Annotated in this window: 56 protein-coding genes (1 of these 56 running past the window's edge); 36 read left to right on the top strand and 20 right to left on the bottom strand. The window is 37.7% G+C overall.

The window, feature by feature from the left end; genetic code table 11:
* The 12 genes from ACWIW0_RS05765 to murQ all read left to right on the top strand — a co-directional run.
* Nucleotides 1–752 carry the 3' portion of a multicopper oxidase domain-containing protein gene (locus tag ACWIW0_RS05765; protein WP_454452571.1) on the top strand. It extends 655 nt beyond the left edge of the window, so only the last 752 of its 1,407 coding nucleotides appear in the window; the start codon falls outside the window, past its left edge; it ends in the stop codon at nucleotides 750–752.
* 123 nt (nucleotides 753–875) lie between these two features.
* Nucleotides 876–1,829: an acetyl-CoA carboxylase carboxyl transferase subunit alpha gene (accA, locus tag ACWIW0_RS05760; RefSeq protein WP_454443584.1), complete on the top strand. Its 954-nt coding sequence runs from the start codon at nucleotides 876–878 to the stop codon at nucleotides 1,827–1,829.
* Between the two features lie 338 nt (nucleotides 1,830–2,167).
* Complete coding sequence (locus tag ACWIW0_RS05755) at nucleotides 2,168–2,947, top strand: cytochrome C assembly family protein (protein ID WP_157393745.1); 780 nt, start codon at nucleotides 2,168–2,170, stop codon at nucleotides 2,945–2,947.
* A gap of 95 nt (nucleotides 2,948–3,042) precedes the next feature.
* Complete coding sequence (locus tag ACWIW0_RS05750) at nucleotides 3,043–4,326, top strand: HlyC/CorC family transporter (RefSeq protein WP_454452570.1); 1,284 nt, start codon at nucleotides 3,043–3,045, stop codon at nucleotides 4,324–4,326.
* A 339-nt stretch (nucleotides 4,327–4,665) separates the two neighbouring features.
* On the top strand, nucleotides 4,666–5,649 hold the full coding sequence (gene ispB, locus ACWIW0_RS05745; RefSeq protein ID WP_454452569.1) for an octaprenyl diphosphate synthase: 984 nt from the start codon (nucleotides 4,666–4,668) through the stop codon (nucleotides 5,647–5,649).
* A 34-nt stretch (nucleotides 5,650–5,683) separates the two neighbouring features.
* Nucleotides 5,684–6,379 carry an epoxyqueuosine reductase QueH gene (locus ACWIW0_RS05740; protein ID WP_454445838.1) on the top strand — a complete coding sequence of 232 codons (696 nt, stop codon included), beginning with the start codon at nucleotides 5,684–5,686 and terminating at the stop codon, nucleotides 6,377–6,379.
* Between the two features lie 68 nt (nucleotides 6,380–6,447).
* On the top strand, nucleotides 6,448–7,383 hold the full coding sequence (fabD, locus tag ACWIW0_RS05735) for an ACP S-malonyltransferase (protein ID WP_454452568.1): 936 nt from the start codon (nucleotides 6,448–6,450) through the stop codon (nucleotides 7,381–7,383).
* A gap of 57 nt (nucleotides 7,384–7,440) precedes the next feature.
* Nucleotides 7,441–8,166 (top strand): 3-oxoacyl-ACP reductase FabG, encoded by a 726-nt coding sequence (fabG, locus tag ACWIW0_RS05730; RefSeq protein WP_454452567.1) that lies wholly within the window; start codon nucleotides 7,441–7,443, stop codon nucleotides 8,164–8,166.
* 138 nt (nucleotides 8,167–8,304) lie between these two features.
* Complete coding sequence (brnQ, locus tag ACWIW0_RS05725) at nucleotides 8,305–9,591, top strand: branched-chain amino acid transport system II carrier protein (RefSeq protein WP_454452566.1); 1,287 nt, start codon at nucleotides 8,305–8,307, stop codon at nucleotides 9,589–9,591.
* 90 nt (nucleotides 9,592–9,681) lie between these two features.
* The gene (locus ACWIW0_RS05720; protein WP_454447030.1) at nucleotides 9,682–10,770 is read left to right on the top strand and encodes an extracellular solute-binding protein; all 1,089 of its coding nucleotides are present in this window, start codon (nucleotides 9,682–9,684) and stop codon (nucleotides 10,768–10,770) included.
* Nucleotides 10,771–10,778: 8 nt separating this feature from the next.
* The gene (locus ACWIW0_RS05715) at nucleotides 10,779–11,348 is read left to right on the top strand and encodes an acetate uptake transporter (RefSeq protein WP_454447029.1); all 570 of its coding nucleotides are present in this window, start codon (nucleotides 10,779–10,781) and stop codon (nucleotides 11,346–11,348) included.
* Between the two features lie 170 nt (nucleotides 11,349–11,518).
* Nucleotides 11,519–12,421 (top strand): N-acetylmuramic acid 6-phosphate etherase, encoded by a 903-nt coding sequence (gene murQ, locus ACWIW0_RS05710; RefSeq protein ID WP_454452582.1) that lies wholly within the window; start codon nucleotides 11,519–11,521, stop codon nucleotides 12,419–12,421.
* 6 nt (nucleotides 12,422–12,427) lie between these two features.
* Here the strand turns inward: murQ and murJ are convergent, their stop codons facing one another.
* On the bottom strand, nucleotides 12,428–14,005 hold the full coding sequence (gene murJ, locus ACWIW0_RS05705; protein ID WP_454452565.1) for a murein biosynthesis integral membrane protein MurJ: 1,578 nt from the start codon (nucleotides 14,003–14,005) through the stop codon (nucleotides 12,428–12,430).
* Nucleotides 14,006–14,251: 246 nt separating this feature from the next.
* Here murJ and rpsT point away from each other — a divergent pair, with 246 nt between their 5' ends.
* A complete protein-coding gene (rpsT, locus tag ACWIW0_RS05700) occupies nucleotides 14,252–14,515 on the top strand; it encodes a 30S ribosomal protein S20 (protein ID WP_157393734.1) in 264 nt (87 codons plus the stop codon).
* Between the two features lie 197 nt (nucleotides 14,516–14,712).
* Here the strand turns inward: rpsT and ACWIW0_RS05695 are convergent, their stop codons facing one another.
* Entirely contained in the window at nucleotides 14,713–16,053 is a 1,341-nt protein-coding gene (locus ACWIW0_RS05695) for an MFS transporter (protein ID WP_454452564.1), read from the bottom strand.
* Nucleotides 16,054–16,346: 293 nt separating this feature from the next.
* Between ACWIW0_RS05695 and ACWIW0_RS05690 the strand changes: the two genes are divergently transcribed.
* The 6 genes from ACWIW0_RS05690 (at nucleotide 16,347) to hflX (ending at nucleotide 23,570) form a co-directional block, all read left to right on the top strand.
* Nucleotides 16,347–17,567, top strand: a complete 1,221-nt coding sequence (locus ACWIW0_RS05690) for an ABC transporter substrate-binding protein (RefSeq protein WP_454452563.1) — start codon at nucleotides 16,347–16,349, stop codon at nucleotides 17,565–17,567.
* Nucleotides 17,564–19,465 carry an ATP-binding protein gene (locus ACWIW0_RS05685; protein ID WP_454452562.1) on the top strand — a complete coding sequence of 634 codons (1,902 nt, stop codon included), beginning with the start codon at nucleotides 17,564–17,566 and terminating at the stop codon, nucleotides 19,463–19,465. Before ACWIW0_RS05690 ends, ACWIW0_RS05685 begins: the two co-directional genes overlap by 4 nt.
* The gene (locus ACWIW0_RS05680) at nucleotides 19,452–20,711 is read left to right on the top strand and encodes a sigma-54-dependent transcriptional regulator (protein ID WP_454452561.1); all 1,260 of its coding nucleotides are present in this window, start codon (nucleotides 19,452–19,454) and stop codon (nucleotides 20,709–20,711) included. Before ACWIW0_RS05685 ends, ACWIW0_RS05680 begins: the two co-directional genes overlap by 14 nt.
* 170 nt (nucleotides 20,712–20,881) lie before the next feature.
* Nucleotides 20,882–21,823, top strand: a complete 942-nt coding sequence (gene miaA, locus ACWIW0_RS05675; RefSeq protein WP_454452560.1) for a tRNA (adenosine(37)-N6)-dimethylallyltransferase MiaA — start codon at nucleotides 20,882–20,884, stop codon at nucleotides 21,821–21,823.
* 61 nt (nucleotides 21,824–21,884) lie between these two features.
* Nucleotides 21,885–22,157, top strand: coding sequence for an RNA chaperone Hfq (hfq, locus tag ACWIW0_RS05670; RefSeq protein ID WP_454452559.1), 273 nt, complete (start codon nucleotides 21,885–21,887; stop codon nucleotides 22,155–22,157).
* 72 nt (nucleotides 22,158–22,229) lie between these two features.
* Nucleotides 22,230–23,570, top strand: a complete 1,341-nt coding sequence (hflX, locus tag ACWIW0_RS05665) for a ribosome rescue GTPase HflX (RefSeq protein WP_454452581.1) — start codon at nucleotides 22,230–22,232, stop codon at nucleotides 23,568–23,570.
* A gap of 129 nt (nucleotides 23,571–23,699) precedes the next feature.
* On the opposite strand, the gene ACWIW0_RS05660 is transcribed toward hflX, so the two are convergent.
* Nucleotides 23,700–23,930: a PTS transporter subunit EIIB gene (locus ACWIW0_RS05660; protein WP_454452558.1), complete on the bottom strand. Its 231-nt coding sequence runs from the start codon at nucleotides 23,928–23,930 to the stop codon at nucleotides 23,700–23,702.
* Between the two features lie 159 nt (nucleotides 23,931–24,089).
* On the opposite strand from ACWIW0_RS05660, the gene ACWIW0_RS05655 reads away from it, so the two are divergent.
* From ACWIW0_RS05655 to fucA, 5 genes are all read left to right on the top strand, one after another.
* Nucleotides 24,090–24,836 carry a DeoR/GlpR family DNA-binding transcription regulator gene (locus ACWIW0_RS05655; protein ID WP_454452557.1) on the top strand — a complete coding sequence of 249 codons (747 nt, stop codon included), beginning with the start codon at nucleotides 24,090–24,092 and terminating at the stop codon, nucleotides 24,834–24,836.
* 208 nt (nucleotides 24,837–25,044) lie between these two features.
* On the top strand, nucleotides 25,045–26,811 hold the full coding sequence (fucI, locus tag ACWIW0_RS05650; protein WP_454452556.1) for an L-fucose isomerase: 1,767 nt from the start codon (nucleotides 25,045–25,047) through the stop codon (nucleotides 26,809–26,811).
* Nucleotides 26,812–26,868: 57 nt separating this feature from the next.
* Nucleotides 26,869–28,314, top strand: coding sequence for an L-fuculokinase (gene fucK, locus ACWIW0_RS05645; RefSeq protein WP_454452555.1), 1,446 nt, complete (start codon nucleotides 26,869–26,871; stop codon nucleotides 28,312–28,314).
* 60 nt (nucleotides 28,315–28,374) lie between these two features.
* Nucleotides 28,375–28,809, top strand: coding sequence for an L-fucose mutarotase (gene fucU, locus ACWIW0_RS05640; protein WP_454446192.1), 435 nt, complete (start codon nucleotides 28,375–28,377; stop codon nucleotides 28,807–28,809).
* Between the two features lie 114 nt (nucleotides 28,810–28,923).
* On the top strand, nucleotides 28,924–29,592 hold the full coding sequence (fucA, locus tag ACWIW0_RS05635) for an L-fuculose-phosphate aldolase (protein ID WP_454446191.1): 669 nt from the start codon (nucleotides 28,924–28,926) through the stop codon (nucleotides 29,590–29,592).
* A 117-nt stretch (nucleotides 29,593–29,709) separates the two neighbouring features.
* On the opposite strand, the gene accC is transcribed toward fucA, so the two are convergent.
* From accC to fkpA, 8 genes are all read right to left on the bottom strand, one after another.
* Complete coding sequence (gene accC, locus ACWIW0_RS05630; protein WP_157395665.1) at nucleotides 29,710–31,053, bottom strand: acetyl-CoA carboxylase biotin carboxylase subunit; 1,344 nt, start codon at nucleotides 31,051–31,053, stop codon at nucleotides 29,710–29,712.
* Nucleotides 31,054–31,130: 77 nt separating this feature from the next.
* Complete coding sequence (accB, locus tag ACWIW0_RS05625) at nucleotides 31,131–31,610, bottom strand: acetyl-CoA carboxylase biotin carboxyl carrier protein (RefSeq protein ID WP_454452554.1); 480 nt, start codon at nucleotides 31,608–31,610, stop codon at nucleotides 31,131–31,133.
* A gap of 216 nt (nucleotides 31,611–31,826) precedes the next feature.
* On the bottom strand, nucleotides 31,827–32,456 hold the full coding sequence (gene pdxH, locus ACWIW0_RS05620; protein WP_454452553.1) for a pyridoxamine 5'-phosphate oxidase: 630 nt from the start codon (nucleotides 32,454–32,456) through the stop codon (nucleotides 31,827–31,829).
* A 9-nt stretch (nucleotides 32,457–32,465) separates the two neighbouring features.
* Nucleotides 32,466–32,732: a sulfurtransferase complex subunit TusB gene (gene tusB / locus ACWIW0_RS05615; RefSeq protein WP_454447237.1), complete on the bottom strand. Its 267-nt coding sequence runs from the start codon at nucleotides 32,730–32,732 to the stop codon at nucleotides 32,466–32,468.
* A gap of 18 nt (nucleotides 32,733–32,750) precedes the next feature.
* The gene (gene tusC / locus ACWIW0_RS05610; protein WP_454447236.1) at nucleotides 32,751–33,122 is read right to left on the bottom strand and encodes a sulfurtransferase complex subunit TusC; all 372 of its coding nucleotides are present in this window, start codon (nucleotides 33,120–33,122) and stop codon (nucleotides 32,751–32,753) included.
* Nucleotide 33,123: 1 nt separating this feature from the next.
* The gene (gene tusD / locus ACWIW0_RS05605) at nucleotides 33,124–33,477 is read right to left on the bottom strand and encodes a sulfurtransferase complex subunit TusD (protein ID WP_454452552.1); all 354 of its coding nucleotides are present in this window, start codon (nucleotides 33,475–33,477) and stop codon (nucleotides 33,124–33,126) included.
* Nucleotides 33,477–34,133 carry a helix-turn-helix transcriptional regulator gene (locus ACWIW0_RS05600; protein ID WP_454452551.1) on the bottom strand — a complete coding sequence of 219 codons (657 nt, stop codon included), beginning with the start codon at nucleotides 34,131–34,133 and terminating at the stop codon, nucleotides 33,477–33,479. Before ACWIW0_RS05600 ends, tusD begins: the two co-directional genes overlap by 1 nt.
* Nucleotides 34,134–34,183: 50 nt before the next feature.
* A complete protein-coding gene (gene fkpA, locus ACWIW0_RS05595) occupies nucleotides 34,184–34,900 on the bottom strand; it encodes an FKBP-type peptidyl-prolyl cis-trans isomerase (RefSeq protein WP_454452550.1) in 717 nt (238 codons plus the stop codon).
* An 83-nt stretch (nucleotides 34,901–34,983) separates the two neighbouring features.
* On the opposite strand from fkpA, the gene ACWIW0_RS05590 reads away from it, so the two are divergent.
* The 5 genes from ACWIW0_RS05590 to ACWIW0_RS05570 all read left to right on the top strand — a co-directional run bounded on the left by ACWIW0_RS05590 (nucleotide 34,984) and on the right by ACWIW0_RS05570 (nucleotide 40,149).
* A complete protein-coding gene (locus ACWIW0_RS05590; RefSeq protein WP_454452549.1) occupies nucleotides 34,984–35,208 on the top strand; it encodes a SlyX family protein in 225 nt (74 codons plus the stop codon).
* Nucleotides 35,209–35,215: 7 nt separating this feature from the next.
* Entirely contained in the window at nucleotides 35,216–35,947 is a 732-nt protein-coding gene (locus ACWIW0_RS05585; RefSeq protein WP_454452548.1) for a thiol:disulfide interchange protein DsbA/DsbL, read from the top strand.
* Nucleotides 35,944–36,636 (top strand): 5'-methylthioadenosine/S-adenosylhomocysteine nucleosidase, encoded by a 693-nt coding sequence (mtnN, locus tag ACWIW0_RS05580; protein ID WP_454452547.1) that lies wholly within the window; start codon nucleotides 35,944–35,946, stop codon nucleotides 36,634–36,636. The genes ACWIW0_RS05585 and mtnN overlap by 4 nt, the downstream gene beginning before the upstream one ends.
* Before the next feature lie 164 nt (nucleotides 36,637–36,800).
* Nucleotides 36,801–38,141 carry a 30S ribosomal protein S12 methylthiotransferase RimO gene (gene rimO / locus ACWIW0_RS05575; RefSeq protein WP_454452546.1) on the top strand — a complete coding sequence of 447 codons (1,341 nt, stop codon included), beginning with the start codon at nucleotides 36,801–36,803 and terminating at the stop codon, nucleotides 38,139–38,141.
* Nucleotides 38,142–38,160: 19 nt separating this feature from the next.
* Nucleotides 38,161–40,149, top strand: coding sequence for a UDP-glucose:protein N-beta-glucosyltransferase (locus ACWIW0_RS05570; protein ID WP_454452545.1), 1,989 nt, complete (start codon nucleotides 38,161–38,163; stop codon nucleotides 40,147–40,149).
* 96 nt (nucleotides 40,150–40,245) lie between these two features.
* On the opposite strand, the gene ACWIW0_RS05565 is transcribed toward ACWIW0_RS05570, so the two are convergent.
* From ACWIW0_RS05565 to dprA, 4 genes are all read right to left on the bottom strand, one after another.
* Entirely contained in the window at nucleotides 40,246–41,193 is a 948-nt protein-coding gene (locus tag ACWIW0_RS05565) for an ABC transporter substrate-binding protein (protein ID WP_157394962.1), read from the bottom strand.
* Between the two features lie 27 nt (nucleotides 41,194–41,220).
* Nucleotides 41,221–42,219, bottom strand: a complete 999-nt coding sequence (locus tag ACWIW0_RS05560) for an ABC transporter permease (RefSeq protein ID WP_454452544.1) — start codon at nucleotides 42,217–42,219, stop codon at nucleotides 41,221–41,223.
* A gap of 11 nt (nucleotides 42,220–42,230) precedes the next feature.
* Complete coding sequence (locus ACWIW0_RS05555) at nucleotides 42,231–43,766, bottom strand: sugar ABC transporter ATP-binding protein (RefSeq protein WP_454452543.1); 1,536 nt, start codon at nucleotides 43,764–43,766, stop codon at nucleotides 42,231–42,233.
* 761 nt (nucleotides 43,767–44,527) lie between these two features.
* On the bottom strand, nucleotides 44,528–45,685 hold the full coding sequence (gene dprA / locus ACWIW0_RS05550) for a DNA-processing protein DprA (protein WP_454452580.1): 1,158 nt from the start codon (nucleotides 45,683–45,685) through the stop codon (nucleotides 44,528–44,530).
* A 110-nt stretch (nucleotides 45,686–45,795) separates the two neighbouring features.
* Here dprA and def point away from each other — a divergent pair, with 110 nt between their 5' ends.
* From def to ACWIW0_RS05515, 7 genes are all read left to right on the top strand, one after another.
* Complete coding sequence (def, locus tag ACWIW0_RS05545) at nucleotides 45,796–46,308, top strand: peptide deformylase (RefSeq protein ID WP_454452542.1); 513 nt, start codon at nucleotides 45,796–45,798, stop codon at nucleotides 46,306–46,308.
* A gap of 39 nt (nucleotides 46,309–46,347) precedes the next feature.
* Complete coding sequence (locus ACWIW0_RS05540) at nucleotides 46,348–47,928, top strand: methyltransferase regulatory domain-containing protein (RefSeq protein ID WP_454452541.1); 1,581 nt, start codon at nucleotides 46,348–46,350, stop codon at nucleotides 47,926–47,928.
* Complete coding sequence (locus tag ACWIW0_RS05535) at nucleotides 47,928–48,590, top strand: glutathione S-transferase (protein WP_454452540.1); 663 nt, start codon at nucleotides 47,928–47,930, stop codon at nucleotides 48,588–48,590. Before ACWIW0_RS05540 ends, ACWIW0_RS05535 begins: the two co-directional genes overlap by 1 nt.
* Before the next feature lie 26 nt (nucleotides 48,591–48,616).
* Nucleotides 48,617–49,543 (top strand): ADP-glyceromanno-heptose 6-epimerase, encoded by a 927-nt coding sequence (gene rfaD / locus ACWIW0_RS05530; protein ID WP_454452539.1) that lies wholly within the window; start codon nucleotides 48,617–48,619, stop codon nucleotides 49,541–49,543.
* Between the two features lie 156 nt (nucleotides 49,544–49,699).
* Complete coding sequence (locus ACWIW0_RS05525; RefSeq protein ID WP_454447221.1) at nucleotides 49,700–50,038, top strand: P-II family nitrogen regulator; 339 nt, start codon at nucleotides 49,700–49,702, stop codon at nucleotides 50,036–50,038.
* A 10-nt stretch (nucleotides 50,039–50,048) separates the two neighbouring features.
* On the top strand, nucleotides 50,049–51,356 hold the full coding sequence (locus tag ACWIW0_RS05520; protein ID WP_454452538.1) for an ammonium transporter: 1,308 nt from the start codon (nucleotides 50,049–50,051) through the stop codon (nucleotides 51,354–51,356).
* Nucleotides 51,357–51,445: 89 nt separating this feature from the next.
* Nucleotides 51,446–53,473, top strand: a complete 2,028-nt coding sequence (locus tag ACWIW0_RS05515) for a M13 family metallopeptidase (protein WP_454452537.1) — start codon at nucleotides 51,446–51,448, stop codon at nucleotides 53,471–53,473.
* A gap of 84 nt (nucleotides 53,474–53,557) precedes the next feature.
* On the opposite strand, the gene panF is transcribed toward ACWIW0_RS05515, so the two are convergent.
* The 5 genes from panF to ACWIW0_RS05490 all read right to left on the bottom strand — a co-directional run bounded on the left by panF (nucleotide 53,558) and on the right by ACWIW0_RS05490 (nucleotide 57,544).
* Entirely contained in the window at nucleotides 53,558–54,994 is a 1,437-nt protein-coding gene (gene panF, locus ACWIW0_RS05510) for a sodium/pantothenate symporter (protein ID WP_454452536.1), read from the bottom strand.
* 10 nt (nucleotides 54,995–55,004) lie between these two features.
* Entirely contained in the window at nucleotides 55,005–55,241 is a 237-nt protein-coding gene (locus ACWIW0_RS05505) for a YhdT family protein (RefSeq protein WP_205420559.1), read from the bottom strand.
* Between the two features lie 224 nt (nucleotides 55,242–55,465).
* The gene (metJ, locus tag ACWIW0_RS05500) at nucleotides 55,466–55,783 is read right to left on the bottom strand and encodes a met regulon transcriptional regulator MetJ (protein ID WP_454452535.1); all 318 of its coding nucleotides are present in this window, start codon (nucleotides 55,781–55,783) and stop codon (nucleotides 55,466–55,468) included.
* Between the two features lie 125 nt (nucleotides 55,784–55,908).
* Entirely contained in the window at nucleotides 55,909–57,135 is a 1,227-nt protein-coding gene (locus ACWIW0_RS05495; protein ID WP_454452534.1) for an NADH:flavin oxidoreductase/NADH oxidase family protein, read from the bottom strand.
* An 88-nt stretch (nucleotides 57,136–57,223) separates the two neighbouring features.
* Nucleotides 57,224–57,544 carry an ArsR/SmtB family transcription factor gene (locus ACWIW0_RS05490; RefSeq protein WP_454447226.1) on the bottom strand — a complete coding sequence of 107 codons (321 nt, stop codon included), beginning with the start codon at nucleotides 57,542–57,544 and terminating at the stop codon, nucleotides 57,224–57,226.
* Nucleotides 57,545–57,671: the final 127 nt, after the last annotated feature.

The raw sequence follows: 57,671 nt of genomic DNA, 5'->3' as shown, positions 1-57,671 counted from the left end.
ATTGTGAAGTACCACGAGGTTGGGTGAGATTACGTATCGTGAATGCGTCTCTCTCACGTCGCTATGATTTACGCTTAGATAATGATAAACCCCTTTATCTTATTGCTACGGGAATGGGCTATTTTGCAGAGCCAATTGAAACTAGCTCTATTTCTCTTGCTCCATCAGAACGAGTAGAATTACTTATAGATCTCAATGAAGGGGAAAAAATTTCGCTAATAAGCGGTCAGAAACGTGGATTTTTTTACAAAATCGAACAGCTTTTTGAAAATGATGATGAATTGATTGATAATGTTGTGGTGGAATTTCGTCCACAAGGTTTGCCTTCGGCATTACATTCAAATGTAACCTTACCGCCATTTGATAAAAACGATTTTAACTTGAAGATTGCCCAAGAGCGTAAATTTACTTTACGTCCTTTTGATCGCTTAATCAACCAACAGCGTTTTGATCCTAAACGAATTGATTTTACCGTTCAAAAAGATACCGTAGAACGTTGGTATTTAACCAGTAATGAATCTATCGGTTTTAGTTTACAAGGGGCAAAATTTATCATCGAAACAAAAAATCGCCAGAAACACCCAATTCAACAACTAGCGTGGCGAGATACTGTTTGGTTGGAAAAAGATCAAGAGATTACCTTGCTTGTTCGCTTTGAGCATTCTGCGACCGATACTTTGCCTTTTACCTTCGGTGTTACCGATTTAATGTTGAGAGATAAAGGTTGTATGGGGCAATTTAGCGTAAGTTAAATTTGAATAAGCGGTCTGATCAGTCAGATTTTTTGCAAAAAATCGTAAAAATAAACCGCTTGAGATGAAAATCACTGATAGAATACGGCAGTTTTATTTCTGCGAAAACAGATAGGAAAAATTATGAACCAAGAATATTTAGATTTTGAGTTACCGATTGCCGAATTAGAAGCAAAAATTGATGCGTTACGTTCTGCCGTTGGCAATGACGATAAAATCAACTTAGATGATGAAATTGCACGTTTACAAAAGAAAAGCGAAGAATTAACCAAAAAAACATTTGCTGATCTTGATGCTTGGCAAGTTTCCCGAATGGCTCGCCACCCTAGCCGTCCTTATACTTTAGATTATATTGAAAAAATCTTCACAGAATTTGATGAACTTGCAGGTGATCGTGCCTTTGCAGACGATAAAGCGATTGTAGGTGGTATTGCTCGTTTAGAAGGTCGCCCAGTAATGGTCATAGGTCATCAGAAAGGACGTAATGTCAAAGAAAAAGTGAAACGCAATTTCGGAATGCCAGCCCCTGAAGGCTATCGTAAAGCATTACGTTTAATGCAAATGGCAGAACGCTTTAATCTACCAATTATTACATTCATTGATACTCCAGGAGCATATCCAGGGATTGGAGCAGAAGAACGTGGACAATCTGAAGCCATTGCTCGTAACTTGCGTGAAATGGCAACCTTAAAAGTACCAGTAATTTGTACTGTTATTGGTGAAGGTGGTTCTGGTGGTGCTTTAGCTATCGGTGTAGGCGATAAAGTGAATATGTTACAGTACAGTACTTATTCTGTTATTTCACCTGAAGGCTGTGCCTCTATTTTATGGAAAAGTGCTGATAAAGCCTCTACGGCAGCCGAAGTAATGGGCTTAACTGCTCCACGTTTAAAAGAGTTAGAACTCATCGACAACATCGTACCTGAACCACTAGGTGGAGCACACCGTAATGTAGATGAAATGGCTGCAAACTTAAAACAACGACTACTTGATGATTTAGCCGATCTTGCTCCGTTAGATCAAGAATCATTACTTGACCGTCGCTATCAACGCTTAATGAATTATGGATATGTCTAATTGATAAAAGAATTGTTTGGCGAGCTTTAGCCCTCAATTAAATAAGTTTGCCAATAATTCGTTCAATAGAATATCTATCTTTTAAACACATTTAACGACTTAAAAAATTCACCGTTTGAAAGTGTTGCAAAATGTGCAATCCTAATATCAATACCGATTTCTCTCCCCTTAGGGAAAATACAAACGATGTTTGGTTTGCCCCCTGTATTAACAATTTCAAGGATAAAGATTTTTGAATACGAGCAGATAAATTTTTGATCCATATCGTAGCCAAAAAATCGAAAAACTGATAACGTTATATTCTATTGAAAACTATTCTTATTTTTTAGGCATTCAAAATGTTATTCGCTATATTAGCCATTCTGACTTATCTTGGTGCATTGTTATGGATTACGCCAACATTAGCTCATTTGGAAACCAGTCAAAAACTTAATGTAAAAGCAGTCTTTCTGTTAGGATTGACTGCAGTTATTTTCCATTCAGTTAATGTTTCACAGCTCCTGTTTATTGGAGAAGGGCAAAATTTCACAATAATGAATGTCGGCTCACTAATTAGCCTTAGTATTAGTGGGGTAGCCACTTTAGCCTTACTTCGATGGAAAACCATTTGGTTTCCACTATCTATTATTTATGCGATAGGAATGATCCACGTTACCTTATCAACCTTTGTTGAAGGCAGTTTTATTAAGCAAATTGCTGAAAACAAAGGGTTGATGTTTCATTTAGCTATTGCAATTTTTTCCTATGCTCTCTTTTTTATTGCACTACTCTATGCTTTCCAATTGAAATGGCTAGATAGTCGCTTAAAAAGCAAGAAAAAGGCACTTTCCCCAGTATTACCGCCATTGATGACCGTAAATCGCCATTTTTTTACGCTAACATTAGTAGCACAGCTATTTTTAACCCTAACACTCACATCAGGAATGATTTATTTGCAGAACTTCCTAGCACCAGAACAAATTCACAAAGCTATTTTCTCGTTTATGGCTTGGATTGTGTATAGCATTTTATTATTAGGGCAATGGAAACTGCACTGGCGTGGAAATCGGGTGCTAATTTACTCAATTTCGGGTATGATGCTACTTACATTTGCCTACTTTGGCAGCCGTATCGTATAAATACGGTTTAGGAAGCGGTTAGATTCTCTCTATTTTTTACAAAAATTCCCTTAAATCTAACCGCTTATTTGATTAACGAACATAGGAATTTTACGTTGGAAAGTATCCCCCTGAGTAGCTTATTTATTGCCCTTGCTATTCTTTTAATTCTATCCGCATTTTTTTCTGGCTCTGAAACAGGGCTAATGTCTTTAAACCGCTACCGAATGCGACACTTGGCTGAAAAAGGTCATCGTGGTGCAAAACAAGCAGAAAAATTACTCGGTAAAACCGACTCGCTATTAAGCCTTATTTTAATTTGTAATAATCTTGTCAATAACGCTGCCGCTACCATTGCAGGTATGATCGGTTTACAACTTTCTGGTGATGCTGGAGTAGCGATTGCAACAGGTTTGCTCACACTTGTGATGCTTGTATTCTCTGAAATTCTACCCAAAACGATTGCAGCAATTTATCCTGAAAAAATAGGTTTTACGGTAAGTCATATTTTGATGCCTCTACAAAAGCTGATGCTACCTATCGTTTTCTTAATGAACTTGATCATCAATGGTTTAATGAAAATTTTACATATTCGTAAATCTGAAAAATCAGGGTTAAGCAGTGAAGAGTTACGCAGTGTGGTACTTGAAGCAGGACGTTTTATTCCAACTACTCACCAAGATATGCTTGTTTCTATCTTAGATATGGAAAAAGTAACAGTGGACGATATTATGGTTCCACGCAATGACATTGGTGGAATTGATATTGATGACGACTGGAAAGCCATAATGCGTCAGCTCACAGGTGCTGCACACGCTCGCGTAGTGATCTACAAAGGCAATATGGATAAAAGTATTCTTGGAATGTTGCGTGTTCGAGAAGCCTTTCGTCTAATGCTAGAGCGTAATGAATTTACTAAAGAGATGCTTGTTCGTGCTGTTGATGAAGCCTATTTTATCCCCGAAGGCACACCACTAACTACGCAGTTAATGAATTTTAAAACCAATAAAGAGCGTATCGGGCTAGTGGTTGATGAATATGGCGATATTAAAGGTTTGGTTACGCTAGAAGATATTTTAGAAGAAATTGTGGGAGAATTCACCACATCTGCCGCACCAACATTAGACGAAGAAGTCAAACCACAATCTGACGGTTCTGTCTTGATCGAAGGTTCTGCAAACTTGCGTGATCTCAACAAACTCTTTAACTGGAATTTACCCGTTGATGAAGTTCGCACCTTTAATGGTTTGATCTTGGAACATTTAGAAAAAATCCCCGATGAAGATACGCAATTTACCTTGTTAAATCTGAAAGTTACGATTTTGGAAGTAAACGATAATATGGTAAAACTCGCTAAGGTTGAACCGCTTAATCCAACACCCTCCAGCGAAACAGAATAAGTATCCATAGTAGGATGATCTCAGCGTCCTTCAGATTATTGACAAAGTCTTTTTTCATTCGGACGCCAAGCGTGGTGCCCCTACAAAGAAGAATTATAACCAATTGAAAAATAAAAATTTTATTTTTATTGTGTAGAGACGCCACGCTTGGCGTCCACTCATTAAATCAACAAATTAAGGTTTGTCATCAGTCTGGTACTTTTTACTCATAAAATCCCTTAGTATGACTATTTTTACAAATTTCTCATCGGAACAGACCGCTTGGTTGCATTCTTATTTTGAACCAATCTACACATTAAGGTAAAATCTCGCCTTATTTATTATCAAAAGATTTCATCAATGACAAAGCAACTTACTCTTGAACAGATTTCTGCACTTGCCAAAGCAGATATGCAAGCTGTTGATCACGCAATTTTGAATCAACTTAATTCTGATGTCGTCCTAATTAACCAACTTGGGCATTATATTATTAGTGGCGGAGGCAAACGTATTCGCCCGTTAATCGCTGTGTTAGCGGCTAACGCTTTAGGCTATCAAGGGCAACAGCACATTACCTGTGCCGCCTTTGTGGAATTTATCCATACCGCAACGTTATTGCACGATGATGTAGTCGATGAATCAGATATGCGTCGTGGGCGTGAAACAGCCAATGCCCGTTTTGGTAATGCAGCCAGCGTATTAGTTGGAGACTTTATCTATACTCGTGCGTTTCAGATGATGGCAAGTTTACAGTCCTTAGATATTTTAGCGGTAATGTCTGATGCAACTAACGTGATTGCAGAGGGTGAAGTGCAGCAACTGATGAATGTTAATGACCCTGACACGACTGAAGAAAATTATATGCAGGTTATTTACAGCAAAACTGCTCGCCTGTTTGAAGCAGCAACGCAGTGTGCTGCGATCGTTGCTGGGGCAGATGCTCGCTTGATTACAGCATTAAAAGAGTACGGGCGTTATCTCGGTACGGCTTTCCAGTTAATTGATGATATTTTAGATTACAGTGCCAATGCGGAGAAATTAGGCAAGAATATCGGTGATGATTTAGCCGAAGGCAAACCAACCTTACCACTCTTACACGCAATGAGAAACGGTAACGAACAGCAATCCGCCCTTATTCGTGAAGCGATTGAGCAAGGTGGAAAACGTGAAGCCCTTGATGAAATTCTGGCGATTATGGCGGAACATAGTTCCCTTGATTACGCAATGCAACGTGCTAAACAAGAAGCCCAAAAAGCCGTTGATGCGATTGCAGAGTTACCTGAGAATGAATATAAACAAGCATTGATTTCATTGGCGTATTTGTCGGTGGATAGAAGTTACTAATACCGATATTTTTTTAGAATTTTAAGTGATACCTATGACTGAACAACCAATCAAAAAGACCCGTAAGGGCAAAGATCCGAATGCACCTTTTGTGCGTGAAAAATTAGAACTGCCAAATGGACATAACAAATTGTTGCTACACTCTTGTTGTGCCCCTTGTTCTGGAGAAGTGATGGAAGCCATTCACGCATCAGGGATTGAATTTACCATCTATTTTTACAACCCGAACATTCACCCATTGAAAGAGTATTTGATCCGCAAAGAAGAAAATATTCGCTTTGCTGAAAAATGGGGTATTCCTTTTATTGATGCTGATTACGACCGCCAAGAGTGGTTTGATCGTGCAAAGGGAATGGAAGATGAACCTGAGCGTGGCATTCGTTGTACAATGTGTTTTGATATGCGTTTTGAAAAAGCGGCGGAGTATGCTCATCAAAATGGTTTCCCTGTATTTACGAGCTGTTTAGGGATTTCTCGTTGGAAAGATATGAACCAAATCAATGGTTGTGGGCATCGTGCCGCTGAAAAATATGATGATGTAGTCTATTGGGATTACAACTGGCGTAAAGGCGGTGGTTCACAACGAATGATTGAAATCAGCAAACGTGAGCGTTTTTATCAACAAGAATACTGTGGCTGTGTCTATTCATTAAGAGATACAAATAAGTGGCGTGAAGCAAATGGTCGCCAAAAGATTGAAATCGGTAAGCTATATTATTCAGCGGATTAACTGATTAGCTCAATCTCTATTCGTCATAAAAACGGGAAAAATTCAGAAATTAAACAAGAGGATAAAAAATGTCTAAATTTGCAATGGTATTCCCAGGACAAGGTTCGCAAGCGGTTGGAATGTTAGCGGATCTTGCACCTATTTACCCAGTTGTTGAACAAACTTTTAAACAAGCGAGTGATGTTCTCGGCTATGATTTATGGGATCTTGTTCAAAATGGAACGGCTGAAGATCTTGGTCAAACACAACGTACACAACCTGCTTTATTAGCTGCATCAGTGGCACTTTATCGTATTTGGCAAGAGAAATTCCCAGAGCAAAAACCTGCAGTAATGGCAGGACATAGTTTAGGGGAATATTCTGCCTTAGTTTGTGCTGGTGTGTTAGATTTCCAAGATGCGATTAAGCTAGTTGAACTGCGTGGACAAGCAATGCAAAGTGCTGTACCAGCAGGGACGGGGGCAATGTTTGCAATTATCGGCTTAGACAATGATTCAATCATCAAAGCCTGCGAACAAGCCCAACAAGAAGTGGGCGAAATTGTTTCGGCAGTGAATTTCAACTCACCAGGACAAGTTGTGATCGCAGGGACAAAAGCAGCTGCAGAACGTGCTGGCGAATTGTGTAAAGAAGCTGGAGCAAAACGTGCATTACCATTAGCTGTTAGCGTGCCATCTCACTGTGCCTTAATGAAACCAGCTGCTGAAAAACTAGCTCAAGCATTGCAAAATATTCAATTAAACGCACCGCTTGTGCCTGTTATCAACAACGTTGATGTTGTGGTAGAAAGTGATGCAGATAAAATTCGTGATGCTTTAGTTCGCCAACTTTACAGCCCTGTTCGTTGGACAGAAAGTGTTGAAAAAATGGCACAAGAAGGCGTTACAACTTTATATGAAATCGGGCCGAATAAAGTATTAACAGGTTTAACAAGTCGCATTGTCAAAGAACTTTCGGCAAAAGCAGTCAATGATGTCGCAACCTTTGAGGCTATCGAATTTTAATTTACCTTTTCTCGCTTTTTGAAAGAGAGAATAATCAATCAATTAGGATAAACATATATGCAGAATAAAATCGCATTAGTAACGGGTGCAACTCGTGGAATTGGACGAGCAATTGCAGAAGAATTAGTGTCTAAAGGTGCTTTCGTCATCGGGACAGCAACATCTGAAAAAGGAGCAGAATCTATTTCAGCTTATTTAGGTGAACAAGGTAAAGGCTTAGTGTTAAACGTTGCTGACGCTGAATCTATCGAACAAGTACTCGCTCAAATTAAAGAACAATTTGGTGATATTGATATTCTTGTCAATAATGCAGGTATTACGCGTGACGGTTTGTTAATGCGTATGAAAGAAGACGATTGGTTCGATATTATTCAAACTAATCTCACGTCCGTTTATCGTTTATCTAAAGCGGTATTACGCCCGATGATGAAAAAAGGCGGACGTATCATTACGATTGGTTCAGTGGTAGGCTCAATGGGGAACCCTGGACAAACAAACTATTGCGCAGCTAAAGCAGGTTTGGTTGGTTTCTCAAAATCATTAGCAAAAGAAGTTGCATCTCGAGGCGTTACGGTAAACGTGGTAGCCCCTGGCTTTATTGCAACAGATATGACAGATGAATTAAGCGAAGATCAAAAAAATGCGATTTTAAGTCAAATTCCTGCTGGTAAATTAGGTTCTGCTCAGGATATTGCCAAAGCAGTTGCCTTCCTTGCTTCTGATGATGCTGGCTACATCAACGGTGAAACCATTCACGTTAATGGTGGTTTATATATGAACTAATCGCTATAAGCGGTTAGTTTATATCAATATAATTGATTAATTAGCAAATGAACCAATTCAGTTTGAATTGGTTCATCGTTTTTATTTTATTTATTTTTAGTGGATAGTACGCAATTTGCGTTTTTGTGAGGTTTTATAATGAATAAAAATACCCTTGTGGTAGGTTTTATGTTATTTGCTGTTTTCTTTGGGGCAGGTAACTTAATTTTCCCACCCAAACTAGGTTTTGATAGTGGTGTCGATTTTTGGACATCGATTAGCGGGTTTGTTCTAACAGGTGTTGGCTTACCTTTAGTTGCAACCATTGTTGCAGCATATTATGACGGTGGCTATAAAAAAGCCTTAGAAAATATTAGTCCAATTATTTCTTTATTACTGTTAAGTGCTATTTACTTAACAATTGGGCCTTTCTTTGCCATTCCACGCACAGCCGCAACAGCGTATGACATCGCTCTTACTCCATTTTTAGAACAAACTAGCCCTACATCATTATTATTGTTTACCGTTGGTTATTTTGCAATTACGTTATGGGTAAGTTTAAATCCAACCAAAATGGTTGATCGTATTGGGGCAATTCTTACACCTGCTCTGCTAATTGCTATTATAGCCTTAGTTATTCGTGCGATAATGATCTTTTCAAATGTAGAAACGACAGAAGTAAAAACCTTGGAGACACCATTTTTTACAGGTTTTATTGAAGGCTATCAAACAATGGATGCACTAGCCGCATTTGCTTTCTCCGTACTCGTCATCAATGGTATCAAGGCGAAAGCTCAAGCTAATAGCTCACTTATCAAACAAACTACCTTAGCTGCATTGATCGCAGCCATTTCACTTGCGGTGATTTATATTTCTATTGGTTGGATTGGCTATAAAATTCCATTAAGTGCAGATATAGTCGCTGATGTTGCAACCAAAGGTCAGCATTTAGGCACATTTATTCTCAATACCACTGCAAATCAAGCCTTTGGTGAGTTGGGGCGTAGTCTTCTAGGTTTAATTGTTACATTAGCCTGTTTAACTACCGCTATTGGCTTAGTGGTCTCAACTTCAGCCTACTTCCATAGTGTATTCCCAAGAATTCCCTATAAAGCCTATGCAGTTTTATTTACGCTCATCGGTTTTGGTTTAGCAAATCAAGGGTTAAATGCTGTGATTAGTAAATCTGTACCTGTACTGTTGGTGCTTTATCCTATTTCAATGACAGCGTTACTGGTTCTGCTAGTTAATCTAGTTATACCGTTGCCTAAATTAGCTCAACGCTTACCGATTATTTTTGTTACAGTGGTAGCCATCGCATCAGTAGCAAAAGTTGAATTTATATCTCAGTTACCATTAAATACTTACTCAATGGAATGGTTGCCTTTTGCGATTCTAGGTACTGTATTGGGGTATATTTTTTCGAAAATTACTACTTCAAAATAACTTTTATTTTATTTAAAAAATTTACCCTAAGACTGATTAATTTTAGGGTATAATCGCAAGCGGTTAGTTCTGCTATAATTTTTGCAAATTATGGCAGTTTTTTTATTTTATACAGAGGACAAAAAGTTGATCAAATTAGGTCGTGGGTTTTTAACCAAACTTATCGCAACATCTGTTGCACTATTTGCCATCACTGCTCAAGCAGCAGAAAAATTGTATGTGTATAACTGGACGGAATATGTGCCGTCATCTCTTTTGGAACAATTTACGAAAGAAACAGGAATTGAGGTTATCTACTCAACCTTTGAAAGTAATGAGGAGATGTACTCTAAGCTAAAGTTAGCTGATAGTAAAGGCTATGATATTGTTTTCCCTTCAAGCTATTATGTTGGAAAAATGGCAAAGGAAGGAATGTTAGCAGAAATTGATCACAGCAAATTAAGTAATTTCGCTAATGTCAGTAAGGCGTTGATGGGTAAGCCGTTTGACCCTGAAAATAAATTTTCTCTCCCTTATGTGTATGGTTTAACAGGCATAGGGGTAAATGCTTCAGCAATCGATCCGCAAAGTATTACTAGCTGGGGTGATTTTTGGAAACCAGAATTCAAAGGCAAATTATTGCTAATGAATGATGCTCGTGAGGTGTTTCATATCGCCTTGTTGTTAGACGGTAAATCACCGAATACCACAGACGAGAACGAAATTAAAGCCGCTTATGAGCGTTTAACAAAACTTGTGCCGAATGTACTTGTATTTAACTCAGATTCCCCTGAAATGCCTTACTTACAAGGTGAAGTGGATATTGGTATGCAATGGACAGGTTCGGCACATCGTGCGAAAAGCGAAAATCCAGACATTCAATTTGTATTCCCAAAAGAAGGGGCAGTTGTTTGGATGGATAATTACGCAATTCCTAAAAATGCCCAAAATAAGGAAGCAGCACATAAATTTATTGATTTCTTGCTGCGTCCTGAAAGTGCAAAAGAGGTGATCGAAACAATGGGATTCTCAATGCCAAACGAAAACGTCAAAGCGTTATTAAGTGAAAGCCTTGTCAATGATCCACTAGTTTTTCCACCCCTTGAAGAAATTGAAAAAGGTATTTTACAAAGTGATGTCGGCGAAGCTGTCGAAATCTACGAAAAATACTGGAATTTACTTAGAACAAATAACAAATAGAGGTTTTAATGTCTGCTCACAATACAGCAACAGCAAATCCGGGTCCATTAGGTTTATGTGGATTCGCTTTAACAACTTGGTTACTTAGCTTAATCAATAATGGTACTTTTTCTGGCGATAACGTTGGATTAGTCCTTGCAATGGGTTTTGCTTTCGGCGGTACAGCTCAAATGATTGCTGGAATGTTTGAATTCTCAAAAGGTAACACTTTTGGTTTTACTGCATTTACCAGCTACGGTGCATTTTGGTGGTCATTTGCATTATTCAAAGTGTTTTTCGCTTCAACCGTATCACCTGAATTTATCGGTTGGTACTTAGTGGTTTGGGGTACATTCACGTTAATGATGTTTATTGGTACATTAACAAAACCTCGTGCATTACAAGCTATTTTCTTAGCCTTAACCATTACTTTCTACTTATTAGCAGCAGGTGATTTTACAGGCAACCACGCAATTACCCATATTGGCGGTAACTTTGGTTTATTAACCGCATTGCTAGCATTCTATTTAGCAGCGGCAGAAATTATTAACGAAAGTTTTGGTCGTACTGTATTACCAATTGGTGCTCCTAAGGCTTAAATCCATAGACTATGATTCAAAGGGCTTATTCGATATATCGGATTAAGCCCTTTTCCTTTTCTAATTTAACGTTCGTAGTTACCTTCTCAAATAAAGCAAATTATTCTCTACTATCAGTTAATTTAGAATAAAATAATCACAATTAGTTTAGTTATAGGAAATTTTTAATGATGGTTTCAATCAATCAGTTGATCACCGAGAGCCAAAATACGGCAAGCCAAAATATTGATCAACTTTCAACCTTAGATATGCTTAAAGTGATAAACCACGAAGATCAAAAGGTTGCACTTGCTGTACAAAAAGTATTGCCAGAAATCGCTAAAGCCGTTGATTTAATCGCTAGTAGCTTTAATCGTGGAGGAAGACTAATTTATCTCGGTGCAGGGACTTCTGGACGTTTAGGTATTTTAGATGCAAGTGAATGTCCACCAACTTTTGGAACTCCAAGCGATCAGGTTATCGGATTAATCGCTGGCGGCTATCCTGCCATATTAAAAGCAGTTGAAAATGCAGAGGATAATCGTGAATTTGCAATACAGGACCTAAATAATATTGCATTAAATAACAAAGATGTTCTTGTTGGAATTGCGGCAAGTGGAAGAACACCTTATGTTTTATCTGGAATCGAATATGCTCTGGAAATAGGATGTACCACAATTGGAATAAGCTGTAATCCGAACTCTCAATTGGCTGTATCATCAAATATTGCAATTACCCCAATTGTTGGAGCTGAAGTTATTACTGGCTCATCAAGAATGAAAGCAGGAACTGCTCAAAAATTAATTTTAAATATGCTAACGACAGGTGCAATGATTAAAACGGGTAAAGTGTTTGGTAATTTGATGGTTGATGTTGTTGCCACCAATGCAAAATTAGTCGAACGACAAAAAAATATTGTTATGCAAGCTACACAGTGTGAAAGATTGGAAGCAGAGTTAGCATTACAAAAAGCGAATGGGGAATGTAAGGTTGCGATTGTAATGCTACTTTTAAAAATATCAGCAGAAGAAGCAAAAATGCGATTGAGTCAGTCAAATGGCTTTATTCATCAAGTATTGAATACTGCAAAATAAGATAATCTATGTTGTAACCATAACAATATCTCTAGGACGAACACCTAATGCAATTAAGGTAGCAAAATAGGTAATTGCAGCAAGAGAAATTAACCAAATAAGCCAGTGGATTTTTCCCCAAATTGAAAGCAACGTCCATTGATGTAATTCAGGAGAGAAATAAGAAACAAAAGCCCCCATAATACAGCCTGCAATCAGCAGTTTTAGGCTGAATAGAATGGTTTTATTACTAATTTTATACACCTGATTTTTCATCAACCCACGATATAGTAATGTAGCATTCACCAGCGCAGATAAGGCAGACGCCATTGCTAATCCAATGTATCCAAATGGAATGGCCAATACACCAAGACAAATATTACTGATTGCAGCAATAATTCCAATTCGAACAGGAGTTTTTGTATTCTGATGGGCATAAAACCCATTGGCTAAAACGTTAATCAACATATAGCTAATTAGCCCAAAACACATTACAAACAATGCGTTAGCTGATGCTACAACATCAACAAGCTGAAACTTACCACGCATAAACATCGTCATCATTAACGGCTCAGCCAAAATTGCAATGCCAATCATTGCGGGTACACCAAGTAGTAATACCATTCTAACGCCCCAATCCATCGTTTGAGCAAAGCTATCAGCTCGTTGCTGTGTTGTTAGCTCTTTCTGTTTAGCGATACGAGAAAGGCTCGGTAAAATAACCGTAGAGATGGCAATCCCAAATAATCCTAAAGGAAATTCGATCATACGATCGGCATAGTAAAGCCAACTAATTGAGCCTGTAACTAAAAAACTGGCAATCACTTGATTTAAGAGTAAATTGAGCTGTGTAACCGATACACCGAACAGTGCAGGAATCATCAATGTGCGAACTTTTTTTACGCCTTCATCGTGCCACGCCCATTGTGGTTTAACTAATAGGCCTTCTTTTTTTAAGAAAGGTAATTGGAATAAGAATTGAAGTAATCCACCTAAAAATACCCCCCAAGCCAATGCCACGTCGGCAGATTCAAAATAGGGCGATGCCCAAATGGCTACAGCAATAATAGCGACATTCAATAATACGGGGGAAAACGCCATTACGCCGAACTTACCTAAGGTATTCAACACTGCACCAGCCAAGGCTACAAAAGTAATAAACCATAAATAAGGAAACGTAATTTTTAATAATAGCGATGCTTGGGTAAATTTTTCTGCACTCGGGCCATCTTGTAGCCAGTCAATAAACCAGCCTGTACCAAATAATGCAGCAACAACGGGCGAGGCAACCATTGCCACCAAAGTGACAATTGAAACTAATCCGCCTAATGTGCCAGACACTTTGGCAATAAACTCTCGGGTTTTATGCGGATCATTATCGGCATTATATTCTGCCAATACCGGCACAAAAGCTTTAGAAAATGCCCCTTCCGCAAATAATCGGCGTAAAAAATTGGGAATACGGTTGGCAAATAAAAATACATCTGCCGCCACGCCAGTACCAAGCAAATTGGCAACAACCACATCTCGAACTAGCCCCAACACACGAGAAATAAGGGTCATAAAACTGACAATGATCCCCGATCTTAATAACTTCTTACTCACAAGCTTTCTCTTTACTCATTGAAAATTGATCGGAATTTTAGCAGTTTGTTGTAGGAAAATCAGAAAAAAACTGATAAAATCGCTCTCTATCTTTTACACAAGAACTGTTCTTGCGTGAAACGATGTTATTTTCAAGCACGTGTCTCGTTGAAAATGAATCTTTAAACTATCGATAGCACATAAAAAGTTAGGTTATTCTCTTTTTATGTTTTTTATTTTTACACAGATATTTTTAGGAGTTTGACCTTGGCTAATATCAAGTCAGCAAAAAAACGCGCGATTCAATCTGAAAAACGTCGCCAACACAACGCAAGCCAACGCTCAATGATGCGTACATTCATCAAAAAAGTTTACGCAGCAGTAGCAACTGGCGATAAAGCAGCTTCAGAAGCAGCTTTCGTTGAAATGCAAAAAGTAGTGGATCGTATGGCATCTAAAGGCTTAATCCACGCTAACAAAGCAGCTAACCACAAATCTAAATTAGTTGCTCAAATCAAAAAATTAGGCTAATTAGTATCTCAATACTAAACCAATTTTTAGTCTATTGAATTAAATAGTTGCTAGCAGTGACGAAATTGCTAGCAACTTTTTTATTTAACTAGAAATTGAAAAAGCAATGTGAGTACAGTTGTATTCACATTGCTTACGATATAAGGTTAAAGGTTGATGCTTATTGTACTAAGCACTTTAACACTTTGTAGGATTAACTATTTAAGTTTTGCTTTTTCTAATTTCACCACGCCTCGATGGGTCATATAACAGCAGAAAATACAAGCGACTACCGCAAATAGTAATAAGTAGAAACCAGCATCCCAACCAAAGCGTTCTGCTAAAATCCCAAATAATGCCGTTCCAGAGAAACTACCTAGGATATAACTTAACAATCCTCTAAGCCCCGTAGCTGATCCTGCTGCGAATGAAGGAACTAACTCAATTGTTTGGAGTGACGAAAGGAACATTGGAACATAAATTAAGCAACCTATCACACCTGCACCAATTGTAACGGTAAGAAGATCTTGCCCGCCCCAATAAGCAAACATTGCGAGTCCAACACCGACTAACGTAATAATGGCTAATGGCATACGTTTTCCTTTGAAATAGGTATCAGTAACCCACCCTGCTAGTAACGTAGATGGAATCGCTGCCCATTCAAAAATAGCAAATGCAGCTGACATTTGCCCTTTAGAAAAACCTTTAGTTTCAAGAAGATATAAAGGTAACCAAGTCAATACACCGAAACGGATCATATAAGTAAATACATCAATAAACGATACAAACCATACATTAATATCTTTTACAATGTATTGGGTAAAGATCTGCCAAGTTGTTAGCTCAATATTTTCATCTTTGGTAACAATAAGTTCTTCGTTTTCATTTTGCAGAATTTTCCCCATTGGCGGAAGACCTTCATTATATGTACGACCAGCACCAAAAATGTAAAAAATGATAGCAATCACAGCCGCAATTGCAGCAGGTACAATAAAATGTGCTGATTGCCAATGTTCCTGACCAAGCCAAGCAATACTTGCACCAGCGATAGGGGCGACTAATCCTCCACCAACATTGTGAGAAATATTAAAAATAGCAGTAGTTACTCCACGTGACTTTCTAGGGAACCAGCTCGCTAATACAACATAAGCAGGACCAGCTCCCATACCTTGGAATATTCCATTCATTACACATAAAAACAGAAATATCCAAAATGAAGCTGTAAAGCCCATTAATAAATTAACTACAGCTGACATCACCAATCCAAATATCATAAAATGTTTTGGATTGGATTTATCTGCCAAAGCGGACATAACACCTTTACTAATACCATACACAATCAACATTGTGCCAGAAATAAAGCCAATATCTTTTTTCGTGAATCCAAAATCACTGATGAGTTCAGGAGATGATAACAGGAAATTATTACGCAAAATATAATAAGCAACATAGCCTATAAATATGCCAAACAGTGCGTGCCATCTTAAACGATTATAACGTTCACGTATTTCTTGTTCGGGTATTGGAGTACCCGGTTTTGATTGTAAGAAAGAGAGCATATAATGATCCTCTTGTGAAAATAATGATATTATTTGTTGATTTACCTAAGAAATTTAGGTTGCTAAGATATAGTATTATAATTACCAATGAAAATAAAATTAGGGAAAATGAGTTAAATATCACCCATAGACAAAAATAAATGTGTCAGTTATGACACATAAATAAACTTTATAACATTAAATCTATTATATAACAGATAAATTGGGTATTCTTGGAACAATATGGTTAATAGTAAAGATATAATTTTTTTAAAATATGTGATCAATATCACAAAATATATTGAGGGTATATAATGAAAATACTATGGCTAATACTATTTATAGTGACCTTTAGATTTACTTATGCCGAGCAACTAGTAATCGGCACAACATTCTCACCAGAATCAACACATCATCTTATTGAATATTGGAAAAAAATAGAGCCCAAACAGAGTATCAGGATTATTAATAGAACTTCATCATCACTAGAAAGACTAGTGTTTAGACACGATGTAGAAGATATTGATATTGTATTAAGCTCATCTCCCATACTATTTAAACATCTTATAGATAAAGAGTTACTGTATCCTCTACCCAATGACCTAAGAAGTGAAAGATTTGTACCATCAAGTCTGAATAAATCGGTAACTGCGATTGCTTTTTCAGGATATGGTATTTTATTTAATAAGAAAAATTTAACTACGATGGGATTGTATCCGCCCAAAGATTGGGAAGATTTATTTGATGCTAAATATGCCAATAATTTGGTAATGAGTTCCCCTTCTCGCTCAGGTACACATTCGATAATTTTAGAAATGCTTTTCCAACAAAGAGGGTGGGATAATGGCTGGAAAAATTTATTAACATTATCGGGAAATTTATCTTTAATTTCATCAAGAAGTTTTAGTGTAATCGATAAAGTACAGATGGGGGTATCCACAGCAGGAATTACTATTGACAGTTATGCCAATAACGTACTGTCAGATAGCAATTTAGGATTCAGTTATTTTCCTCAAAATATTATGTCTCCTACTTTTATTGCGATTCACAAAAATAGTAAAAATAAAAAAGAGGCAATTAAATTTATCTCATTCTTGTTGAGTAATAACGGACAAGAGCTACTAACAAAAGCTAATATGGATAAGTTTCCATTAAATGAAATAGACAGCAAAAGTCCGCTCTATGCTCATCAACAACATCTATTTAATCAATCAAAGTTAGATTATGATTTACTCCATCATAGAGAGTTCCTAATTCAAAAGTTATTTGATGTATCCATAACATTTAGGTTAGGACAACTCAAACAAATATGGAAATTAATCAATAAAAAAGAAGCAGAGAAAAAAAGGAGACTAAATGAAATCCGAAATTTAATAACAATGATTCCCATATCTGAAGAAAAGTCAAAAGATATTGTATTCTTAACTAAATTAAAAGAGGATAAAGCATTTCTGCATCAGCAAGAAAAATTATGGGAATCTTTCTTCCAGACAAAAATAAATAAGGCACTTGATCTTTTAGAGAATATAGAATGATTAGAAATATCGGAGTAGCTAGAACACTAAAGTTATCATTTCTATTTGGTGTAATGATAATTTTAATGATGGGAGCAATTAGTTTAATTTCTTGGTATAGCCAAACTAAGCAAGTAAGTTATATCTTAGATGATTATTTCCCTAAAACCAATGCGATAATTAAATTGGAAGAAGATATCTCTAGATTTATTGTTGATTTGAATAAGTTAACAGCTAGTAAAAATAACTACACTGCCAAATCTATGATAAAACAACTACATTCTCAATTATCAGAAATAGAGGAATCTAATCGTAGATTGATTTTAGATAAGGGTATAAACTTAGAAGACAACCTATATGAATTATCAGAGTTAATTTCAAAACTAGACTATATTATTGATAGAAACCTTCTAATTGAGAAGAAAAAGCAAGAGCTATTAACTAGAATCCAATGGGTAAATGATGATTTCAATAGTGAAACCATTGCATTTTTTAATGAATTACACTGGCAACAAAATAGTATAAATAGTTTACATAATAATGATGATGTTAGTAATGAGATACAGGAAGAATTTAATCTAATCTATCATTTATCTATCTTAAAAGAACAAATAAGAAATGAGTTGATGCAATTTATATACGATCTAAACGAAATTAGCACAGGTAGTAATTATTCTGATTTTATTCAGCTAGCAGCCAAACTAAATGAGGAAGTTAAATCCATTAATTCTAACAAATTAAGTATCTTGACCTTGAATAAAATGGTGCTATCTTTATACGATTTTGCAGATAATGAATTAAGAAATATAATAGACATAATTATTGAGAATGATAAACTATATGCTGATGTACTAGCAAGGAAAAATATAGTCATTGAAGAAAGCAAAAAGATTATTAATCAACACCTAAATGATTATAAAGATAAATTTAATACCTTAAACATAACGCTAAAAACAGAAACAAGAAACAGTGGAATAATATTATTATTTTTTATTTCTATTTCTTGTTTTGCCATATTTATTATAAATAGCCTATACATACGAAAAAGAGTGACAGATAGATTTTCACAGCTAATTAACAATATATCTGAATTAAATAACGGAAAAAACAACATTGATTTAGATGTTAATGGTGGAGATGAAATATCTCAGATATCAAAATTTCTAAAAAAATATATTAAAATAACACAAGAAAAAATTGATATAGAGAGAAATCTAAGAAAAACCCAAGATGAGCTAATTCAAACTTCTAAATTAGCCGTTGTTGGTCAAACAATGACTATGTTATCCCACGAAATAAATCAACCATTGAATGCAATAACAATCTATCTATTTAACTTAAAAAGAATATTGAAACAGAGTTGTGACAATAACTCCTTAGAAGTAGTAAATAAGATTGAGCAACTAATTATCAGAATAACAAAAATTATAAAAGGGTTAAGGCATTTCACACGCAAGATAGAAGAACATAATCTGTCTGAGAATGTAGATATTAGAACTGTTATATATAATGCTTGGGAAATATTAGAGAGCGTAAATACATCAAAGAGGTTAGAAGTATTTGTCAATGGTAATAGTCATATTCTAGGAAACAATATACTTTTGGAACAAGTTTTTATAAATATTTTCACTAACTCAATAGAGGCGACCAAAGGTGAGGCAGCTATTAATATAGATATTATAGAAAATATAAATGAAATTCAGATTATTATAAGCGACAATGGTTGTGGGTGGGACATTGATAAATTTGATAGAATATCTGAGCCATTCTATACCAGTAAAGATATAGGGTTGGGTTTAGGGATCACTATTTGCAAAATGATTATTGAAAGGCTTAATGGACATTTATCCTTTGCATCTACAATAAATAAAAATGCAGTTGTTATATTAACTTTTCCTATAGAGAATGATGATGAGTAAAGGTAACGTATTATTAATTGATGATGATGAAGATGTACTAATAGCATATAAAGATTTGCTGGAATTAGAAGGATATTCTCCAATAATATCTAGCAATCCTGTACAAGCGATAAACTTGATAGATGAAAATTGGAATGGCATTATTGTTAGCGATATTTATATGCCAGAGTTGAGTGGCTGGGACTTGCTTACCGAAATTCAGAAAAAGGATTGCCATTTACCAGTTATTTTTATCACTGGACACGGCGATGTTCCAATGGCGATAAAAGCAATGCAAAAAGGAGCATTTTATTTTATAGAGAAGCCAATTTATCCAGAAGATCTTCTTAAGCAAATTGAGCTTGCATTGGAAATACGAGAGAATCATCTTAGTAGAAAATTAAATAAAAAAGAAAAGTTAGAAAGTGCATTTATTGGTAAGAGCCAATGGATTAAACAATTAAGAGATAGATTATATAAATTATCAGAAACCGATTTATCCATATTTATATTTGGAGAAGATGGAACAGGAAGAACATTATCTGCAAATTATTTATATGATTTATGTAAAGATAAATTCCCAAACAAGAAATTTATCGAGCTATTTTCTGAATTTGATATAGATGACTTTGATAATATCTTAGACGGAGATTTCAATAATGAAAACTCATTTGTTATTATTAAAAACATTGAATTTCTGACAATAAAATCTCAGAAAAAACTAGCTAACACCATTAAAAATAAGAGTGGAGCTATGAGATTGGTAGGCATTAGCCAATATTCACCTCAAGAATTATTACAGAAATTTGGGCTACTACCTGAACTTTTTTATATATTTTCACTAACTCAAGTAGAATGTGTTCCCTTATCTTACAGAGGAAATGATATAGAGTTACTATTCCGACATTTTGTATCCATAACTTGTGATAATTTGAACAAGAAAAAACCAAATATATCAGATAACTATGTGAAGGGATTATTATCAAGGCAATGGCAAGGCAACATAAACCAATTAATCAATATGGCTGAATTATATGCTGTCGGTGTTGTTATATCTAATGATAATTTATACTATCAGGCTGAAGATGGAAATGAATTATCTTTAGATGATCTTGTGGAAGAATATGAAAAAAATATTATTATCAATGTACTAGATAGATTCCAAGGTAAAATAAATGATGCAGCAACATACCTACAAATTCCTAGAAAGAAATTATATTTAAGAATGAATAAATACAATCTGAATAAAGAGGATTATAAAGAATGAGATGTTATAAATATGCATCCTCATAATCCAAATCACTAGATCAAATCTCGTCTCCTATACTTTTATTCCTATTTTTACAGGGCTTTCTGCTTCACAAGCGGTAGGATTTGCTGAATTTTTTGCAAATTTTCGGTAAAATCTCACCGCTTATTATTTTATTTCATTCAGCTATGTCAAAACCACTTGCGATTTTTTTAATGGGACCTACCGCTTCAGGTAAAACGGATCTGGCGATTCAGCTCCGCCAAACCTTACCAGTTGAAGTGATTAGTGTCGATTCAGCATTAATTTATAAAGGAATGGATATTGGCACTGCCAAACCAAGCCAAGCTGAATTGCAACTGGCTCCACATCGTTTGATTGATATTCTCGATCCTGCCGAAAGCTATTCCGTAGCAAACTTTCGTGAAGATGCACTGCGAGAAATGGCTGAAATTACCGCTCAAGGAAAAATCCCATTATTAGTCGGTGGCACTATGCTCTACTATAAGGGGCTGTTAGAAGGCTTATCGCCTTTGCCTTCAGCTGATGCTGACATTCGTGCTGAGATTGAAGCAAAAGCGGCACAGTTTGGCTGGGATACCTTGCATCAAGAGCTACTCAACATTGATCCTATTTCTGCACAACGCATCAATCCCAATGACAGTCAGCGAATCAATCGAGCATTAGAAGTGTTTTATCTTTCAGGAAAAACAATGACGGAACTAACTGCACAGCAAGGGGAAAGCATTCCTTACGATATTCTGCAATTTGCTATCGCTCCCCAAGAGCGAAGTGTTTTACACCAGCGTATTGAACAGCGTTTCCATAAAATGATTGAACTAGGTTTTGAGCAAGAAGTACAACGCCTATTTAAGCGTCCAGATCTTCACCCTGATTTGCCTTCCATTCGTTGTGTCGGTTATCGCCAAATGTGGGAATATTTAGCAGGCGAAATTAGCTTAGATGAAGCTATTTACAAAGGCATCTGTGCGACACGTCAATTAGCTAAGCGTCAAATTACTTGGTTAAGAGGTTGGACAAGTGAGGTCGAGTGGCTTGATAGCTTGGATCCGCAAGGGGCTTATATAAAAATGATCGAAAAATTGGAGCAAAAGCGAAATAATTTATGATAAGATTGGTTTGCCTTCGGCAATAAACAACGATAAAACAATAACTAGAAGGGACTACACAATGGCAAAAGGTCAATCACTCCAAGATCCATACTTAAATGCACTACGTCGTGAACGCATTCCTGTGTCTATTTACTTAGTCAATGGAATTAAATTACAAGGTCAAATCGAGTCTTTCGACCAATTTGTAATTTTATTAAAAAACACAGTAAGCCAAATGGTTTATAAACACGCGATTTCAACTATCGTACCAGCAAGAGCGATTGCTCATAACAACAATAACTCAGCACAAGCACAACAACCTGTTGCCGAAGTCGCTGAGAAAGCGGAATAATTCAACATTACTACGTTACCTTTTTACTCGGAGCCAAACGTGGAAACTTCTGCGTTTGGCGATTTGTTGCCAGTGGCACAAACCGAAATATCAGATAATCCAACAACTCCAAAAGAAGCTCAAACGAAAGAACGAGCGATTTTAGTTCACCTCTACCTTTCCCAAACCAAAGACACCGAAAATTTACTGGAATTTCAAACTTTAGCTGAATCTGCTGGTGTTGAAATTGTAGCGACATTAACCACATCTCGCTCCGCACCTCATATCAAATACTATGTAGGTCAGGGAAAAGCTCAAGAGATTGCTGATGCAGTAACACAATTTGGTGCAACGGTGGTTTTGGTGAATCATCAATTAAGCCCTGCACAAACAAGGAATTTACAATCACTCTGTGACTGTCGAGTTGTGGATCGCACCGGATTGATTTTAGATATTTTCGCACAACGAGCAAGATCGCACGAAGGGAAACTCCAAGTTGAACTTGCACAATTACGTCATTTATCGACCCGCTTAGTACGCCGTTTAGGCAATCAAGATCAGCAAAAAGGCGGTGCAGTTGGCTTGCGTGGGCCAGGGGAAACTCAGCTTGAAACCGATCGACGTTTAATTAAAGTACGCATTCAGCAGCTACAAAACCGTTTGGAAAAAGTTAGCAAGCAACGTAACCAAAATCGTAAAACTCGCCAAAAAGCAGATATTCCGACTGTTTCTTTAGTCGGCTATACCAATGCAGGAAAATCAACTCTCTTTAACGCAATAACCAATGCGGGCGTTTATGCTGCCGATCAACTTTTTGCCACCCTTGATCCCACATTACGCCGAATTGAAGTAAAAGATGTCGGCACCACCATTCTAGCGGATACCGTTGGTTTTATTCGTTTTTTGCCGCACGATTTAGTTTCTGCATTCAAATCGACCCTACAAGAAACCACTGAGGCAACGCTGCTACTTCACGTTATTGATGCTGCCGATGAGCGAAAAAATGAGAATATTGATGCGGTTAATCAAGTGCTTGATGAAATTAACGCCCTTGATATTCCAACCTTATTGGTGTTCAACAAGGTCGATAAATTAGCTGGTATTGAACCGCATATTGAATATCAAGATGATGGAAAACCGATAGCCGTCTATTTATCTGCGGAAAATCAGCAAGGTATTGAACTGCTGTTTGAAGCAATGCGAATCAGACTAAAAAATGAGTTAGTTTCAGAACAAGTTTTGCTCCCCATAACAGCTGGGCATATTTACACACAATTCCGCCAACAAAATTGTATTCAACACGAAAAATTTAACGAATTTGGCGATCGCTTAATCACCCTTGAAGTCGATAAAATCCAATGGCAAAAATGGATAAAACAGTTTCCAGAATTACTGGAATATGCGGAATTTGCAAAGTGGGAAATGAGTGAATAATTGGTAAAAAATCCGCCAAATCTAGCCGCTTAGAAACGCTTTTACTCACTGCACTCCTTGTAAATCACCATAAAAAATAGCCTTGTTTCTGCGTTGAACAGATACAAGGCTATGCTTGTGTTAATCGGCTTATTTCAGCACTGCATTCAACTCTTCACGATATTGTTGTGCTTTTGTGCCTAGAATTAGCTGTAATCCATTGGATACATCCACCACATCTAAAATACCAAGATCAGCCAATGCGGTTTTATTCACTAATCCTTTATCTTTCAATGCAATTCTCAAACGAGTTAAACACGCATCAACTACGCTAATGTTCTGCTTTGAACCCAAAGCATCAATGAGTTTATGAATATCCATAAAATCTCCTGTCAATTTAAAAAGTCAAAATAGCTAACAATGAGTGAAACTGTGATCTAGCTCCCAGTTCATACAAATTGTGCCTAAAGTATATTCTTTTTTTAGCAATTTATCTTAAAATTTACGTTTTCAATACATATCACCACGGAGTTTAGGTCAATGAAAATTCGGCATTCTGAAATTTTAGCGTACTTGGAAAAATATGAAGAAGTGAGTGTGCAAGAGCTATCGGTTAAATTCAATGTTTCTGTCGAAACTATTCGCCGAGATTTAAACCAATTGGCACAGCAAAATCGCCTACACCGAACTCACGGCGGAGCGGTAAGTAATAAAAATCGAGATATCGGTCGATCGTTTCAGGTAAGACAGCGGATCAATAGCGATGCGAAAAAATCTATTGCAGAAAAGGCGTTAGAGCATTTTTTTGAAGGGGCGGTGATTGGTTTAGATGCTAGCTCAAGCAGTTGGAACTTTGCACAAATCTTACCCGATGTGCCTTGCACTGTAATTACTAGTTCAATGCACAATATCCGAGCATTAGCCAATAAACCCTGCATTGAAGTGATCGCCACAGGAGGCACTTATTCTGCCAAATATGACGCTTTCTACGGTTCACTTTCTGGGCATATTCTTTCTCGTTTGCATATTGATATTGCCATTTTTTCTTGTACAGGCATTGCAGATGGAGCAGTATGGGAATCCAATGAAATGAATGCGGTATTAAAACGTAAAATGCTGTCTGTCAGTAAGCAAATTTTCTTATTTGCCGATAACAGCAAATTTGATCGGAAAGATTTAATCAAACTTTGTGATTTATCCGATGTGGATATTTTGTTTACAAACCAATACCCACCTACTTTGATTGAGCAATATTGTCAGGAACACCATATTTTAATTACGACTTAATCAAGATAACTATTACGTTTATCCATTGCCCGATTTGACAAAATAGCGGTCAAATCGGGCGTATTTTTTGCAAAAAAATAGCCTTATCCCACCGCTTATCTCGCTTTTTTTGTGATACGGCTCACAAAAACATAAGCCCACCATTAAAAATTTCACGCTAAGTTGCACAATAGGCACATCGTACTTCAACGTAACAGGGGACTCTATTATGACTCAACTTAAATCTACACCCGTAAAAATTGGTATTCGTCCAACTATCGATGGTCGTCGTTTGGGCGTGCGTGAATCGTTAGAAGATCAAACAATGAATATGGCAAAAGCCGTTGCCAACTTACTAACCAGTGAAATTCGCCACACCAATGGTGATTTTGTCGAATGTGTTATTGCTGATAGCTGTATCGGTGGCGTTGCTGAAGCCGCAGCCTGTGCTGAAAAATTCAAACGTGAAAATGTCGGTGTGGTCATTACCGTTACACCTTGTTGGTGCTATGGTTCAGAAACCATTGATATGGATCCACATATGCCAAAAGCAATTTGGGGATTTAACGGTACAGAACGTCCAGGTGCTGTTTATTTAGCCGCCGCGCTAGCAGGACACACTCAAATGGGATTACCTGCGTTCTCAATTTATGGTACTGAAGTACAAGAAGCAGGCGATCAGTCTATTCCTAGCGATGTGCGTGAAAAATTACTCCGCTTTGCTCGTGCTGGTCTTGCGGTCGCAACCTTGCGTGGTAAGTCTTATCTTGCGATTGGTGCGGTATCAATGGGGATCGCAGGTTCTATCGTTAATCAGGAATTCTTCCAAGATTATTTAGGTATGCGTAATGAATACGTGGATATGTCCGAATTAACTCGCCGTATGGAACGTGGTATCTATGACAAAGAAGAGGTTGAACTCGCACTCGGCTGGGTAAAACAATACTGCAAAGAAGGCATTGACGTTAATGCTACCGAAAATCAAATGAATGCCGAAGAGAAAGCAAAACTTTGGGAAACAGTGGTGAAAATGATGATCATCACTCGCGATTTAATGGTCGGTAATCCGAAATTAGCCGAGTTAAACTTTGGCGAAGAAGCTTTGGGTCATAACGCCATTGCTGCAGGTTTCCAAGGACAACGTCATTGGACAGACCATAGCCCTAACGGTGACTTTATGGAAGCAATGCTCAATTCGACTTATGACTGGAACGGTATTCGACCACCTTATATTCTTGCCACAGAAAATGACTCATTAAATGCAGTGAATATGCTGTTTGGTCACTTGCTCACAGGACAAGCTCAAATTTTTGCTGATGTTAGAACTTACTGGAGCCCAGATTCCGTAGAGCGTGTAACCGGTTTCCGTCCTGAAAGCGGTTTTATTCACTTGATTAACTCAGGCTCTGCCGCTCTTGATGGTACAGGGCAACATACTGACCAAAACGGTAATCCAGTGATTAAACCTGCGTGGGAAGTGACCGAAGAAGATGGTAAACGTTGCCTAGAAAATACCCGTTGGTGTCCTGCGGTTTATGAGTACTTCCGTGGCGGCGGTTTATCTTCACAATATCTCACTCGTGGCGGAATGCCATTCACAATGCACCGTATCAACCTAGTCAAAGGCGTTGGGCCGGTATTACAAATTGCTGAAGGCTGGTCAATCGATCTTCCTGAAAATGTACACGATATTCTCAATAAACGTACCAATGAAACTTGGCCGACTACTTGGTTTGTACCACGCTTGACAGGTACTGGTGCATTTGCAGACGTGTATTCAGTAATGGCAAATTGGGGAGCCAACCACTGTGTTGCAACCTATGGCCACGTTGGGGCGGATTTAATCACCCTAGCATCTATGCTACGCATTCCTGTTTGTATGCATAATGTGGCGGACAAAGATGTCTTCCGTCCAAGTGCTTGGAATGCTTTCGGTCAGGATAAAGAAGGGCAAGATTATCGTGCTTGTGCCAACTTTGGACCGCTTTATAGATGATCATAACGCTTCCCCCTTCATTATGGGGGGAAGCCTTTTATACGCAAGGAGAACACAATGGCAATTGCATTCATCTTCGATTGTGGGGCGACCAATTTACGCACTGTGGCGATTGATTCGCAAGGCAAATTACTGGCATTACACCATATTGCGAATAACACCCAAGCAGGAGCAGAATCTGCGGATTATCATATTTGGGATATTGAAGAGATTTGGTCTAAGTTGATGATCTGTGCGGAAAAAACCTTAGCACAGCTCACCGATGCTCAAAAACAGGATATTGTCGGGATTTCTGTCACAACCTTTGGTGTTGATGGCACTATTTTCGATCACAATGGTGAAGCACTTTATCCTATTATTTCTTGGAAATGCCCGAGAACGCTTCCTGTAATGAATAGCCTTGATGAATTGATAGATGTAAAAGCCCTCTTCCAGCGTAACGGTGTTGGACATTACAGCTTTAATACCCTGTTTAAACTACTTTGGTTAAAACAGAATAAACCTGAACTCTTTGCCAAAACCGATAAATTCTTATTTATTTCCTCTATCTTAACTTACCGTTTAACTGGGGTGATGAGTACCGATCGCACAATGGCTGGGACATCAATGATGACCAACATCGAAAACGATACTTGGGATAGCGAAGTACTCTCGCTACTGGGATTAAATGAACAACATTTTCCACCGATGAAAGCAGCTGGCGAAGTAGTCGGTACGTTAAAGCCAGAAATTATGGCTCAACTAGGCTTATCACAACAAATTCCAGTCATCTCTTGCGGACACGATACCCAATTCGCCATTTTCGGCTCAGGAGCAGGATTTAATCAACCTGTATTAAGTTCTGGTACTTGGGAAATTTTAATGGCTCGCACTCAACAAGCAAAACCTGAATGGACGTTTGCACAACAGGGATTAACCATTGAATTTGATAGCCAAGCAAATAGCTATAACCCTGGTGTGCAATGGGTTGCATCAGGGGTGATGGAGTGGTTAGGGAAACGTTTCTTCAGTGATGTCGTTGGCACAGAACACTATTACGCCACAATGATCGAATCTGCTGAAACCGTTCCAGCAGGTGCCAATGGCGTTCGGTTAAGTGGGAATTTTGACGGTACCACAGCACAAACTGGCTCTATCTCAGGCTTATCTATGCATACGGAACGCGGTGAAATTTACCGAGCTGGCTTGGAATATATGGCTTACCGTTTAAAAGCTGGATTATCGCTATTACAAGAAGTGGGCAATTTTGATGCAGAAAGTCTAATTTGTGTTGGAGGAGGTTCGAAAAATCGTTTATGGAACCAAATCCGAGCCGATGTATTAAACCGCCCGATTGACGTGGTCGATTTTTCAGAAACCACGGTATTAGGTGCATCAATGTTTACCTTCACGGGTGCAGGTGTTTTTAACAGCATTGACGAAGCACAACAACAAATGAAACCACAAGTAAAACGTGTTGAGCCTTCTAGTAATAGTCTTATTTATCAACAAATAAGCGGTTAAATAAGCATAATTTTTTGCAAAAAAATATAGAAAACAGACCGCTTATAAGAGGAGTTATCAATGTTAAAAGGTATTCACCCAGCAATTTCCCCCGTCTTATTAAAGACTTTGGCAGAAATGGGACACGGTGATGAATTAGTTTTTGCCGATGCACATTTTCCCGCTCATCAATTACATCATAACGTAATTAGAGCAGATGGGCTTACGATTGCAACATTACTTGAAGCAATCACTCCACTTTTTGAATTCGACCAATATGTCGAATGTCCTTTAGCAATGATGTCTGCTGTATTAGGCGATTCATTAGACCCTTGTGTTGAGCAACGCTATCTCAACGCCATCCGTAGCGTAAATGGTACAGCCCCTAGCGTAGAACGTGTTGAACGTTTCGCCTTTTATGAACGAGCAAAAAACGCTTATGCCGTCGTGATTACCGGCGAATTAGCTAAATATGGCAACCTTATTGTGAAAAAAGGGGTTACCCCAACAGCATAACGCTATGTATTGATACTGATGATTTTCGAAGGACTGCTGGTACTTTGAAGGGGCGTTGTTTGCCCAAATCATCAAATTGTATAAATTTAAAACATATTTATAGGAGAAATAAAAATGAACCGCAAAGAACTCTCTCGTAAGATTATTGATACTTGCCTTGAAATGACTCGCTTAGGGTTAAATCAAGGCACTGCTGGCAATATTAGTGTTCGTTATCAAGATGGAATGTTGATAACCCCTTCAGGTATGCCTTATGAAAAAATGACAGAAGATGATATTGTTTATGTGGATAAAGATGGGCATTTTGAACAAGGTAAAGTGCCGTCAAGTGAGTGGCAATTTCATCAAGCGGTTTATCAAGTTCGCCCCGAACTGAATGCTGTCGTACACAACCACGCAATCCACTGCACAGGCGTGTCTATTTTAAATAAATCAATCCCTGCAATTCACTATATGATTGCAGTAACAGGCACAAATAAAGTCCCTTGCGTACCTTACGCTACATTTGGTACTTGGCAGTTAGCAGAATATGTCAAGGAAGGATTCAAAGAAAGTAAAGCCATTCTATTGCAACATCACGGAATGATTGCTGCAGATGTGAATTTAGAGAAGGCACTTTGGGTTGCTCACGAAATCGAAGTTTTAGCTACGCTCTACCTTAAACTTCTTGCTACTACACCTGATGTTCCAGTGCTTTCCGATGAAGAAATTAAAATCGTCTTAGGCAAATTCTCAACCTACGGATTAAGAGTGGAAGAAAAACCTGCTTGTCCGTGTTGTTAGTCCATTACGCTATTCATAAAATAGCCCTGACTTACGAAATAAGTAAGGGCTATTTTAATTTTTGTTCTATATACTCAATATTTGGAACTCTTTTTAAGCACTTCTATCGAAATTAAACTATTTCAACCCTAGTTTCTTCTCTAAATAGTGGATATTAGTACCACCTTTACGGAAGTTCTCATCAGATAAAATTTGCTGATGAAGTGGGATATTCGTTTTAATGCCTTCAATAATAGTTTCTGATAATGCATTCTCCATACGGCGAATCGCAATATCTCGGTTTTCAGCGTAGGTAATCAATTTACCAATCATTGAGTCATAATGTGGTGGAACAGAATAACCTGCGTAAATATGTGAATCCCAACGCACACCTAAACCACCAGGGATATGTAAACGCGTGATTTTACCTGGTGAAGGTAAAAATGTATTTGGATCTTCTGCATTGATACGGCACTCAATCGCGTGTCCACGCACTTTAATATCTTCTTGTTTAACTGAAATAGGTAAGCCAGCAGCAACACGAAGTTGTTCTTTTACCAAGTCGATACCTGTAATCATTTCTGTAACAGGATGTTCTACTTGTAAACGAGTATTCATTTCGATGAAATAAAACTCACCATTCTCATATAAGAATTCAAAAGTACCTGCTCCACGATAGCCAATTTCAATACACGCATTGGCACAACGCTCACCGATAAATTTGCGTAATTCTTCAGTAATACCTGGTGCTGGAGCTTCTTCAACGACTTTTTGATGGCGACGTTGCATTGAACAATCACGTTCTGCTAAATACACAGCATTTCCGTGTGTATCTGCAAGTACTTGGATTTCAATATGGCGTGGATTTTCTAGGTATTTTTCCATATAAACCATATCGTTATTAAATGCAGCTTTCGCTTCTGCTTTTGTCATCGCAATAGATTCTTCCAAATCTTTCTCGTGATGAACCACTCGCATTCCACGACCACCGCCACCACCAGAGGCTTTAATAATCACAGGATAGCCAATTTTTTGGGCGATTTCTTTATTCTTCTGCACATCATTTCCAATCGGGCCACCAGAACCTGGTACACAAGGTACTCCTGCTTTTTTCATTGCGTTGATCGCAGAAACTTTATCTCCCATTAGACGAATAACATCTGCTGTTGGGCCGATAAAAGTAAAACCTGACATTTCTACTTGTTCTGCAAAATTAGCATTTTCAGATAAAAAACCGTAACCCGGGTGGATTGCATCAGCTCCAGTAACTTCTGCTGCAGCAATAATCGCAGGAATGTTTAAATAGCTTTTGGTTGATGGTGCTGGCCCAATACAAATAGTTTCGTCTGCAAGAAGAACGTGTTTTAGTTCACGATCTGCCGTAGAGTGAACTGCTACCGTTTTGATACCGAGTTCTTTACACGCGCGTAAAATGCGTAACGCTATTTCACCACGATTTGCAATGACAACTTTTTCTAACATTGGCATTTTTCCTTAAAATGACAAGCGGTTATATTTTGCGAAAAAAATGCAAGATCTCACCGCTTGAGAGAAATGAATTATTCAATAATGAAAAGTTTTTGATCAAATTCAACGGCTTCGCCATCATTTACTAAGATAGCTTTTACTACCCCTGCTTTATCTGATTCGATGCGGTTCATCATTTTCATTGCTTCAACAATACAAAGTGTATCACCAGCTTTTACTGTCTTACCCACTTCAACAAATGGTGCTGCATCTGGGCTTGGACTACGGTAGAAAGTACCTACCATTGGTGAAAGAATTGCGTGCCCACTCACTTCTGCAGGCGCTACTGACGTAGTAGCTGTTGCTTGTGGAGCAGGAGCTGCTGGTATAGCAGGGATTGCTGAGGTTGCAGGTGCAACTTGTGGAGCTGCAACATATTGTACAGCAGCTTGTGTTGCAGCAGGTGCTGCTCGGCTAATGCGTACTGTACCTTCTTCTTCTGAAACTTCTAGTTCAGTAATGCCTGATTCTTCAACAAGTTCGATAAGTTTTTTGATTTTGCGAATATCCATAGTGAGATCCGTTTTGAAATTAAAAAATAAAAGGGAAACTCTGCATAAAATGCACAGAGCAAAACGTCGCATAGATTACCCGAATTTCCGCTAATTTGCGATAAAATTCTCATAAAATTGGCGAAATTAGCCCAATTTTCTAACTGATCGTAGCAGTTAATCTAAATTCCTCATTAACAATAATTTTGTCTACTATACCATTTAAACACATAACAGCTACGGCGATAATCGACTTTTATGCCATTGATTATATTTCAGTTGGTAGCAAATACGGTCGTGCAAGCGACTTGGGCGACCTTGCCAAAATTCAACATAATTTGGAACAACCAAATAACCGCCCCAATGTGGTGGACGTGGCACAGATAATGGGTGTTTTAATGCTAAGGCTGCTGCTCTAGCAAGCAATTCTTGTTTACTTTTTAGCGGTTGGCTTTGGTAGCTTGCCCAAGCACCAATTTTGCTTGTATAAGGGCGAGTTTGAAAATAAGCGTCCGATTCGGATGCAGCAATTTGGCTAATGATACCTTCAATCCGTACTTGACGTTCCAGTTCTGGCCAAAAGAATGTAAGAGCCACATTGGGATTTTGGCTAATCTGTTGTCCTTTACGGCTTTGGTAGTTAGTAAAAAAGACAAAGCCTTGTTCGGTAAGCTCTTTAAGCAATACCATTCGGCTCGAAGGTTTATTATCTTGAACAGTTGCCACGTTCATTGCGGTTGGTTCATTTACTTTAGCGTTGATTGCTTCTGTCAGCCATTGCTGAAATTGTGTTAGTGGATTATCTGCACATTGTGCTTGGGAAAGGGCTTGTTTACTGTAATCTTCTCGAATTGCGTGTAAATCCATCTTCACCACCTATAATGCAAATTGCGGGTAATATCGCTCACTTATCCTAACAAATTCACTTAGGGAAATCACGTTAAAATCGGTTTTTAATCCCCTTGCTTGTAGATCGTTCTCTAATATAAAAAGATTAGTGATAGTTGCAAAAATCTCGGGGTATTTGACCGCTTGTAATACAGCGTCTTGCCATAAAACAACCGCATCTTCAGGCTGAACTTGTGAAAGGATTGTTTGCAGTTGATTAAGATCGTATTGTGCTTTTGAGAAGGTATAAAGCATAATTTTTAAACCTATAAGTTAAAAAGTAAGTATCTTTTCCGCTTGATGTAATAGAGCAAAAATCTGTTGTCGCTCAACAAAATGTATTTCGTCTAATACCCATTCTGCTTGCTGTAATTGCCGTTCTTCAAGGGAATTTTGACAAATAAAACATTCACTAAGCTCGTAAAGCTCAAGTAATTTGAATGTGGCAATATGATCTTTTTGTAAAATTTGGTTAGGTTGCTGATGAGCCACTAAATTGAAAACACCGTCATAGATGAATAAAATCGCAATTTCATCTTCATCACAAAAGGCACTTGCAGCAAGCAATGCATCTAACCCTTCTCGGCTGGTACTTGAGCCAAAAGGCGGTTGGGTAAAAACAATCGCAAGTTTATATTTTTTCATTTTAAAAAGTCAGTAATCGATCGGAAGTTAAAACCGCTTGGCTAAATTCACCTAACCCCGCCAATACAAAACCATCAGCAAGATTACGTTCAACAATACCGCGGCGTTGGGCTGCTGCGATACAAAGATGTAACGACAAGCGGTGAGTTTCGGCTAAATTTTTCCATTTTTCGACTAAATTGATTTCATCACTGGCAGGATCAACCCATTTATTCGCATTGCTCACGCCATCTTGAAAAAAGAAAATTTGTGAAATGGAATGATCTGCCGCTAATAATTCATTAGCAACTTGATAAGCTAAATAGGCAGATTGCGAGCCATATACACTGCCTTTTATGGCAAGAACATAGTGCATTATTCGTTATCCTGTTTGATTTGGCGAATATAGAGATAAACGGTATGGCGAGAAATATCCAAGCGTTCAGCCACTTGGTTAATCGCATCTTTAATATCAAAGATCCCTTTTTCAAATAGCGTTGTTACAATTTGTCGATTTTTATTGTTATTGGCGACATTGCGATCATTTTGGATTTCATCAATCGTGCTTTCTATCGTTTGTGCTACCAAGTCTTCAACCGAACTAGCAAAATTCACACTAGTATCGGTATCTTGTGGGGCAACAAAAGTGCTTAAAAATTGCGATACTGGCACATCTAAGTTGAGATTGATGCAAATTAGCCCGATAACGTGCTGTTTCCCATTACGAATAGCAATGGTGATCGATTTCATCAATACACCACCTTTTGCTCGAGTAAAATACGGTTTTGATACACTATCCGTCTGCATATGATGTAATGACCACAACGCTCTATCCGTAATGGGCGAACCAATTTTACGGTCGGTATTATGCCCATTGACGATATAAATTGCCGAATGTTCAAGAAACTCTAGAGAATGTAGCACGATTTCACAATGCTCTCCAATTAAGGCGGCAATACCATCAACGACAGGGAAATAAGACGCTAAAATAGCGTGATCTTCATCAGAAAGGGGATTAAATGTTGCACTCATTACAGATATCCAAAATGAAATCCCCCTTTACTTAAAAGGGGGAAATAAACTTATTTTGCTGGTTTGAAATCAAGCAATTCAATTTCAAAAATCAGCGTTGAATTTGCTGGAATTTTGCCTGCCTGACGATCACCATAACCTAATTGTGGTGGTAAAACGATTTCCATTTTTCCGCCTTTTTTCAACATTGGAATCGCTTCAATCCAACCTGGGATAAGTTGGTTTAATTGGAACTCAATCGGCTCTTTACGCTCGTAAGAACTATCAAACACTGTACCGTCTGTTAATGTGCCTTTGTAGTGAACTTTTACGGTATCTGTTGCTTTTGGTGATTCGCCTTCACCTACTTTTTCAATTTTATATAGCAAGCCAGATTCTGTTTTCTTCACACCTGCTTTTTTCTCATAATCTGCACGATATTTATCGCCCGATTCTGTGGTCGCTTTATTTTTTTCTGCTTGGATTTTTGTTTCTTGCTCAAGCAAGTATTTATCTAAGGCTTCAAGCTGTTTTTTAAGATCTTCATCGGTTAATTTACCGCTTTTTTTCAATGTGTCTTGAACACCCGCTAAAATACGCTCTTGGTTGTAAGAAAAGACATTTTTTTGCGATTCAATAACGCCTTCAATGTTTTTGCCCATCAACACGCCAACAGCATAAGATGATTCATCAACAAATTTAGGATCAGCTTTATTCGCTAAGGCTGTTTGAGCAGTAAAAATTGTACCTGCAACAATCGCAATAGCTGAAAGTTTAGTTTTTAACATAAGTTTTCCTTTAAAAGTGTGTAAAAACAAAGTGGGATAGGGTAAAGTGTATTCTTTTTGAATACAACCTTTTTATGATGGATATGACAACAAATCTTGAAAAAGTGCTGGATTATTTAACCGAACTTGAAACTAAAGTCGCTTTTCAGGAACAAACGATTGAAGAATTAAATCAAGCGTTAATTACACAGCAATTTGCTGTGGATAAATTACAGAATCAAATACGACATTTGGCGGAAAAGCTTAAAGGAATGCAACCGAGTAATATCGCAAGCCAAGCGGAAGAAACACCACCACCACATTATTGATACCCAAATGAAATATAAAATCTCTTTATTATGCCTATTCAGCTTATGGTTAGCGTTGCCATTACAAGCGGATATTCAACGAATTTTTGATAAGTCATTGAATAATAAGCGGTTGGATTTTGTGGGTAATTTGCGAAAAAGTCAGCAAAACGAACCGCTTTTTAAAGATGGAAAAGGCTACTATTCCTATAAAAAAGCATTGGATATTCCGTTACCAAAAGACAAAGTGTTAATCCAATATTTTTATGAATATGGCTGTCAGATCTGCTTAGATGCAGATGACTATTTAACAGCTTATGCAAAACGTAATAGCGATAAAGTGATACTAGTACGTTCACCTGCTTTTCCAAAAGGTTCTCGTTTTACTGCTCAAATGAATGCAACTTTTACAGCGATTGGCCGCCCAGATTTGAGTGATAAATACTTATTTGATAGTGCACATACCAAAAATAAAAGAGAATTGGTGGAAAATAATGATGCAATCAAACGCTGGCTTACCGCTAATCAACTGAATATCGAACAATTTCACCAAACTTTTGATTCAGAATCAGTAAAACAGCTCGTTGAACAAGCAGAAAAACATTATGTGCAATATGGTCCACCTATTACGCCTATTGCGGTACTAAATGGAAAATATATTTTAATTCGTAATACCTTATATAACGATGATTACACTTATGCAGTGTTAGATTTTTTAGTCGAGAAACTACAACAAGAACAACAGGAGAAAACCCAATGAAAATAGCAATTATTGGTGCGATGGCACAGGAAGTTGAAATTTTACTTAGCTATATGGCGGAACCTAAAATTACCGAAATCGCAGGCTGTAAAATCTATGAAGGTAAAATTAATAATACTAATATCGCCTTATTACAATCGGGCATTGGTAAAACAGCTGCTGCGATTGGTACAACATTACTGATTCAGCTTACCAAGCCTGATGTGGTTATCAATACAGGCTCAGCGGGGGGATTAGATAGCAACTTAAATGTAGGAGATATTGTGATTTCTAGCGATGTCCGCCACCACGATGTTGATGTAACGGCATTTGGTTATGAAAAAGGGCAACTGCCTGCAAATCCAGCAGGTTTTACGCCTAATTCACAATTAGTTGAGCTGGCGACTAAAGAAAGTCAAAAAGCAGGCTTTAATGCAGTAGTCGGGTTAATTTGTAGTGGTGATCTGTTTGTAAATGGTGCGGATAAAATCGCTCAAATTCGCCAAGATTTCCCAACTGTGGCAGCAGTTGAAATGGAAGCAGCATCTATTGCTCAAGTTTGTCACGCTTTCCAAGTGCCATTTGTTGTAGTGCGTGCGATTTCAGATGTGGCAGACAAAGAATCACACCTTTCTTTCGATGAATTTTTACCACTTGCAGCTGAAAAATCCTCCGCAATTGTGTTAGCAATGCTTAACAGTGTAGGTTAATTTCTTCCTAGCGGTCGGTTCTTGGCAAAAATTTGCAAATTTTTACGATAAACCGCCCGCTTATTATCGCTTTCTCTTAATAATTTTTGTACAATTTGCCCCTTTTCCTATTGATATACAATAGACTCATTTTTATTACCTAATTATTTTTATCGAGATTATTTATGCATTCAGCACCAAACATTGGCTTTATTAGCCTTGGTTGCCCGAAAAATTTAGTGGATTCGGAACGTATTTTGACAGAGCTTCGCTCTGATGGCTATAACATTATTCCAAGCTATGAAGGGGCAGATTTAGTGATTGTGAACACCTGCGGTTTTATCGACAGTGCGGTGCAAGAGTCATTAGAGTCTATCGGTGAAGCCTTAGAAGCCAACGGCAAAGTGATCGTAACAGGTTGCTTAGGGGCAAGAGAAAATCAGATCCGAGAAGTTCACCCGAAAGTATTGGAAATTACAGGGCCACATAGTTATGAAGCGGTAATGAAACACGTCCATAAATATGTGCCAAAACCAGAATACAACCCTTATGTTAGTCTTGTGCCAAAGCAAGGTGTTAAATTAACGCCGAAACATTATGCTTATTTAAAAATTTCGGAAGGTTGCGATCATCGCTGTACATTTTGCATTATTCCATCAATGCGGGGGGATTTAGATAGCCGCTCGATTGTACAAGTCTTAGACGAAGCAAAACGTTTAGTTGATGCGGGTGTAAAAGAGATTCTAGTAGTTTCACAAGATACGTCCGCCTACGGTTTAGATAAAAAGAAAGAAAATGCCACTAAAACGGTTTTTTGGAATGGAATGCCAATTAAGAATGATTTAATGACGCTATGTGAAAAACTTGGCTCATTAGGTGCTTGGGTTCGTTTACATTATGTTTACCCCTATCCACACGTAGATAATTTAATTCCACTGATGGCTGAAGGCAAAATTTTGCCGTATTTAGATATTCCGTTACAGCACGCTAGCCCAAAAATTCTCAAAGCAATGAAACGTCCAGGTTCTATTGAAAGAACCTTGGAACGTATCAAAAAATGGCGTGAAATTTGCCCTGAACTCACTTTGCGTTCTACTTTTATTGTGGGTTTTCCTGGTGAAACAGAAGAAGATTTCCAACTTTTACTCGACTTCTTACAAGAAGCACAGCTTGATCGTGTAGGTTGCTTTAAATTTAGCCCAGTAGATGGGGCAGTTGCTACTGATATGGAAGATCAAGTTCCAGAAGAAGTTAAAGAAGATCGTTTCCATCGTTTTATGTTATTGCAACAAAAAATATCCGCAGAGCGATTACAACAGAAAATTGGAAAAGTATTGCCTGTTATCATTGATGAAATTGATGAAATTGATGATGAAGGCATTATTGGTCGTACAATGGCAGATGCACCTGAAATTGATGGTGTAGTTTATATTGATAATTTAACCGAGCAAAATGTCGCAGTTGGGCAAATTATTTCGGTAACAATTACTCACGCAGATGAATATGATCTGTGGGGGACTTGTTAATTTTTCTAGGAGAATAGGAATGACAGAACAACAAGCACCAAATGTTCTTAGATTTGAGCAAGCTATAGATAATAAAGATTATGAATTAGCTTGTACGGAGCTATTATCTATTCTTGGTAAAATTGATAACAATTTTGGGGATATTCAAGGTATTGAATTTGATTGCCCACAACAATTGGTTGATATGCCTAAAGAGAAAGCAATTTATTTTTGTACAAGAATGGCTATGGGGATCACAATGCTGTTTAAAGATCCTAATTTAGTTGTTTCCTTCGATGGTGCACAACGCTTTTTAACATTACAACGTTGGTTGTCGCTAATATTTGCTACATCTCCATACGTCAATGCAGATCATATTCTGCAAAGTTATAACTGTAACCCAAATAAAGAAGATCCTTTAGATATTCATATAGCTTCGACTGAAGCCGCGGTAATTAAATTCTGTATTCTCTACTTACCAGAATCAAACGTTAGCTTAAATTTAGATGCTCTTTGGGCATTATCACCAGAGTTATGTGCATCATTATGTTTTGCATTACAATCACCAAGATTTATTGGTACTGGCTCATCATTTGCCAAAAGAAATGCAATCTTACAATGGTTCCCAGATAAACTGGCTCAATTTAATAATCTAAATCGTTTACCAGCGAATATTTCCCACGATGTTTATATGCATTGTAGCTATGATATAGTGCAAAATAAGCATTTAGTAAAAAAAGCCTTAAATCAAGTTATTAGACGTCATTTACTTGAATTGAATTGGCAAGATCGTGATGTATCAACAATCGGTTACCGTAATGGAAAACCAGTAATGGTAGTCTTATTAGAACATTTCCATTCAGCCCATTCAATTTATCGTACACACTCAACATCAATGATTGCTGCTCGTGAGCAATTTTACCTGATCGGATTAGGTAATGAAGCCGTAGATGAAGCTGGACGTGCTGTATTCGATGAATTCCATTTATTAAATCAAAGCAGTGTTATTGATAAATTACTTGCGTTGAAGAAAATCTGTGATGACAATCAAGCTGCAATTCTTTATATGCCAAGTATTGGTATGGATTTAACAACCATTTTTGCAAGCAATACACGCCTTGCCCCAATTCAAGCTATCGCACTAGGACACCCAGCCACAACATATTCTGATTTTATTGAATATGTGATTGTGGAAGATGATTATGTGGGTGCTGAAGAATGTTTCAGTGAAAAATTGTTACGCTTACCAAAAGATGCTCTACCTTATGTACCATCAGCTCTTGCACCTACCAATGTAGAATATCGTTTTAGAGAAAATCCTGAAGTTGTAAATATTGGTATTGCCGCAACCACAATGAAGCTAAACCCTTATTTCCTAGAAGCATTACGTGCAATTAAAGAGCGAGCAAATGTAAAAGTACATTTCCACTTTGCATTAGGGCAATCAATGGGAATTACGCATCCTTATGTTGAGCGTTTTATCAAAAGCCACTTAGGCGACAGTGCAACGGCACATCCTCATACACCTTATCAGCAATATCTAACAATTCTACATAATTGCGATATGATGCTAAACCCATTCCCATTTGGTAATACCAACGGCATTATTGATATGGTAACACTTGGCTTGGTTGGTGTTTGCAAAACAGGTCCTGAAGTGCACGAGCATATTGATGAAGGTTTATTTAAACGCTTAGGCTTACCAGAATGGTTGATTGCTAATACTGTTGATGAATATGTCGAAAGAGCGATTCGATTAGCCGAAAATCATCAAGAGCGTTTGGAATTACGTCGTCATATCATTGAAAATAATGGTCTAGCCACATTATTTACAGGCGATCCACGCCCAATGGGAAATATTTTCTTAGCTAAATTAGTTGAATGGGCAGATGCAAATAATCTAACACTCAATTTAGCATCCCCAACAGCAGAAATTCCACCAACAAAGGCAAAAAGAACGGTGAAAAAAGCACCTGCGGAGAAAAAAGTAAAGAAAACTACCACAACAAGAAGAACCGTTAAAAAATAGCTAATAGTTATAAAGGACCGAGTCCTGTGCAATATAGAACTCAGTCCTTGAATTAAATCTGACTTTTGGGATTAAGATCAGGGAGTCTTATTTAAATTAGTACAAAACTCCTTTAGCTTCTTCTGAATCTATATTATCTTTGGTAACATAAACGACACCAGTATCAATAAATTTCTCAACTTTCTCACCTTTAATGAGTTTGCCGATAGTATCAATACCTTTATAGCCCATTTGGTAAGATGATTGCACCACAATACCGTCTAAAGTTCCATCACGTACAAAGTTTTGTAGATCTGAGTTACCATCAAAGCCAACGGCAACAATTTTGCCTGCAAAGCCTTTTTGTTTTACTGCACGAGCCATACCTACGGCAGTTGGTTCATTTGCCCCAAAGATTGCCGCAATATCTGGGTTAGAACCTAATACGTCTTCTGTTTGGTTTAATGCTTTTACCATTTCTGAATCAGAATAATATGGGCCAATTAATTTATAATCTGCTTTTGCTTTAACTTCATCAATAAACCCACCTGTACGCTCAATGGCAGAGGCTGCACCTTGAGTAAATGACATCACAGCAACTTTACCGCTTTTTACTTTAGCGAGTAGTTTTTCAGCTGCAAGTTTGCCTGCTGCACGATTATCCGTAGCAAGGAAAGATTGATAATATTTACCATCGCTATTTAAGCCAGAATCAATCAATACGACAGGAATACCGCTTTCATAGGCTTTTTTCACTGCTGGAACAAGAGCAACAGGATCAGATGCAGCAAGAACAATACCTGCAACCCCACGATTTACTGCATTATCAACCATATTTACTTGGGCATCGATTGCTGTTTCTGCTTCAGGACCTTGGAAAGTAACTTTATATTTATCTCCCATATCTTTACCTGCAGTTTCTGCACCTTTACGCACATTTTGCCAGAAAGTAGAGTTTGCTGATTTTACGATAACAGCAATTTCATCAGATTTTGCCCAAGCAGAGCCTGCAAAAAGGGTTGATAAACCTAATACAGTTGCGGTTACGATTGCTAATTTTTTCATAGTTAAATCTCCTATAGGATCAACAGATTATTTTTTACCAAGTTTTTTAGATTGACGTAATTGGTCTAAAGAAACCGCAACGATAATCACCAAACCGATAACAATCATTTGTACAAACGATGATACGCCATTCATATTCAAACCATTACGGAGTACACCGATAATGAATGACCCAATTAACGTGCCAGGAATTGTACCCACACCGCCCATCAACGATGTTCCCCCGACTACTGCACTTGCAATTGCATCTAATTCATAAGAAACCCCACCATTTGGTTGTGCGGTAACAAGACGAGATGCAAGGATTACGCCCGTTAGACCAGAAAGTAAACCACTGGCAACATAGGCATAAATTTTAATTACGTTAGTTTTAATACCTGATAAACGTGCGGCTTCTTCATTGGAGCCAATCGCATAGATATAACGCCCTACTTTTAATTTTGTTAGAGCAAATGTGAATAGGACAGTAATAAAGATCATAATAATCACAGGGTATGGAATGCCTGCAAAGACAACTTTAGGTAAACCATTCGAGCCTTCTTCTACAATTTTAAATAACGCTCCGTTACCTAAAGCCGCAAAGGATTCAGGCATACCCGATACAGGTGCAGCATTCGTTACATAAAGAGCCAAACCGCGAGCGACCATCATCATACCGAGTGTAGCAATGAATGGCGGAAGTTTCATTCGAGTGACTAAAATCCCATTAATCAAACCACAAATCCCACCAACTAAAATACCAAGTACCATTCCAATAGGTACTGGAACTCCCGCATTGACTATCATAGCAGCAGCAACTCCTGAAAGAGCTACAACAGAGCCTGTACTTAAATCAATTCCACCTGTTAAAATGACACAGGTCGCCCCAATACCAATTAAGGCGATGGTTGAAGTTTGTAACCCTACTGTCATAATATTATTTGACGTAAAGAAGTATTCGTTAGTCACGCTAAAGAAAATAACTAACAATACTAATCCTGCTAATGCTGCCATTTTTCGTAGCATATCTTTGTATTTATCGTTCATTTGATTACTCCTTAGTTTTTATATTCGTGACTAAACATATTTTTTACGCCAGTGGCATACTGCATAATCTCTTCTTGATTTGTTTTTTTCGTTTCTAACATACCTGTCATACGTCCTTCTCGCATTACAATAACTCGATCCGTAATACCTAGGATCTCAGGAAGTTCAGACGAAATAACAATAACCCCCACGCCATTCGCTGCAAGCTCATCAATCAGTTGATAAATTGCATACTTAGCCCCCACATCAATACCACGAGTAGGCTCATCAAAAATCATTACATTCGCATCTCGGAATAACCATTTACCAATAACGACTTTTTGTTGGTTTCCACCACTTAAATTATTCACAAGTTGCTCTGGCGTTGGTGTTTTAATTTCCATTTTTTTTATGAAAGTCTCGCTGGCTTTCAATTCTTCTGTATGAGAAATCACACCAAGCTGATCGGTTACTTTGTCCATTGATGCCATAGTAATATTTTCACGAATACTCATTCGTACTGCGACACCATTTAATTTTCGGTCTTCGGAAAGGTAAGCAATTCCTGCCTTAATTGAGTCTGACGGATCACGAATCACTACTTTCTTATTACGCACATAAATTTCACCCGCATCTAACTGATCTGCACCAAATATCGCTCTTGCAAGCTCAGTTCGTTTTGCACCAACTAACCCCGTAATACCTAAAACTTCTCCTTTTAGTAAGTCAAAATTAAGAGGTTCAAAAACGCCATAACGTTCAGCATTCATTACTGATAACAGAATTTCATCACTAATTTGAGCGGTTTTCGGTGGGAAATGGTTGTCTAAGGTACGCCCAACCATTTTTGTGATGATTTCATCCATTGTAATATCATCAAAATGATGACTAGAGACGTAAGTTCCGTCACGAAAAATCGTAATACGGTCGCAAATTTGTTTTAATTCATCCATACGATGTGAAATATAAACAATACACACCCCTTTCTCTTTTAAACGACGAACTAATTCAAATAATTTCTCAATTTCTTTTTCGGTTAAAGCTGAAGTTGGTTCATCCATAATTAAAACTTCAACATCAAAAGAAAGTGCTTTAGCTATTTCAACCATCTGCTGACGAGCAACAGAAAGATCTTTAACTAAATCGGTAGGCTCTACGTCAATATCAAACATATTGAGCAATTCAGCTGCATCTTTATTCATTTTGGCTTTATCAACAATGCCAAAATTAACAGGTTCGCGAGCAAAGAATATATTTTCAGCAACAGTTAAATGCGGAATTAAATTTAATTCTTGGAAAATCATACTTATTCCATCGTGCTGTGCTTCTAATACAGAAGAATAATTTACCTTCTTCCCTTTATAAATAATTTCCCCTTCATCAGCTTGATAAACACCAATCAAACATTTCATTAAAGTGGATTTTCCAGCTCCGTTTTCCCCCATCAATGCGTGGGCTTCACCTTTGTGAAGCTCTAGTTGAACATTCTTGAGAGCCTGTACTCCAACGAAAGATTTACTTATATTTTTCATTGAGAGCAACGGCACATTGCTATTCACTATGGTCATACTGCCTCCAGCCGTTAATATATAAACTTACGCAGACTTAATAAGAAACAGCAATATATTTAAATAAAAAGGCATTTAAACAAAGGTTATTTACGCGATTAGAGGGTATTTTGTGATAAAACTCACAAAAATAATCAAATTCTGAATTTATAGATTGCCCGATTTGAATCAAAAAAATAGAAAATCGGGCAGAATTAGACATAGATAGAAAGAAAAATAATTAAGCGGTAAGTTCTTCTGCTAAATTTACAAAGGAATTTACCACTTAATTATATAGAAACTCAGTTTCCTATTAGAAAGAAACTATTCTTAACTTAATTGCGGTATTATGTAGCAGTTGCACAAAATTGAAAAAACTCTCTCCCACTTGTGGGAGAGAGACAGACTGATGACAAACCTTAATTTGTTGATTTAATGAGTGGACGCCAAGCGTGGCGTCTCTACACGAAAAATAAAATGTTTATTTTTCAATTGGTTATAGTTTTTCTTTGTAGGGACGCCACGCTTGGCGTCCGAATGAAAACACTTTGTCAATAAACTGACTCTCTCCCGCAAGCGGGCGAGGGGAATTGTGCAACTGCTACATAATACCGCTTAATTGCATTACACTAAATCTAATTGGATATTCATAGACATAATTTTTCTATTATATATTAAGGTATAATCACAAATAATTAGATCAAAAACAGCCAATCACGATGTGATACAAGGATGCTTATTACTTCCTACTTTTACTCTATAAATTCTACCAATATATAGATCTAACACCTTACATATCCCCCACTAACCTGTTTGATAACATCAAGTAGCTCTAAATTAAGCAATTCGATTAACGCATTATCAATACTTATTTCACACGCTTTGGCGAGATCATCAATACTAATGGGCTCAAGCCCTATTTGAGCTAGTAGCTGTTGTTGGCAAGCGGTGAGATTAGGCAAATTTTTTGCAAGTAATGCAGGTGCAGGCAAATGCGTAAATTTTTGAGTAGAACTGACCGCTTGTTCTGTTGTAAATAATGAAGGTTGAGCCACTCTATTCATTACACTATCCTGCCGTTGATATACAATGGCTTCTAAAATATCATCAATACTCTCAACCAATAATGCCCCATCTTTAATCAATTTATGACACCCTTGACTATACGGATTTTGTACGCTGTTGGGTAAGGCAAAGACTTCTCTACCTTGCTCTAAGGCATAGCGAGCGGTTATTAGCGAACCACTATTAAGTGTTGCTTCGACCACGAGTGTTCCTAATGATAAACCACTAATAATACGGTTTCGTCTTGGGAAATTCTCTGCGAGCGGTGGCTGGTTAGGAAAAAATTCTGATACTAACGCCCCACCTTTTGCGACAATATTTTCTGCCAAATTTTTATGTCTGCTTGGGTAAACTTGATCTAAACCGCTTCCTAGCACCGCAATAGTTATACCATTCTCTGCCAGTGCTTTCTGATGACAGAACCCATCAATCCCTATCGCTAGCCCACTCGTTACTGCAATCTGATTTTTAACTAACTCACCAGCAAAATACCCAGCCCAGTATTCTCCATAATGAGAATAATCCCGACTGCCCACTATTGCAATTTGAGGCATTGAAAGCACTTCAGTTTGCCCTTTCACAAATAATATAGGCGGTGCGGTACTAATTTGGCGTAGCAGAAAAGGATATTCCACATCAAATAATGAAATTAAATGCTGTTGTGGTTTTTCCGCCCAAGCTAAAGCAGTATCAATCCAACGCCAATCTGGATTAAACCAGCGTTGGATCTGCTTTTCATTCCAACCTATTTGACGTAACTGTTCTCTATCATAGTTACAGAATGCAGTAAAATCGACTTCACTTAATAATCGTCCAATTTTTTGGGATCCCAACTGTGGAACTTGCAATAACGCTAATAATTTCGTGATCTCTATCATTTTTTATTCTATTTCGTAATTTTCTTGCCTATCGTTTCCCTAATAGTAAGAAAAAGACTAGAATAGCCGAACTAATTATTTTTAATTTTTCGATGGAGATCGTAAAAATGGCAGTATTAGATGTACTAATTTACCCTGATGAGAATTTGGCAACAGTTTGCCAGCCCGTAGAGAAAGTAGATGACGAATTACGTCAATTTATTGATGATATGTTTGAAACAATGTACCAACACGAAGGTATTGGCTTAGCTGCACCACAAGTGAATGTATTAAAACGAGTTATCACTATTGATATTGAAGGCGATAAAGCTAACCAAATCGTACTTATTAACCCTGAAATTCTAGAAAGTAGTGGTGAAACAGGTATTGAAGAAGGATGTTTATCTATCCCTGGTTGTCGAGCCTTAGTTCCACGTAAAGAAAAACTCACTGTTAAGGCATTAAACCGCCAAGGCGAAGAGTTTACCCTGAATGCAGACGGGCTATTAGCCATTTGTATTCAACACGAAATTGATCACTTAAACGGTGTGTTATTTGTCGATCATATTTCTCCACTTAAACGCCAACGTTTCCGCGAGAAAATGCAAAAACTCAAGAAACAAATTGCTAGATCGAAATAACAAGCGGTCTGATTTCTGATATTTTTTACAAGAATAATTATGAACAACATAGAAACAACACAAGCCTTAGAAACGGCTTACAATGATATCCCTTATACCTCAGTTGCTTTCCCACATTGCCAACCAAATCGACTGCACGCACTAGCTAAGTTAAAAGGGTTAAACCCACCAGAATTAGATAATGCACGAGTACTCGAAATTGGTTGCTCTTTTGGGGGCAATCTTATTCCTTTTGCAATCCGTTACCCTAATAGTCAGATTGTTGGCATTGATTTATCTGAAATCCAGATCAATATTGGACAAAAAATGATGCAAGAGATTGGACTAAACAATGTCCACCTTGTTGCTGCAGATATTAGTAAAGTCAATTTTGAGAATTTGCAGTTCGATTACATTATCTGTCACGGTGTATTTAGCTGGGTACCTGAATTTGTTCAGAATGCGATTATGCAACTCATTCAAACCTATCTAACCCCTAATGGGGTAGCTTTCATTAGCTATAACGCTTACCCCGGTTGGCATTTAAAAGATATGGTAAAAGAATTGATGCAGTTTGGTACAAGTAGCGATATTCACCACTATGAGCGTATTGATCAAGCTAAAGAGCTATTTGCACAAACAGAAGATCTATTGGAACGTTTTAACCCACAAACTAAGCCCGAGTTTTCAAGAATTGCTCAACATATTCTAAATGCAGATAAATATTATGTTGCCCACGAGTATTTAGAAGAAGTGAATCAACCATTCTATTTCCATCAGTTTATCAAAAAAATTACCCCTTATGGCTTGGGTTATATTACAGATACATCTTTACCTAGCGTCAAAACTCTCAGTATTTTCTCAGGAGAAAAATACGAGCAACTTTGCCAATATTTCCATAGAGATATTGTAAAAATTGAACAATATACTGACTTTATCAATCAACGTCCTTTCCGTTGCAGTATCTTGACACACCAGCATAATTTGAATGGTTATAACATTGATAAATATGATATGGTTCACGCATTTTATGAGCTATATATCAAAGGTAACCTAACCAAATCCGATGATAATAGCCATTGGCTTCTGCCTAATGGTAACCAAGCATTTGCATCATCTCCATTATCTGATGAACTGGCAAAAGTGCTAAATGACAACACTGTTCCTTACCCAATCAAGGAACTTTTCCCACTTCTAACCAAAAACAAAGAAGATGAGAATACCTTAATTAAACTTTTAGTGGCATTGATACATCAAGAATCTATGTACATAAGTTACCATACTGAAGAATCAACGCCTTTCGGTGAATATCCTAAATTATCAGATAAATTTGAACGATTAATTAAATTTGTAAAAGATAACCCCAACATTACTAAATTATCCAGCATCTATGGTCAGCCAATAGAGTTTAATGTTTTCACCTTATATTTAATAAAATACTTAGATGGCAATCATAGCCTAGATGATCTAAATAACATTATTCGTAAAGCCTTTGAAAACAATGAGCTTACTTTAAATCGAGAAGGTAAACCTGTTCCGTATGCTGAAATTCAAGATAAAGAAATCAGTGATATGATCAATGGAACATTACAACATCTACAAAATCTTGGTTATTTCAACAATTATAATGAGGAGGAATAATGCTAACCCTATACGCCCTAAAGCAATCTCGTGCCTACCGCATTGTTTGGTTGTTAGAACTATTAGAGCTTGACTACAAATTAGAAATTATTGAGCGAGATAAACAAACTTTTCTTGCCCCGCATTCTTTACGCAATATCCACCCGCTTGGTAAATCGCCATTAATTCAAGATGGCGAATTGGCATTGGGCGAAAGCGGTGCGATTGTAGAATATCTTCTCAATAAATATGATCCTGAAAATCGTTTCCGTATCACCGCAGATCAAGCCAACTATCCGAATTATCTCTATTGGTTGCACTATGCGGAAGGGTCAATAATGCCGTTTCTGATTATCTCGCTTCTTCTCAGACGGATTGATGAACGTAAAATGCCATTTTTCATCAAACCAATTGCACGCAAAATCACTAATGGTGTTCGAGAGAGTTTTGTTACACCACAACTCAAACTACACTTAGATTACATCGAACAACACCTTGCAGAAAAACAATGGTTTTTAGGTGAGCAATTAAGTGGTGCAGATATTATGATGAGTTTTCCACTGCAAGTATTAACTACTCGTGGTTTGGACGGATATCCTAATATTCACGCCTATACTCAACGAATTAAGCAAACCGCATCGTTTAAGCGTACTGAAGAAAAACTCGGTGCATTTAAGCTCTAATTTCAACATAACAAAGGACTAATAGTATGATTATCGTAACAGGCGGCGCTGGCTTTATTGGCAGTAATATTGTTAAAGCATTAAACCAAATCGGACGTACCGATATTTTGGTGGTCGATAACCTTAAAAATGGCGAAAAATTTGTGAATTTAGTCGATCTCGATATTGCAGATTATTGTGATAAAGAAGATTTTATTGCCTCTATTATTGCAGGCGATGATTTTGGCGATATTGATGCCGTTTTCCACGAAGGTGCTTGTTCTGCCACAACAGAATGGGACGGTAAATATATGATGCAAAATAACTACGAATATTCAAAAGAGTTATTACATTATTGCTTAGATCGCCAAATTCCATTTTTCTATGCATCAAGTGCGGCAACCTATGGTGGACGTTCAGATAACTTTATCGAAAAACGAGAGTTTGAACAGCCATTAAATGTATATGGCTACTCAAAATTCTTATTTGATGAATATGTGCGTAAATTACTGCCTGAAGCACAATCACCTGTTTGTGGCTTTAAATACTTCAATGTTTATGGTCCGAGAGAGCAGCATAAAGGCTCAATGGCGAGCGTTGCTTTCCACCTAAACACACAAATTCTAAAAGGCGAAAATCCAAAACTCTTTGCAGGTTCAGAAACATTCTTGCGTGATTTTGTCTATGTGGAAGATGTTGCTCAAGTAAATATTTGGGCGTGGCAAAATGCGATCTCTGGTATCTTCAATTTAGGCACAGGTAATGCGGAATCTTTCAGAGCGGTTGCTCAAGCAGTTATTGATTTCCACCAAAAAGGGCAAATTGAAACTATTCCATTCCCAGATCATTTAAAATCACGCTATCAAACCTTCACCCAAGCAGATTTAACTCAATTACGCCAAGCAGGTTACAACAAACCTTTCAAAACGGTTGCAGAAGGTACTCGTGCTTATATGGAATGGTTGAATAGATAAAATCCAAAAAATAATATATTTTATTAAATAAAAATCAACAATACTTGATTTTTATTTAAATTTACTCTTATAAAATTGTCTCATCAAAGAAAAATCCCTAATATCACAACGCACCTCATATGAAGTGCGTTGTATTTCACTATATTAGGAGTACCAATGAAGCAAATCACAACCATTTTAAACCCTTTCCGTCTTGATGATTTAAGAGAAGCTGTTTCTGATATTGGCATACAAGGAATGACAGTAACGGAAGTTAAAGGCTTTGGTCGCCAGAAAGGACATATTGAAAACTATCGTGGTGCAGAATATACGGTAGATTTTCTACCCAAACTTAAAGTAGAAATTGCCGTCAGCGATGATATAGCCGAAAACGTGATTACCGCCATTCAACAATCCATTGCAACAGGCAAAGTTGGTGATGGCAAAATTTTTGTTACCCATATTGAACAAGTTATCCGTATTCGGACGGGTGAAACAGATGACGAAGCATTATAAGGATGTAAAGATGAACAAATTTTCCATTTTCTTAAGTTTATTAGGGTTATCTTCCTTCAGCAACGCAGAAACCTCTTGGTGGCAACCTATCTCGGCAATTAACAATGGCGACACTGCTTGGGTAATGATTTCTACTATTCTTGTGCTGTTTATGACAATTCCTGGGCTGGCGTTATTTTACGGTGGTATGGTTCGTAAAAAGAACGTTCTAAATACGATGATACATAGTTTTTCTATTACCGCACTTATCTGCTTGCTGTGGGTTGCAGTGGGCTATTCTCTTGCATTTACTGAAGGTAATGCTTTTATTGGCGGCTTTGATCGCTTTTTTCTACAAGGAATGGGGTTAGATTTAGCCAACCAAATGGTAACTGTCGCACCAAATGCAAGCACAATTCCCGAACCTGTTTTTATGCTGTTTCAAATGACCTTTGCCATTATCTCTGTCGCCATTATTTCGGGGGCATTTGCAGAGCGTATTAAATTTTCTGCAATGATGTGGTTTTCAGGAATTTGGTTCTTACTCGTTTATGTACCAACTTGCCACTGGGTTTGGGGCGGTGGATTTATGGCTGAAGGCGGTGTACTAGATTATGCAGGTGGCACTGTGGTGCATATTAATGCAGGTATTGCAGGCTTAGTTGCCTCCATAATGGTAGGTAAACGTGTGGGCTATGGTAAAGAAGCAATGCCACCACACAATATGGTTTTGACGTTGATGGGGGCGGCAATGCTTTGGGTCGGCTGGTTTGGCTTTAATGCAGGCTCGGCAGTTGCCGCAAACGCCTCTGCGGGAATGGCAATGGCTGTAACACAAATATCCGCTGGGTGTGGAGCATTGATGTGGCTATTATGTGAGAAAATTGCAGGACATCGTCCTTCATCTCTTGGACTTGCCTCAGGGGCTGTGGCTGGCTTGGTAGGCATTACACCCGCAGCAGGATTTGTTGATCCACAAGGGGCAATTTTTATCGGTTTAATCACTTCACTTGCCTGCTATTTTTCTGTGGCAAAATTAAAACATAAATTAGGCTATGACGACTCTTTAGATGCCTTTGGTATCCACGGTTTCGGCGGTATTATTGGGGCAATTTTAACAGGGTTGTTTTTTAACAATACCATTTTCGCAGGGAATTCAACCATTCCAACACAGATTTTAATTCAGTTGAAAGATGCAACGATTACCATCGTATATAGCGGTATAATGAGTGCTATTATTCTCTCTGTTGTAGCTAAAATATGCGGTAGCTTGCGTGTGGAACGTGATGAAGAACGAGAAGGATTAGATATTTCTATCCACGGTGAGCGTGTCGAATAATGCATTGAACTATCAAGCGGTGAGATTATCTAATTATTTTGTAAAATATAATGATAATCTTACCGCTTTCTGTTTAAAGGAGATCAATAATGAAAAAACCGTTTTTATTCAGTTTAGTCGCCCTTTCTGTCGCTGTTACGGCTTGTAGCCCGAAAACCTATCAAAGCACTTTAATGGAGGGTGTTGATCCACAAGTTGCACCGCAACAAGATTTCTATCGCTATGTAAATGGCAAATGGTTGGCAACCGCCCAAATTCCAGCCGATAAAACATCGTGGGGAACTTTAGCCGAACTCAATGAACTCAATGAGAAACGCTCGGTGGAATTGCTACAAGCGGTGATTTCCGCTCCAAAACTTGTAAATGATCCAAAAGCTCAACGTCTTAAAGCACTTTATGAAAGTTATACCGATTTATCTGCAAGAGAAAAATCGGGCTTATCCCCCATTCAATCAGATTTAGCCAAAATCGATCAAATCCAGAATTTTGCTGATTTAGAACGTTATTTCATTGAAGAAACCAAGCAAGGCAATGAAGTGTTATTTGGTTGGTCTGTTTTTGCTCATTTAAAAAATTCTCGCCAAAATGCGATCTATTTTAGCAATACCGATTTAGGATTAAGCAACGATTACTTCCAGAAAGACACACCAGAAAACCGCAAAACCTTACAACTTTATCAAGACTATATTAGTCAGATGTTAGCCTTTGCAGGGGTAAAAAATCCGAATCAAAAAGCGAAAGAGATTGTTAATTACGAGAAATCTATTGCCCAAACGCTCTTTACCAATGAGCAACGTAGAGATATTCAAAAACGTTATAACCCTATTAAAATCAGTGAGTTAGCAACTCAAAGTCGTCATATCAATTTGGCGAATTATCTTAAAGCTGTCGGTGTAAATACCGATGAAGTCATTGTTTGGGAACCTGAATTTCTAAAACAATTTGACCGCTTAATTAACCCACAAAACTTATCGGTAATTAAAGATTATTTGCGTTTTCGTACGATTTCAGATGCAGCACCTTACTTAAATAAAGCCTTAGACGATGCACATTTTGAATTTTATCGCCATAAATTAGTAGGGCAAAAACAGCAACGCCCGTTAGATAAACGTGCATTACGTTTAATCAATGCACAAATTGGGCAGGAGTTTGCTCAATTTTATGTGGAAAAATTCTTCCCCGCCAGTGCGAAAAAAGACTTATTGGAAATGGCAGGCTATTTAGTCAAAGCCTATCATCATCGCATTGATAATCTAACGTGGATGTCGCCTGAAACCAAAGCGAAAGCCAAAGTGAAATTAGATAAATTTATCACTGAAGTCGGCTACCCAAATAAGTGGAAAGATTATAGCAATTTACAACTAAAATCCCTTGTAGAAGGTGGAACACTCTACAATAACTTACGCCAAATCGCTCAATGGAACTACCAAGAAGCACTCAATAAAATCGGTAAACCTGTTGATTTAAATGAATGGGGAATGTTGCCACAAGTGGTAAACGCATCATACAGCCCATTGATGAACCGAATTGTCTTCCCTGCTGGTATTTTACAAGCGCCGCTTTATGATATCCACGCTGATCCTGCGGTAAACTTCGGGGCAATCGGGGCAATTATCGGACACGAAATTACACACGGTTTCGATGATAGTGGTTCTAAATTTGATGGCGATGGAAATTTACAAGATTGGTGGACAAAAGAAGATCGTCAAAAATTTGAAGCCCTTGCCGATAAGCTTGTGGCACAATTTGATAAATTTGAAGTTGCACCAAATGTCTTTGTAAACGGGCGTTTTACCTTGGGTGAAAACATTGCTGATTTGGGTGGATTAAGCATTGCTTACGATGCTCTGAAATTGTATGAAAAAGAGAATGGCAAAGCCCCTCTGATTGAGAATTTAAGCTCCGATCAACGTTTCTTTATGAGCTGGACTCGCTCGTGGCGAAATAAAGCCACCGTACAATCGCTCACTCATCAAGTAAAAAGTGATCCGCACGCACCAAGTGAATATCGAGCATTTGCGACAGTTCTCAATATCAATGGCTTCCATAATACCTTTGGTACAAAAGCAGGCGATGCAATGTTTAAACCAATCAATGAACGTATTCAGATTTGGTAGTTTCTAGCTGAGAGCAAATAAAGAAAAGCGGTGCAATTGTTGCAAAATTTTGCAAAGATCGCACCGCTTGTTTATGGCGGTTAATTAAGCATTCGTTGCTTTTTTCCCACCGAATGTATTACCGATTAAGAAGGCAACTAGCCCGATAAGTAACGACGGAACAATGGCGTGGAAATTTAAAATTTTAATAGAGAAAGTGGTCATTAACACATAGCTACCAAGTCCTGCAATCATTGAGCAGATAGCCCCTGTTGCGTTCGCTTTATCCCAGTATAACCCGAGTACCATTACCCAAAGGAATGTTGCCTCTAACCCACCAAGAGAAAGCAAGTTTAACCAAATCAACATATCAGGTGGATTGATTGCCGAAACCACCACAAGTACGGTTAATAATAAGGTGGTCGCAGTCGAGAACCACTTAATTTTACGTTCATTTACCACCCTATTTGGACGAACCGCCAAATAAAGATCTTTAATAATGGTTGAAGATGCTTGAATTAACATTGAGTCAATAGAAGACATAATCGCAGCCATTGGAGCTGCTAAGAAGATCCCAGCAACAACAGGTGGTAACACTTGCAACATTAGACTTGGAATAACTTGATCAACTACTTTTAAATCTGGTGTAACCGCAGGCCCTAATGCACCTGCTAAGTGCATTCCGAACATCAAGATAGTTAGCACGATGGTGCCGATTACCATTGCTTGATGCAAGGCTTTGCTATCACGATATGCCATACTTCTGACAGCTAATTGTGGTAAACCAATTAAACCAAAGCAAACAAGCACCCAGAACGATGCCATAAAGGTAAAATCTAGTGGACGTTCATCAATACCATAAGGTTCAATGAGTTGTGGGTTAATGGTAGCAAGCTGATCAATGGCATTGCTCACCCCCCCTGTTGCGTAAATAATACCGCCTAATAGTAATGCCGTACCGATCATCATTACTAAGCCTTGAATGGTATCGGTCAGAACTACCGCTCTAAAACCGCCAATAAAGGTATAAACCCCAACGGTTAGAGCAAAAATCATAATAGAAGTGGTATAAGAAATACCGAGAGTTGTTTCAAGTAAACGCCCTGCCCCAATAAATTGCACCATCATCATTGCAAAGAATGAGAGCAATAAGGCTAAACTTGATAACCAAACAACAACAGGGCTTTTATAACGAGCCATCAACATATCATTGACGGTAACACTTTTTGTTTGGCGAGCAACCATAGCGAATTTTTTGCCCAATGCACCGAGAGTTAGAATTACTGTTGGCACTTGGATCATCGCCAGTAATACCCAACCGAGTCCATATTTATAAGCTGCGCCAGGACCACCAATAAAACTACTTGCCCCAACGTAAGTGGCTGCAATTGTCATTGCTAACACAAAGCCAGACATTGATCGACCACCAACGTAATATTCAGAAAGGAAACTACCGCTTTGGCGTTTACGATATGCGTAAAACGCCACGCCGAATACAAATAACAAATAAACGATTAACGGAAGTAAAATTTCAATATTCATACAGCATTCCTTATTGTTTTTCGTCTAACTCAATCTCTTTATAGACTTTTTTAATGACCCAATAAGTCAATAAAGTAAAGGCTATCGGCAAATAAACACAAGCCAATTCAAACCAAAGCGGAAAACCAAGCCAACCACGACCATCTGGTGAAAAATAGGCAAACACAACCCAACCAACCAAATAAATCAATGTTAGCCAAAATGCCCAACGCACTTCTCGTGCCATCTGTTGTTGTATATTTTTCATTTTCTCTCCTTTAAAAAATACCCCACAAATGTGGGGTCAGACTGATGACAAACCCTAATTTGTTGTATTCAATAAACGGACACACGCAGTGTGCCCCTACACAACAAAATAAAATTTGTTATTTTTCAATCAGTTATAATTTTTCTTGTAGGAACGTACTGAGTGCGTCCGAATGAACAAAGACTTTGTCAATGATCTGACCCCACAAATGTGGGGTAGATTACTTAGTATTTCCATTCTTCAGGATCGATCCCCATTTCTCGCATTTTTGCTTTTGCTTCTTCTGGGATCTCATCGCTACGTTCTTTCATCAAGTCGTCATCTGTCGGTAATGGCTGTCCTGTAAAGGCGTGGAGAAAGGCTTCGCACAACAATTCGCTATTTGTTGCGTGACGCAAATTTCGAATCTGGCGACGTGTTCGCTCATTGGTTAAAATTTCCAATACTTTTACAGGAATCGACACCGTAATTTTCTTTACTTGCTCACTTTTCTTGCCATGTTCTGCATAAGGGCTGATATATTCCCCATTCCAATTTGCCATAGTTACCCACAATTTCCCAATCTAAAATAAAAATTGGTCGATATTCTAATAAAAACTAACTTATATCGCAATCTAGACGTCTAGATTTCTCTAATCTTAAAATGAATTTTGAGAATAAAGAGATACTATGCTCTTTCTTTACGGAAACCATTTTTTCCTTGTTGCCACAAGATGCGGAAAAATACTTTCCAAGCACTGTATGCTGGGTTTGCATCTAGTCCTTGGCTTAATCGCTCCATTTGGTAAAAATACCACGCCATTTCGAGTGTTGAACCAATCACATCATCAAGTTTTTTTACTCCTGTGCGAACAGGTTTAAGGTTAAGAGTTTGATAACGGTTTTCAAAAATCTGATTAGGTAAATCAGGTAAAATAGCAAAAGGTTTCGCTAAACCAATCAAATCAACCTGTCCGCTTGCAAGAGCATCTTCCATTGCTTTCGTTGAACGAAATCCACCTGTAATTGTTAAAGGAATTGGGCAAACATTGCGTACTTTTTCTGCATAATCTAAGAAATAGGCTTCTCGTTTCTGGGTGCTTGCTTTAACCCCTTCTAACATTGTAGGGCTTTCATAATTTCCACCCGAAATTTCAATATGATCCACCCCAAGCTCAACTAATTTTTCTACGACTTTGACAGAATCTTCTTCGCTAAAACCGCCACGTTGAAAGTCAGCCGAGTTTAGTTTGACAGAAATAATAAACTCACTATCTGTACGTTTACGAATTTGTCGATAAACTTCAACGAGAAAACGCATACGGTTTTCTAAGCTACCGCCCCATTGATCTTGACGTTGATTATGTAATGGTGATAAAAACTGGCTAATAAGATAACCGTGTGCAGAATGAATTTGTACGCCTGAAAACCCTGCTTTCTCAGCAATGAGTGCAGTAGTAGCAAAACGCTCAATGAGCTGTTCGATTTCTGTTTCGGTTAAAGCTCTTGGTGGGTTAAAAAACTTCCCGATACTGCCTGTCAATCCAATTGCACTAGGAGCAACGGGTTGTTTTGCAAGATCTTTAGGTGATTGTTTACCTGGATGGTTAATTTGCATAAGCAGAATAGTATTGTTTTGTGTCCCCACTTTTGCCCACTGCCGTAATATTGCGAGATCACGTTCATCTTCAATAACAACATCTTTAGGCCCACCTAAAGCGGTACGATCAACCATTACATTTCCCGTTACTAATACCCCTGCACCACCTTTAGCCCAACGGTCATAGAGATTAACTAATGCTGAACTAGGAGCGTGTTCATTAGCTAATTGCTCGCTCATCGCCCCTTTAAAAAAACGATTTTTGATCACTTTACCGTTCGGTAATGTCAGTGGTTGGCTTAATTGTAATGTCATACGGTGCTTTCCTTTATGTTTATGAGTTTAATAATTTAAACCAATTTAAGTTTTAAAAAACCTATGTGAGCAACACATAGGCATCAATTTATTGTTTACCTTGTCTATTAGGACAATGTTCAATCAATTTCTCAACAAGTAATCTTAATTGTTCTGTTGCATCTGCCATTGCGATTGCATAAAAACGCTCTTTACCAATCTGCTCTACACTTACAGCTTTAGCATCTAACATTATTTTTAAATGATGCGAAACAGCAGGACGAGAGAGATGTAAGTGGCTAGTAATATCATTTACATTCATTTTTCCTTGTTCAAGCAGAAGCTGTAAAATTTTATGGCGGTTTTCATCGCTTAATACTGAAAAAATTGGAATACAGCTTCGCATTAAATCCATTGTCTGTTTAGGCATAATTTAGGCTACAAAAGTTAAGATTAAATGTTTAAAAATTTAAACTCATTTTATCTAAAATGAATATAAAGGCAAGCATAATTTATAAGTAAAAAATGAATTTATAGAATGTTTGACGAATATAATA

It is taken from the genome of Ursidibacter sp. B-7004-1 (assembly GCF_053654055.1).
This window is presented reverse-complemented; position numbering and strand designations above follow the sequence as displayed.

Coding starts and splice junctions, on each gene's coding strand:
- accA (WP_454443584.1), top strand. CDS start 876: ATGAACCAAGAATATTTAGATTTTGAGTTACCGATTGCCGAATTAGAA.
- ACWIW0_RS05755 (WP_157393745.1), top strand. CDS start 2,168: ATGTTATTCGCTATATTAGCCATTCTGACTTATCTTGGTGCATTGTTA.
- ispB (WP_454452569.1), top strand. CDS start 4,666: ATGACAAAGCAACTTACTCTTGAACAGATTTCTGCACTTGCCAAAGCA.
- ACWIW0_RS05740 (WP_454445838.1), top strand. CDS start 5,684: ATGACTGAACAACCAATCAAAAAGACCCGTAAGGGCAAAGATCCGAAT.
- fabD (WP_454452568.1), top strand. CDS start 6,448: ATGTCTAAATTTGCAATGGTATTCCCAGGACAAGGTTCGCAAGCGGTT.
- fabG (WP_454452567.1), top strand. CDS start 7,441: ATGCAGAATAAAATCGCATTAGTAACGGGTGCAACTCGTGGAATTGGA.
- brnQ (WP_454452566.1), top strand. CDS start 8,305: ATGAATAAAAATACCCTTGTGGTAGGTTTTATGTTATTTGCTGTTTTC.
- ACWIW0_RS05720 (WP_454447030.1), top strand. CDS start 9,682: ATGGCAGTTTTTTTATTTTATACAGAGGACAAAAAGTTGATCAAATTA.
- ACWIW0_RS05715 (WP_454447029.1), top strand. CDS start 10,779: ATGTCTGCTCACAATACAGCAACAGCAAATCCGGGTCCATTAGGTTTA.
- murQ (WP_454452582.1), top strand. CDS start 11,519: ATGGTTTCAATCAATCAGTTGATCACCGAGAGCCAAAATACGGCAAGC.
- ACWIW0_RS05695 (WP_454452564.1), bottom strand. CDS start 16,053: ATGCTCTCTTTCTTACAATCAAAACCGGGTACTCCAATACCCGAACAA.
- ACWIW0_RS05690 (WP_454452563.1), top strand. CDS start 16,347: ATGAAAATACTATGGCTAATACTATTTATAGTGACCTTTAGATTTACT.
- ACWIW0_RS05685 (WP_454452562.1), top strand. CDS start 17,564: ATGATTAGAAATATCGGAGTAGCTAGAACACTAAAGTTATCATTTCTA.
- ACWIW0_RS05680 (WP_454452561.1), top strand. CDS start 19,452: ATGATGATGAGTAAAGGTAACGTATTATTAATTGATGATGATGAAGAT.
- miaA (WP_454452560.1), top strand. CDS start 20,882: ATGTCAAAACCACTTGCGATTTTTTTAATGGGACCTACCGCTTCAGGT.
- hfq (WP_454452559.1), top strand. CDS start 21,885: ATGGCAAAAGGTCAATCACTCCAAGATCCATACTTAAATGCACTACGT.
- ACWIW0_RS05660 (WP_454452558.1), bottom strand. CDS start 23,930: ATGGATATTCATAAACTCATTGATGCTTTGGGTTCAAAGCAGAACATT.
- ACWIW0_RS05655 (WP_454452557.1), top strand. CDS start 24,090: ATGAAAATTCGGCATTCTGAAATTTTAGCGTACTTGGAAAAATATGAA.
- fucI (WP_454452556.1), top strand. CDS start 25,045: ATGACTCAACTTAAATCTACACCCGTAAAAATTGGTATTCGTCCAACT.
- fucK (WP_454452555.1), top strand. CDS start 26,869: ATGGCAATTGCATTCATCTTCGATTGTGGGGCGACCAATTTACGCACT.
- fucU (WP_454446192.1), top strand. CDS start 28,375: ATGTTAAAAGGTATTCACCCAGCAATTTCCCCCGTCTTATTAAAGACT.
- fucA (WP_454446191.1), top strand. CDS start 28,924: ATGAACCGCAAAGAACTCTCTCGTAAGATTATTGATACTTGCCTTGAA.
- accC (WP_157395665.1), bottom strand. CDS start 31,053: ATGTTAGAAAAAGTTGTCATTGCAAATCGTGGTGAAATAGCGTTACGC.
- accB (WP_454452554.1), bottom strand. CDS start 31,610: ATGGATATTCGCAAAATCAAAAAACTTATCGAACTTGTTGAAGAATCA.
- pdxH (WP_454452553.1), bottom strand. CDS start 32,456: ATGGATTTACACGCAATTCGAGAAGATTACAGTAAACAAGCCCTTTCC.
- tusB (WP_454447237.1), bottom strand. CDS start 32,732: ATGCTTTATACCTTCTCAAAAGCACAATACGATCTTAATCAACTGCAA.
- tusC (WP_454447236.1), bottom strand. CDS start 33,122: ATGAAAAAATATAAACTTGCGATTGTTTTTACCCAACCGCCTTTTGGC.
- tusD (WP_454452552.1), bottom strand. CDS start 33,477: ATGCACTATGTTCTTGCCATAAAAGGCAGTGTATATGGCTCGCAATCT.
- ACWIW0_RS05600 (WP_454452551.1), bottom strand. CDS start 34,133: ATGAGTGCAACATTTAATCCCCTTTCTGATGAAGATCACGCTATTTTA.
- fkpA (WP_454452550.1), bottom strand. CDS start 34,900: ATGTTAAAAACTAAACTTTCAGCTATTGCGATTGTTGCAGGTACAATT.
- ACWIW0_RS05590 (WP_454452549.1), top strand. CDS start 34,984: ATGACAACAAATCTTGAAAAAGTGCTGGATTATTTAACCGAACTTGAA.
- ACWIW0_RS05585 (WP_454452548.1), top strand. CDS start 35,216: ATGAAATATAAAATCTCTTTATTATGCCTATTCAGCTTATGGTTAGCG.
- mtnN (WP_454452547.1), top strand. CDS start 35,944: ATGAAAATAGCAATTATTGGTGCGATGGCACAGGAAGTTGAAATTTTA.
- rimO (WP_454452546.1), top strand. CDS start 36,801: ATGCATTCAGCACCAAACATTGGCTTTATTAGCCTTGGTTGCCCGAAA.
- ACWIW0_RS05570 (WP_454452545.1), top strand. CDS start 38,161: ATGACAGAACAACAAGCACCAAATGTTCTTAGATTTGAGCAAGCTATA.
- ACWIW0_RS05565 (WP_157394962.1), bottom strand. CDS start 41,193: ATGAAAAAATTAGCAATCGTAACCGCAACTGTATTAGGTTTATCAACC.
- ACWIW0_RS05560 (WP_454452544.1), bottom strand. CDS start 42,219: ATGAACGATAAATACAAAGATATGCTACGAAAAATGGCAGCATTAGCA.
- ACWIW0_RS05555 (WP_454452543.1), bottom strand. CDS start 43,766: ATGACCATAGTGAATAGCAATGTGCCGTTGCTCTCAATGAAAAATATA.
- def (WP_454452542.1), top strand. CDS start 45,796: ATGGCAGTATTAGATGTACTAATTTACCCTGATGAGAATTTGGCAACA.
- ACWIW0_RS05540 (WP_454452541.1), top strand. CDS start 46,348: ATGAACAACATAGAAACAACACAAGCCTTAGAAACGGCTTACAATGAT.
- ACWIW0_RS05535 (WP_454452540.1), top strand. CDS start 47,928: ATGCTAACCCTATACGCCCTAAAGCAATCTCGTGCCTACCGCATTGTT.
- rfaD (WP_454452539.1), top strand. CDS start 48,617: ATGATTATCGTAACAGGCGGCGCTGGCTTTATTGGCAGTAATATTGTT.
- ACWIW0_RS05525 (WP_454447221.1), top strand. CDS start 49,700: ATGAAGCAAATCACAACCATTTTAAACCCTTTCCGTCTTGATGATTTA.
- ACWIW0_RS05520 (WP_454452538.1), top strand. CDS start 50,049: ATGAACAAATTTTCCATTTTCTTAAGTTTATTAGGGTTATCTTCCTTC.
- ACWIW0_RS05515 (WP_454452537.1), top strand. CDS start 51,446: ATGAAAAAACCGTTTTTATTCAGTTTAGTCGCCCTTTCTGTCGCTGTT.
- panF (WP_454452536.1), bottom strand. CDS start 54,994: ATGAATATTGAAATTTTACTTCCGTTAATCGTTTATTTGTTATTTGTA.
- ACWIW0_RS05505 (WP_205420559.1), bottom strand. CDS start 55,241: ATGAAAAATATACAACAACAGATGGCACGAGAAGTGCGTTGGGCATTT.
- metJ (WP_454452535.1), bottom strand. CDS start 55,783: ATGGCAAATTGGAATGGGGAATATATCAGCCCTTATGCAGAACATGGC.
- ACWIW0_RS05495 (WP_454452534.1), bottom strand. CDS start 57,135: ATGACATTACAATTAAGCCAACCACTGACATTACCGAACGGTAAAGTG.
- ACWIW0_RS05490 (WP_454447226.1), bottom strand. CDS start 57,544: ATGCCTAAACAGACAATGGATTTAATGCGAAGCTGTATTCCAATTTTT.